Annotated in this window: 48 protein-coding genes and 1 pseudogene (2 of these 49 only partly in view); 20 read left to right on the forward strand and 29 right to left on the reverse strand. The window is 72.1% G+C overall.

All coding sequences use genetic code 11. The features are described from left to right. The 3 genes in view from O7623_RS08515 to O7623_RS08525 are tightly spaced (each overlapping or abutting the next) and all read right to left on the reverse strand, a layout consistent with a single transcriptional unit that may run on beyond the window. Window positions 1–60, reverse strand: the 5' end (the start) of a protein-coding gene (locus O7623_RS08515; protein ID WP_282228058.1) for an SDR family oxidoreductase. It extends 684 nt beyond the left edge of the window; only the first 60 of its 744 coding nucleotides appear in the window; it begins with the start codon at window positions 58–60; its stop codon lies beyond the left edge, outside the window. After that, window positions 57–707, reverse strand: coding sequence for a Rossmann fold domain-containing protein (locus O7623_RS08520; RefSeq protein WP_282228059.1), 651 nt, complete (start codon window positions 705–707; stop codon window positions 57–59). Before O7623_RS08520 ends, O7623_RS08515 begins: the two co-directional genes overlap by 4 nt. Next, window positions 704–1,177, reverse strand: a complete 474-nt coding sequence (locus tag O7623_RS08525; RefSeq protein WP_282228060.1) for a cupin domain-containing protein — start codon at window positions 1,175–1,177, stop codon at window positions 704–706. The genes O7623_RS08520 and O7623_RS08525 overlap by 4 nt, the downstream gene beginning before the upstream one ends. Before the next feature lie 186 nt (window positions 1,178–1,363). On the opposite strand from O7623_RS08525, the gene O7623_RS08530 reads away from it, so the two are divergent. Both O7623_RS08530 and O7623_RS08535 read left to right on the forward strand, forming a co-directional pair. Further along, window positions 1,364–2,713 carry a nucleotide disphospho-sugar-binding domain-containing protein gene (locus O7623_RS08530; protein ID WP_282228061.1) on the forward strand — a complete coding sequence of 450 codons (1,350 nt, stop codon included), beginning with the start codon at window positions 1,364–1,366 and terminating at the stop codon, window positions 2,711–2,713. 32 nt (window positions 2,714–2,745) lie between these two features. After that, window positions 2,746–4,404, forward strand: a complete 1,659-nt coding sequence (locus O7623_RS08535) for a PHP domain-containing protein (protein ID WP_282228062.1) — start codon at window positions 2,746–2,748, stop codon at window positions 4,402–4,404. A gap of 77 nt (window positions 4,405–4,481) precedes the next feature. Here the strand turns inward: O7623_RS08535 and O7623_RS08540 are convergent, their stop codons facing one another. The 13 genes and pseudogenes from O7623_RS08540 to O7623_RS08600 form a co-directional block, all read right to left on the reverse strand. Beyond that, window positions 4,482–5,843 carry a glycosyltransferase gene (locus tag O7623_RS08540; protein WP_282228063.1) on the reverse strand — a complete coding sequence of 454 codons (1,362 nt, stop codon included), beginning with the start codon at window positions 5,841–5,843 and terminating at the stop codon, window positions 4,482–4,484. Further along, on the reverse strand, window positions 5,834–6,907 hold the full coding sequence (locus tag O7623_RS08545; RefSeq protein WP_282228064.1) for an NAD-dependent epimerase/dehydratase family protein: 1,074 nt from the start codon (window positions 6,905–6,907) through the stop codon (window positions 5,834–5,836). Before O7623_RS08545 ends, O7623_RS08540 begins: the two co-directional genes overlap by 10 nt. Window positions 6,908–6,933: 26 nt before the next feature. Further along, window positions 6,934–7,734, reverse strand: coding sequence for a class I SAM-dependent methyltransferase (locus O7623_RS08550; protein WP_282228065.1), 801 nt, complete (start codon window positions 7,732–7,734; stop codon window positions 6,934–6,936). Then, window positions 7,724–8,719, reverse strand: a complete 996-nt coding sequence (locus O7623_RS08555; protein ID WP_282228066.1) for an NAD-dependent epimerase/dehydratase family protein — start codon at window positions 8,717–8,719, stop codon at window positions 7,724–7,726. The genes O7623_RS08550 and O7623_RS08555 overlap by 11 nt, the downstream gene beginning before the upstream one ends. Before the next feature lie 11 nt (window positions 8,720–8,730). Then, the gene (locus tag O7623_RS08560; protein WP_282228067.1) at window positions 8,731–9,045 is read right to left on the reverse strand and encodes an antibiotic biosynthesis monooxygenase family protein; all 315 of its coding nucleotides are present in this window, start codon (window positions 9,043–9,045) and stop codon (window positions 8,731–8,733) included. Then, window positions 9,042–9,410 (reverse strand): antibiotic biosynthesis monooxygenase family protein, encoded by a 369-nt coding sequence (locus tag O7623_RS08565; protein ID WP_282228068.1) that lies wholly within the window; start codon window positions 9,408–9,410, stop codon window positions 9,042–9,044. The genes O7623_RS08560 and O7623_RS08565 overlap by 4 nt, the downstream gene beginning before the upstream one ends. A 1-nt stretch (window position 9,411) precedes the next feature. Continuing rightward, complete coding sequence (locus O7623_RS08570; protein WP_282228069.1) at window positions 9,412–10,143, reverse strand: SDR family NAD(P)-dependent oxidoreductase; 732 nt, start codon at window positions 10,141–10,143, stop codon at window positions 9,412–9,414. A 47-nt stretch (window positions 10,144–10,190) separates the two neighbouring features. After that, complete coding sequence (locus tag O7623_RS08575) at window positions 10,191–10,661, reverse strand: DUF1772 domain-containing protein (protein ID WP_282228070.1); 471 nt, start codon at window positions 10,659–10,661, stop codon at window positions 10,191–10,193. Beyond that, a pseudogene (locus O7623_RS08580) lies at window positions 10,658–11,173 on the reverse strand (SRPBCC family protein); the annotation flags it as partial. The pseudogene O7623_RS08580 and the gene O7623_RS08575, both read right to left, overlap by 4 nt. Then, window positions 11,173–11,436 (reverse strand): acyl carrier protein, encoded by a 264-nt coding sequence (locus O7623_RS08585; RefSeq protein WP_282228072.1) that lies wholly within the window; start codon window positions 11,434–11,436, stop codon window positions 11,173–11,175. The pseudogene O7623_RS08580 and the gene O7623_RS08585, both read right to left, overlap by 1 nt. A gap of 45 nt (window positions 11,437–11,481) precedes the next feature. After that, window positions 11,482–12,714, reverse strand: a complete 1,233-nt coding sequence (locus O7623_RS08590) for a ketosynthase chain-length factor (protein ID WP_282228073.1) — start codon at window positions 12,712–12,714, stop codon at window positions 11,482–11,484. Then, complete coding sequence (locus tag O7623_RS08595; protein ID WP_282228074.1) at window positions 12,711–14,018, reverse strand: beta-ketoacyl-[acyl-carrier-protein] synthase family protein; 1,308 nt, start codon at window positions 14,016–14,018, stop codon at window positions 12,711–12,713. Before O7623_RS08595 ends, O7623_RS08590 begins: the two co-directional genes overlap by 4 nt. Further along, complete coding sequence (locus O7623_RS08600) at window positions 14,015–14,332, reverse strand: TcmI family type II polyketide cyclase (protein ID WP_282228075.1); 318 nt, start codon at window positions 14,330–14,332, stop codon at window positions 14,015–14,017. The genes O7623_RS08595 and O7623_RS08600 overlap by 4 nt, the downstream gene beginning before the upstream one ends. 221 nt (window positions 14,333–14,553) lie before the next feature. On the opposite strand from O7623_RS08600, the gene O7623_RS08605 reads away from it, so the two are divergent. The 5 genes from O7623_RS08605 to O7623_RS08625 are packed head-to-tail and all read left to right on the forward strand — an operon-like array spanning window position 14,554 to window position 21,810. Continuing rightward, window positions 14,554–15,702 carry a cytochrome P450 gene (locus tag O7623_RS08605; protein WP_282228076.1) on the forward strand — a complete coding sequence of 383 codons (1,149 nt, stop codon included), beginning with the start codon at window positions 14,554–14,556 and terminating at the stop codon, window positions 15,700–15,702. Further along, entirely contained in the window at window positions 15,699–16,970 is a 1,272-nt protein-coding gene (locus tag O7623_RS08610) for a cytochrome P450 (protein ID WP_282228077.1), read from the forward strand. The genes O7623_RS08605 and O7623_RS08610 overlap by 4 nt, the downstream gene beginning before the upstream one ends. Continuing rightward, window positions 16,967–18,202 carry a nucleotide disphospho-sugar-binding domain-containing protein gene (locus O7623_RS08615; protein WP_282228078.1) on the forward strand — a complete coding sequence of 412 codons (1,236 nt, stop codon included), beginning with the start codon at window positions 16,967–16,969 and terminating at the stop codon, window positions 18,200–18,202. Before O7623_RS08610 ends, O7623_RS08615 begins: the two co-directional genes overlap by 4 nt. Before the next feature lie 15 nt (window positions 18,203–18,217). Further along, the gene (locus O7623_RS08620; RefSeq protein WP_282228079.1) at window positions 18,218–20,884 is read left to right on the forward strand and encodes a PEP/pyruvate-binding domain-containing protein; all 2,667 of its coding nucleotides are present in this window, start codon (window positions 18,218–18,220) and stop codon (window positions 20,882–20,884) included. After that, window positions 20,881–21,810 carry an amidohydrolase family protein gene (locus tag O7623_RS08625; RefSeq protein ID WP_282228080.1) on the forward strand — a complete coding sequence of 310 codons (930 nt, stop codon included), beginning with the start codon at window positions 20,881–20,883 and terminating at the stop codon, window positions 21,808–21,810. The genes O7623_RS08620 and O7623_RS08625 overlap by 4 nt, the downstream gene beginning before the upstream one ends. On the opposite strand, the gene O7623_RS08630 is transcribed toward O7623_RS08625, so the two are convergent. Further along, on the reverse strand, window positions 21,800–22,954 hold the full coding sequence (locus O7623_RS08630; RefSeq protein WP_282228081.1) for a cytochrome P450: 1,155 nt from the start codon (window positions 22,952–22,954) through the stop codon (window positions 21,800–21,802). The genes O7623_RS08625 and O7623_RS08630 overlap by 11 nt on opposite strands. A 210-nt stretch (window positions 22,955–23,164) precedes the next feature. Here O7623_RS08630 and O7623_RS08635 point away from each other — a divergent pair, with 210 nt between their 5' ends. The 4 genes from O7623_RS08635 (at window position 23,165) to O7623_RS08650 (ending at window position 27,876) form a co-directional block, all read left to right on the forward strand. Beyond that, window positions 23,165–24,934 carry a fatty acyl-AMP ligase gene (locus tag O7623_RS08635; protein ID WP_282228082.1) on the forward strand — a complete coding sequence of 590 codons (1,770 nt, stop codon included), beginning with the start codon at window positions 23,165–23,167 and terminating at the stop codon, window positions 24,932–24,934. Between the two features lie 96 nt (window positions 24,935–25,030). Beyond that, window positions 25,031–25,186, forward strand: coding sequence for a hypothetical protein (locus tag O7623_RS08640; RefSeq protein ID WP_282228083.1), 156 nt, complete (start codon window positions 25,031–25,033; stop codon window positions 25,184–25,186). 73 nt (window positions 25,187–25,259) lie between these two features. After that, a complete protein-coding gene (locus O7623_RS08645) occupies window positions 25,260–25,910 on the forward strand; it encodes a LemA family protein (RefSeq protein ID WP_282228084.1) in 651 nt (216 codons plus the stop codon). A 4-nt stretch (window positions 25,911–25,914) separates the two neighbouring features. Next, complete coding sequence (locus tag O7623_RS08650) at window positions 25,915–27,876, forward strand: M48 family metallopeptidase (protein WP_282228085.1); 1,962 nt, start codon at window positions 25,915–25,917, stop codon at window positions 27,874–27,876. Between the two features lie 373 nt (window positions 27,877–28,249). Here the strand turns inward: O7623_RS08650 and O7623_RS08655 are convergent, their stop codons facing one another. Next, complete coding sequence (locus O7623_RS08655; RefSeq protein WP_282228086.1) at window positions 28,250–28,441, reverse strand: DUF397 domain-containing protein; 192 nt, start codon at window positions 28,439–28,441, stop codon at window positions 28,250–28,252. Between the two features lie 35 nt (window positions 28,442–28,476). Further along, window positions 28,477–29,187, reverse strand: coding sequence for an SDR family NAD(P)-dependent oxidoreductase (locus O7623_RS08660; RefSeq protein ID WP_282228087.1), 711 nt, complete (start codon window positions 29,185–29,187; stop codon window positions 28,477–28,479). Window positions 29,188–29,701: 514 nt separating this feature from the next. On the opposite strand from O7623_RS08660, the gene O7623_RS08665 reads away from it, so the two are divergent. Further along, window positions 29,702–29,878, forward strand: coding sequence for a hypothetical protein (locus O7623_RS08665; protein WP_282228088.1), 177 nt, complete (start codon window positions 29,702–29,704; stop codon window positions 29,876–29,878). A gap of 201 nt (window positions 29,879–30,079) precedes the next feature. Further along, window positions 30,080–30,622: a class IV adenylate cyclase gene (locus O7623_RS08670; RefSeq protein WP_282228089.1), complete on the forward strand. Its 543-nt coding sequence runs from the start codon at window positions 30,080–30,082 to the stop codon at window positions 30,620–30,622. A gap of 170 nt (window positions 30,623–30,792) precedes the next feature. Here O7623_RS08670 and cmdF read toward each other — a convergent pair whose 3' ends face one another. Beyond that, window positions 30,793–32,406, reverse strand: a complete 1,614-nt coding sequence (gene cmdF, locus O7623_RS08675; protein ID WP_282229352.1) for a tyrosine 2,3-aminomutase — start codon at window positions 32,404–32,406, stop codon at window positions 30,793–30,795. A gap of 219 nt (window positions 32,407–32,625) precedes the next feature. Between cmdF and O7623_RS08680 the strand changes: the two genes are divergently transcribed. Genes O7623_RS08680 through O7623_RS08690 form a run of 3 tightly spaced genes read left to right on the forward strand, consistent with a single transcriptional unit; the run spans window position 32,626 to window position 36,342 of the window. Next, a complete protein-coding gene (locus O7623_RS08680; RefSeq protein WP_282228090.1) occupies window positions 32,626–33,396 on the forward strand; it encodes a glucose 1-dehydrogenase in 771 nt (256 codons plus the stop codon). Between the two features lie 21 nt (window positions 33,397–33,417). Next, window positions 33,418–34,818 (forward strand): FAD-dependent monooxygenase, encoded by a 1,401-nt coding sequence (locus O7623_RS08685; protein ID WP_282228091.1) that lies wholly within the window; start codon window positions 33,418–33,420, stop codon window positions 34,816–34,818. A gap of 48 nt (window positions 34,819–34,866) precedes the next feature. Next, on the forward strand, window positions 34,867–36,342 hold the full coding sequence (locus O7623_RS08690) for an FAD-dependent oxidoreductase (protein ID WP_282228092.1): 1,476 nt from the start codon (window positions 34,867–34,869) through the stop codon (window positions 36,340–36,342). 64 nt (window positions 36,343–36,406) lie between these two features. On the opposite strand, the gene O7623_RS08695 is transcribed toward O7623_RS08690, so the two are convergent. Genes O7623_RS08695 through O7623_RS08705 form a run of 3 tightly spaced genes read right to left on the reverse strand, consistent with a single transcriptional unit; the run spans window position 36,407 to window position 41,337 of the window. Then, entirely contained in the window at window positions 36,407–39,643 is a 3,237-nt protein-coding gene (locus tag O7623_RS08695; RefSeq protein WP_282228093.1) for an amino acid adenylation domain-containing protein, read from the reverse strand. Then, complete coding sequence (locus O7623_RS08700; protein WP_282228094.1) at window positions 39,640–39,912, reverse strand: phosphopantetheine-binding protein; 273 nt, start codon at window positions 39,910–39,912, stop codon at window positions 39,640–39,642. The genes O7623_RS08695 and O7623_RS08700 overlap by 4 nt, the downstream gene beginning before the upstream one ends. A gap of 54 nt (window positions 39,913–39,966) precedes the next feature. Next, window positions 39,967–41,337 (reverse strand): condensation domain-containing protein, encoded by a 1,371-nt coding sequence (locus tag O7623_RS08705; RefSeq protein WP_282228095.1) that lies wholly within the window; start codon window positions 41,335–41,337, stop codon window positions 39,967–39,969. 159 nt (window positions 41,338–41,496) lie between these two features. On the opposite strand from O7623_RS08705, the gene O7623_RS08710 reads away from it, so the two are divergent. Further along, complete coding sequence (locus O7623_RS08710; protein ID WP_282228096.1) at window positions 41,497–42,846, forward strand: extracellular solute-binding protein; 1,350 nt, start codon at window positions 41,497–41,499, stop codon at window positions 42,844–42,846. Window positions 42,847–42,936: 90 nt separating this feature from the next. Here O7623_RS08710 and O7623_RS08715 read toward each other — a convergent pair whose 3' ends face one another. The 3 genes from O7623_RS08715 to manD all read right to left on the reverse strand — a co-directional run bounded on the left by O7623_RS08715 (window position 42,937) and on the right by manD (window position 46,448). Next, window positions 42,937–44,115 (reverse strand): acyl-CoA dehydrogenase family protein, encoded by a 1,179-nt coding sequence (locus O7623_RS08715; protein ID WP_282229353.1) that lies wholly within the window; start codon window positions 44,113–44,115, stop codon window positions 42,937–42,939. Window positions 44,116–44,238: 123 nt separating this feature from the next. After that, the gene (locus tag O7623_RS08720; protein WP_282228097.1) at window positions 44,239–45,051 is read right to left on the reverse strand and encodes a methyltransferase domain-containing protein; all 813 of its coding nucleotides are present in this window, start codon (window positions 45,049–45,051) and stop codon (window positions 44,239–44,241) included. 188 nt (window positions 45,052–45,239) lie between these two features. Further along, window positions 45,240–46,448, reverse strand: coding sequence for a D-mannonate dehydratase ManD (manD, locus tag O7623_RS08725; RefSeq protein WP_282228098.1), 1,209 nt, complete (start codon window positions 46,446–46,448; stop codon window positions 45,240–45,242). Window positions 46,449–46,643: 195 nt separating this feature from the next. Between manD and O7623_RS08730 the strand changes: the two genes are divergently transcribed. Beyond that, complete coding sequence (locus O7623_RS08730) at window positions 46,644–48,497, forward strand: carbohydrate-binding module family 20 domain-containing protein (RefSeq protein ID WP_282228099.1); 1,854 nt, start codon at window positions 46,644–46,646, stop codon at window positions 48,495–48,497. A 36-nt stretch (window positions 48,498–48,533) separates the two neighbouring features. Continuing rightward, the gene (locus tag O7623_RS08735; protein WP_282228100.1) at window positions 48,534–49,583 is read left to right on the forward strand and encodes an LLM class flavin-dependent oxidoreductase; all 1,050 of its coding nucleotides are present in this window, start codon (window positions 48,534–48,536) and stop codon (window positions 49,581–49,583) included. Between the two features lie 195 nt (window positions 49,584–49,778). Here O7623_RS08735 and O7623_RS08740 read toward each other — a convergent pair whose 3' ends face one another. Both O7623_RS08740 and O7623_RS08745 read right to left on the reverse strand, forming a co-directional pair. Next, complete coding sequence (locus O7623_RS08740) at window positions 49,779–52,127, reverse strand: cellulose binding domain-containing protein (protein WP_282228101.1); 2,349 nt, start codon at window positions 52,125–52,127, stop codon at window positions 49,779–49,781. Between the two features lie 202 nt (window positions 52,128–52,329). Beyond that, the gene (locus tag O7623_RS08745) at window positions 52,330–54,357 is read right to left on the reverse strand and encodes a beta-galactosidase (protein ID WP_282228102.1); all 2,028 of its coding nucleotides are present in this window, start codon (window positions 54,355–54,357) and stop codon (window positions 52,330–52,332) included. Window positions 54,358–54,488: 131 nt separating this feature from the next. Between O7623_RS08745 and O7623_RS08750 the strand changes: the two genes are divergently transcribed. Next, complete coding sequence (locus O7623_RS08750; RefSeq protein ID WP_282228103.1) at window positions 54,489–56,801, forward strand: TIM-barrel domain-containing protein; 2,313 nt, start codon at window positions 54,489–54,491, stop codon at window positions 56,799–56,801. A 115-nt stretch (window positions 56,802–56,916) separates the two neighbouring features. On the opposite strand, the gene O7623_RS08755 is transcribed toward O7623_RS08750, so the two are convergent. Then, on the reverse strand, window positions 56,917–57,671 hold the 3' portion of the coding sequence (locus O7623_RS08755) for a carbohydrate ABC transporter permease (protein WP_282228104.1). 229 nt of this gene lie beyond the right edge of the window; only the last 755 of its 984 coding nucleotides appear in the window; its start codon lies off the right edge, out of view — the gene reads right to left on this strand; the stop codon is at window positions 56,917–56,919.

Here is a 57,671-nt window from a genome sequence, read left to right on the forward strand (position 1 = left end):
GACCCCCCGGGTCCCGCCGGTGACGACCGCCCGGCGGGGGGCGGTCGGCGCCGGGGTCACGGCGTACCGCCGAGCCGCAGGGTCTGCCCGGTGACGCCGGCGGCCCGGTCGCTGGCCAGGAAGAGCACGGCGGCGCTGACCTGGTCGGGCCGGTCGGCGCAGCCCGGACCGGCGACCTGGTTGACCCGCACACCGGCCGGGCCGAACTCGGTGGCGAGGGCACGGGCCAGCCCGGTCAGCCCGGCCTCGGTGACGGCGTCGGGCCCCGGCCCGGCCGGCGGCACCGCGACGAACACCAGGCCGCCACCGCCGGACGCCGCGACCGCGACCTGCCGGCCGACCCGTCGGGCGGTGGCGAGTGCCCGGTCGGACGCCGCGCCGGGGTCGTCGTCGTCCGTCGGGTCGGGTTCGTCGGCGGACGCCGCGTCGGGGTCGTCGGACGGCGGGCCGGTGCGACCGGCGGGCATCTCGACGACGTGGACCAGAAGGTGCGGCCCACGATCGTGGAGTCGACAGTCGGCGACCGCGTCGGCGAGGCCACTGACCGGGTGCGGGTCGACGCCCCGCACCCGGGCACCGGCGGCGGCCAGGCCCGCCGCGACGGCCCTGCCGACGGTGGTCCGCGCTGCGGTGAGCAGCACGACGCGCCCCGACAGCGGACCACCGGTGCCGGCGGTGCCCACGCTCGCCGTTGCCGACCCGGTCACCGCGGTCCGACCGGCAGACCCGGCCCGACCTGCAGGGTCGGTCCAGCGCCCGGCTGCGGTTCGGTGTCGACGTGGCCGAGTTCGGGCCGGGGCGCGAGCGGACAGAGCTGGAAGGTGGCGACCGCCGGGGCGTCGCTGGAGTTCGTGACCCGGTGCGGTACGCCGATCGGGACGAACACCGCCTGCCCGGCGTCTACCGGCACCTCGGTGCCGTCGAGGCGGACGATCACCGACCCGGAGACGACGTACAGGAACTCCTCGGAGTACGGGTGGTAGTGCTCGGAGACGTACTCGCCGGGGGCCAGGGTGACCACACCGAGGAACCCGGCGGTGGCGCCGACGGTCGACGGACCGAGCAGTACCCGCAGGTCGCCGCCGCGGCGGCGGTTCGCCGCGACGTCGGCGGTACCGACCGGCCGGGGCACGACGGGGGGTGACGGTGGACTGGCTGGTCGTTCGACGGCGGACATCGGTGGCCTCCCTGCTGGGCTGGGCACGTCGACGACACGATCGCCTCCCCCGGTCGCGGCCGGCTCCAGCCCGGCTCCACCCGCAGGTCCGCCCACCGGCTTCCAGCCCGCTTCGACCGGTTCACCACCGGCACCGCCGACGATCACGCCGAGGCGCCACCGAGAGAACCCACCGAGGAGCCACCGATGCGTGTGTTGTTCACCACCTGGGCATGGCCGTCGCACTACTTCCCGATGGTGCCGCTGGCCTGGGCGTTGCGGGCCGCCGGTCACGACGTACGGATGACCAGTCAGCCCGAACTGTTGCCGTCGATGGACCGCTCCGGTCTACCCACCAGCGGGGTCGGCCGGGATCTGGACATCGCGGGGGTGTTCCACCGGGCGACCGAACGGATCCGCCTCGACGGCGTACCGGCCGGCCGGCCGGCGAGCCAGCGGGCCCGGACCGACCGGATCACCGATCGGCTCGCCCCCGAGGGCGACCCCGCGCGGCTCAGCCCGGAGTTCCGGCTGCTGCGCGCGCTGGAGGACGAGATGCACGCGGTGTTCCGGGCGATCTGGGTGGAACGGGCGCAGACCGCGCCAGCCCGGACCTCCCTGTACGGCGAGGTCGCCGACCGGATGGTCGACGACCTGCTGGCGCTCGCCCGGTCGTGGCGGCCCGACCTGATCGTGTTCGACCCGCTGACCCACGCCGGCCCGGTCGTCGCCGCGCTGACCGGCGTGCCGGCGGTACGGACCCTGTTCGGCCCGGACGCCACCTACTTCATCAACGTGACCGGCCTGGACCCGCTGCTGGCCCGCTTCGGTCTGGAGTCGGTCGACCTGCTCGGCGCGGCCACCATCGACCCCTGCCCGCCCGGCCTGCAACTGTCCGAGCGGATCGCGCCGGCCCGGCGCATCCGGACCCGCTACATCGCACACAACGGACTGTCCGAGGTGCCGGGCTGGGTGCACCGCCGCCCCGACCGGGCGCGCATCTGCCTGACCTGGGGTACGTCGATCCACCGGCTGCTCGGCGAACGTGGCTTCCTGCCCGGCGAGGTGCTGGCGGGTTGCGCGAAACTCGCCGCCGACCGGGGCGCCGACCTGATGCTGGCGATCACCGCCAACCAGCGGACGATGCTGCCGGCGCTGCCGTCGAACGTCACGGTGGTCGAGTCGGTCCCGTTGGATGCGTTGCTGCCGAGCTGCGACGCGCTGATCCACCAGGGCGGGGCCGGCACCATGCTGACCGCGCTGCGGCACGGCCTGCCGCAGATCGTGCTGCCGCAGATCCTCGACGAGGGCGTCAACGGTTACCTGCTGGCCCAGGCCGGCGCCGGGGTGCTGCGCCGGGCGACCGAGGTGACCGCCGCGCAGTTGCTCACCGACGGCCATCTGCTGCTGGACGACCCGGGGTACCGGCAGGCGGCCCAGCGGCTGCGGGCCGAGATGCTCGCCCAGCCGGCACCGAACGAGATCATCGACGACCTGGTCGCCCTGGCCGGTGCCACCTCGGCCGGTCAGCGTCCGGGCGTCGCCGCCACGCACTGACCACCACGGTGAACCCACGAGGAGCGCGACACATGGCAGCTGACGGCGTACCACCGGGCTCGCAGCCCCACCCCGACACACCCGCCACCGGTGACGTGTCCCGGCGCGGGTTCCTGCGCGGCGCCGGCGCGGTCGGCCTGGGCGCGGCCGCCACCGGCCCACTGGCCGCGGGTCAGGCGCTGACGGCGGGACCGGCCGCCGCCGCCACCGGCACGGCCGGACGGGACCGACCGCCCCGGGCCGGCTACCACTGGCTCGCCGGCGACCACCACGTCCATTCCCAGTTCAGCGTGGACGGGATGTACCGGGTGCGGGACCTGGTCCGGCAGGCCCGTGCGTACGGGTTGGACTGGCTCGTCCTGGCCGACCACGGCCGGGACGTCCACGCCAGCGCGGGTGCGCAACTGGCCGCCGCCGACATCGCCGCCGTGCGCCGCGCGGTCGGCGACATGCTGGTGTTCCAGGGGTTGGAGTGGAACATCCCGGCGGCCGAACACGGCACCGTGTTCGTCCACCCCGGGCCGGACGACCTGGCGGTGCTGCGGGAGTTCGAGTCCCGGTTCGACGCCGACGTGTTGGACGCCACCGGCACGGCGGCACCCGACGAGGAGCTCGCCCTGGCCGGGCTGCGGTTCCTCGGCGAGGCGGTGGACCGCCGGCGGGTACGCGACGCGCTGTTCATCGGCAACCATCCGGCCCGGCGCGGCCTGAACACGCCGCACGAGCTGCGACGCTGGCGCGACACCCGGCCGGACGTGGCCATCGGCTTCGAGGGGGCGCCGGGTCACCAGGCGGCGGGCATCGCCGCGCCGTTCGGCCTGGGCATGGCCCGAGGGCTGTACTACCTGTCGGCGACCGACGAGTCGTTCGCCGGCTACCCCCGGGAAAGCTACCGCACCTGGGGCGGGTTCGACTGGATGGCCGCCACTGTCGGCGGGGTGTGGGACAGCCTGCTCGCCGAGGGCCGGCCATGGTGGATCACGGCGAGCTCGGACGCGCATTCCATCTACGCCGATCCGGCGGTCACCGGGCCGGACAGCGACTTCCACGGCACCGGCCGACACGCCGACCCGGTGTACGGCGGCGCGATCAACCCGTGGACGTTCGACTTCTGGCCCGGCTACTACAGCCGTACCCACGTCGGTGCGGACCGCAGGTCGTACGCGGCGGTGATGGCCGGTCTGCGGGCCGGCCGGATCTGGGTCGACCACGGCGGCCTGATCGACTCCCTCGACGTACGGGCCGTCGCCGACCGGCGGTGGGCCACCCTCGGTGGCACCCTCACCGTCCGCTCCGGCAGCCGGGTCGAGTTGACCATCTCGGTCGATCTGGCGCAGGAGGCGAACTGGGCCCAGTTCGTCCCCCGGTTGGCCCGGGTGGACGTGATCCGGGGTGCGGTGACCGGCCCGGTCGCCGATTTGGACACCCGTACCGCGCCGCAGACCTCGGTGGTGGAGTCGTTCGAGGTCACCGCGACGACCGGCACGGTGACCTTCCGGTACGACCTGGGGCACGTGACCGAGCCATGCTACCTGCGGGTACGCGGCACCGACGGCAACCGCAGCGCACCCGGCTACCTGGGCGCGGCGGTCGACCCCGCCGGCCCGGCGATGGACCTGGAGGGCTCCGCCGATCCGTGGACCGACCTGTGGTTCTACAGCAACCCGATCTGGGTACGCCCGGGGCGGTGAATCCGCCCCGGCACCGTCGATCCGCCCGGCTCTCGGCGCAGGCCGGGCGGGTCGGCTATCGGGGGCCGGCGGCCCGGTCAGCTCGCGGAGGCGGTCGCCCGACCGGCCCGCCACATCGCGGCCCGCTCGATGACCGCGCACGCCTCCCGCAGCACCAGGCCCTCGGCGCGCAGCCGCACGTCCAAGGCGTCCAGGTCCGCAGGGCCGCCGTCGGCCCGTACCGCCCGCCAGACGGCGAGCACCCGGTGCAGGTCGGCCTGCCCGGCCGGGGCGGACACCGGCGCGGCCGGAGCGGACACCGGCGCGGCCGGAGCGGACACCGGCGCGGCCGGAGCGGACACCGGCGCGGCCGGAGCGGACACCGGCGCGGCCGGGGCGGTGCCCGGCCGGACGTGGTCGGCCAGGGCCTGTCGGGCGGCCTCGACCAGTGGCAGGTCGACGGCGGTGCCGACGTCGAGCCGGGTCAGGTCCAGCCCGACCGCCGCCGTGGCGGGCGACGCGACGGCGGCGGCCGCCCGGTCGGCGACCGACCGCCACGCCGCGGTCAGCCCGGCGAGGTCGACATGGGCCACCGGTGCACCGCCGGCGTCGAGCGCCTCGGCCAGGTATCCGGCGACGAACGCGGCGTCGAACAGGTAGCCGTACAGCGCGAACGCGGCACGTAGCTCGTCGGAGCACACCTCCGGGAAGCGGCGGTACCGACGGTAACCGGCCGAGGCGAGCAGCTGGAACTGCGCGAGCATCCCGGTCGGATCGGCCCCGGTGCCGTCACCGCGCCAGACCAGCGCGGCGCCCCGACCGTAGCGCCGGGCCCGTTCGGTGATCTCGTCGACGTGCTCCGGCAACAGGTGCAGACCCGGTGCCGTGTCGGCCAGCCACCGGATCGGCAGCCCGGCGGCCCGTACCGCATGACCGAACGCGACGTCCTCGCCGACCAGCGGCAACTTCTCGTCGAAGCGCAACCAACCGGGCAGCAGGTCACGCCGTACCCCGCAGTTGCCGGTGACGGTGCGGGCCGAGCGGGCGTCGACCGGCGGCGCGTCGAACAGCCGCTGATGGTTGCAGAAGGCGGTCACCGGCCCCCGCTGCGGCACCCGGACCGGGGCGGTCACCACCGGGCAGTCGGTGTCGGCCAGCGCCGCCGCCAGGTCGCGTCCCCAACTCGGCGGATAGCCGGCGCCGTCGTCGCCGAACAGTACGATGTCGTTGCAGGCCGCCGCCAGCCCGGCGTTACGGGCCCGCGCCACGTTGGCCCGTTCCAGGCGCAGCACCCGCACCAGCGACGAGCGGGGCAGGGGCGGCAGCCGCCGCGCGCCGTTGACGACGACCAGCACCTCGGCGTCAGGCCCGGTGGCGGACGCCGCCCGGACCGCACCCTCCACCGAGGACCACAGCGACGCGCGGGTGCCGAGGGTGGGGATGACCACGCTCACCGACATGCGTCCTCCACCGGGGTGCGGCCCCGCATCGGCGCCACCGCGAACGCCGCCATGCCGTCGGCGAACCCGACCGTCGGCGTCCAGCCGAGTTCGGCCATGATGCGCCGGGGGGAGGCGACGATCTCCCGGACGTCGCCCACCCGGTACTCGCCGGTCACCACCGGTGGCGGGCCGCCACCGGCGGCCGCCAGCACCGTCGCCACCTCCAGGATCGTCCGGGGGTCGCCGGAGGCGACGTTGTACGTCCGCAGACCCGCCTCGCTGCGGCGCAGCGCGGCGACGTTGGCCGACACGATGTCGTCGACGTGGACGAAGTCCCGGCGGGGGGCGCCGTCCTCGTAGACCCGGGGTGCGACGCCGGCGACGACCGCGCTGCGGAAGGTGGCCGCCACCCCGGAGTACGGGCTGGCGTAGGGCATGTCGGGGCCGTACACGTTGTGGTAGCGCAACGAGACCGCACTGCCGCCGGTCTGCACCGCCCAGGCGTCGACCAGCAGCTCCTGGGCGAGCTTGGTGACTGCGTACATGTTGCGCGGTGGGTCCGGCACGTCGTCCTCGGTGACCGGTTCGGCCTCGACGACGCCGCCGCACCGCCCGCAGACCGGCGCGAACCGGCCGGCCGCCAGGTCGTGCGGTTCCCGCCCGGCCGGGCGGGTCCGGCCGTGCTCCGGGCAGCGGTACCGGCTGGCGCCGTAGATCACCACGCTGCCGGCGAGGACCAGCCGGCCGATGTCGGCCTCGGCCATCGCCGCCAACAGCGTGGCGGTGCCGAGGTCGTTGCAGCCGACGTGCCGGCGGGCGTCGAGGATCTCCCGACCCCGACCGACCACCGCCGCCTGGTGGCTGACCAGGTCGACGCCGCGCAGCACCGCCTCCACCGTCGCGGGGTCGCGCAGATCGCCGGGGACGAACTCGACGCCGTCGGGCATCGGTGGCGGCGTACCGTCGGGGTGGGCCTCGGGCAGCAGCGCGTCGACGACGCGTACCTCGTGACCGGCGCCGACCAGGGCGGTGACCACTCGCCGGCCGATGAACCCGGCACCTCCGGTGACCAGAATCCGCATCGTCGTCTCCCTTCCGCCCCGGTTCCTCAGCGCGCTCCGGCGGAGGGGGCCGGCCCGGTAACGGCGTCCGGCCCGGCGGCGGCGTCCGGCGCGACCCGGCAGGCGAAGGCCATGAAGTAGTCCTCGACCCGGACCTCGACGACCTCGTGGAACACGTCCCGCAGGATGCGGGTGGCGGCGTCGCTGTGCAGCAGCTGGGTGCGGTACGCCCCGGTGCGCAGCCGACCGCCGCTGGTGCGGATCATCAGCGCCGTACCGAGGAAACCGGCGGTACGCCGCAGATGCGCGACCCGGCCGTATCGCAGCCGCTGGAACTGGTGGAAGTTGTCGACCGTCCACAGGTTGCCGATGAACATCCCGCCGGGGGCGACGAAGCCCCGCAGCCGGGTGAGCACCTGCCGGACGTCGCCGAGGTGGTGGATGGCGTCCAGGCACATCACCAGCTCGGACGTGCCCACGCCGTGGTCGGCCCAGAAGTCGCCCTGGATCAGCTCCAGGTTGTCGTGGTCGACCCGGGCGCGGGCCCGACGCAGTCCTTCGGCCGAGATGTCGACCGCGGTGATCTGGCGGGCCCGGGTCCGTTCGGCGGCCAACCGGGTGAACTCGCCGGTGCCGCAGGCGAACTCCAGCACCCGGCCGGTGTCGGCGGCGTGCCGGCTGATCAGCTCGGCCACGGTCGCCTTCTGCTGCAGGAACGCCTCGCCGAGCACCGGGTGCTGCTCGTGGGTGTCGCGGTCCCAGAACCGGGCGGCCCAGTAGGCACGGCCGTCCGGCGGGATGTTACGGATCACGCTGTTGCCGGTACGGGCCATGAACTCAGCGAGCATCGGTCTGCCTTTCGTCGTCGTGGGAGGCGCGGGGCGGGGGTACGGCGGAGGTGCCGGGGTCCGGCGGCGGTCGGCGGTTCGGGGTGGCCCGCCACATCGCGGTGATCCCGTCGGCCAACGTGGTCCGCGACCGCCAGCCGAGCAGCCGGTGGGCCCGGCCGACGTCGAGGAGCACGTCGCGGCGGTCCACCGGGCGTGGCGGCAGCCGGCGTACCGGCAGGTCCCCGCCGACGACCGCGCGGACCGCGGTCAGCAGGTCGGCCAGCGGGGTGCTGACCCCGGAGCCGACGTTGAGGATCACCGGCGGCACACCGGCGGTGGCGCCCAACCGGGCGGGCAGGCGCAGCATGCAGTCGACGACATCGTCGACGTACACGTAGTCCCGGGTGGTGTCCGGGTCACCGATCAACGTCAGCGGCTCCCCGGCGGCGGCGGCCCGCAGCCAGTACGCCAGCACACCCTGGCTGCGGTCCACCCGCTGCCCCGGGCCGTAGACGTTGGACAATCGCAGGATGACGGTGGGGATGGTGTCGCAGTGGTCGAGCAGCAGCTGTTCCAGCGCGAGCTTCGCCGCGCCGTAGCGGGAGGTGGCCCGGGTCGGCAGATCCTCCCGGTACGGTCCGGGCAGGTCGGGGTCGTAGACGGTGCCGGCGGAGCTGGTCAGCACGACCATCGGTGGGTCCGGGGTCCGGGCCAGCATCCGCACCAGCGCGGCGAACCGGGCGTGGTCGGCGGTGACCAGCTCCGGGTGCTGCTCCGCCAGCGCCGGGGTGACGCTGGTGGCCAGGTAGAAGATGACCGCCGGGCCGCCGGTGGCCGCCTGCTGGTGCAGCCCGCGCTGGCGGGTGTAGCCGTGCACCACGGTGCCCCGCGCGATCAGTGAGCCACTGAGTCGCCGGCCGATGAAGCCGTCCGAGCCGACCACCGCGACGGCGGGCGCGGACGTGTCCGGTCGGGCGGCGCGCACCGGCGCCACGGTGTCCATCGTCGCCGCCCCTACCCGTACGAGGCCGCGACGCGGTAGACCCCGAACGGCGGACTCATCCGGGTGTCCTGGTACGGCCGCAGCGGTGCGGTGATCCGCCGGTGCGCCGGGCCCTGCTCCCAGGCGTGGAAGGCCGCCATGCTGGCCCACTCGCTGAGCACCACCATCGACCCCGGCGGGTCGACCAGTTCCAGCAGGGCGTTGCGGACCAGTCCCGGAGTGCCGTCGAGTTCCCGGCTCACCTCGTGGTAGGCGTCGACGACGCTGGCCGGTCCGTCCGGCGGGGCCACGGCGAACAGCAGTACGCAGACCCGTGGGCCGCTCACCGGTCGGCTCCGTCGGCGGGGCGGACGGCGACCACGGTCATCGTCGACATCGACCCGGACTCGCGGTACGGGTGCAGCCGGGCCCGGTGTTCCTGGTGCCGCTCGCTGCGCTCGTAGTCGCGGAAGCTGGCCTCGTCGGTCCAGTCGCTGACGATGTAGTACACGCCGGGCTCGGTGTCGCTGCGGCTCAGCGACTGGCCGAGCTGGGCGGCCTCCGCGGCGATGGTGGCCGCCCCGGAGCGCCAGGCCCGGACGAACTGGTCGTCCTGCCCGGCCTTGACCTGCATCCGCAGCAGCACCCGGTACGCGGTGGCCGGCTCCGGCTGGTGGGTCTGCGGTGCCTCGGGTGCCTGGGGTGCGGCCATGTCAGATCCCCCCGTCGACGTCGACGGTGGCGCCGGTCAGGTAGCCGGCCGCCTCGCTGGCGAGGAAGCAGACCACGGCGGCGACCTCCTGCGGGGTGCCGAGGCGACGCAGCGCGGTCAGCTGCTCGTAGCGGGCCAGCACCTCGGCAGGCAGCTCCTTCTCGGTGGCGATCACGCCGGGCGCCACCAGGTTGACCCGGATGCCCCGGGGCCCGAGTTCCTTGGCCAACGACCGGGTGAGCCCGATCAGGCCGGCCTTCGCGGCGGTGTAGTGGGCGCGCAGCGGGATGCCGACGGTGGCGACCCGGGAGCCGACGTTGACGATCGACGCCCCGGCACCGAGCAGCGGCAGGACCTCCCGGACGACCAGGAACGCGCCGGTGAGGTTGGTGTCCAGCACCCGCCGCCACTCGTCGACGGCCAACTGGTCGATCGGCTGGTGGCTGATCACGCCGGCGTTGTTGACCACGACGTCGAGCCGGCCGTACCGCAGCCGGCACTCGTCGGCCAGCGCGCTGAGCTGTCCGGGGTCGCCGATGTCGGCGCGGACCAGGTGGTGGTCGCCGGGGATCTCCTTGAGCGTACGGGCGAGGTCGTCGACGTGCGGGCCGTCGGCGCGGTAGCAGGCCACGACGTCGGCACCGGCGTGGGCCAGGGCCGTGACGATGCCCCGGCCGATGCCCCGGGTGCCCCCGGTGACCAGGGCCGCCCGGCCGGACAGTGAGGTGGGCATGGATGCCTCCTACGGGACGAGTTCGGGATCGGTCGGTGTCACCTGGGTCAGGTCAGCAGCCCGGTGGCGGCGACGTTCGCGATGAACGCGAGCACGGCCATGGCGGTACGGATCCGGTTCCAGCGCTGCCAGCGCAGGCGGGGGTCGAGCCGGGCCCAGTCGTCGGGTTGCCGGCCGGGGTCGAGCCGACTGACGTACCGGTTGACCGGGACGTTCTTGGCGATCGAGATGGCCATCACGGTGGCCAGGAGCGCGGCGGCGACGACCAGGACCGTGCGCGCCGACGCGGTGGGCGCGGCGATCGCGGCGACCACCGCCAGCGCAAGGGCCGTACCGTTGAGGATCGGCATCAGCGGGTCGTAGCGCGGCCAGAGGAACTGGACGGTCTGGACGTAGCCCCGGTACGGCTGGGCGACCATCATCGGCACGATGCCGACCACGGTGGAGACCATGATCCCGGCGGCCACCCCGTTGCAGACAGCGGCGAGTCCGGCGGCGGTCTGCGCCAGGGCGCTCACGGCGCCCGCTCCGGTGCCGGCTCCGGCGACGGCGACGCTGCCCGCGACGGCGACGCTGCCCGCTCCGGCGACGGCCCGCCGCTTTCCAGGATCTGCTTGATCCGGGCCAGCTGAATCGGGGAGTTGCGGTTGATCCGGTCGGTCATCGCGGCGTCGTCGACCGGGGCGTCCGGGCGCATGTGGAACTCCTGCAGCCAGCGCAGTTCGACCTCGTCGCCGACCTGGCGGTACTCCCACCGCAGCCGCATGTACTCGAACGGGCCGGGTTCGACCCGCCGGGCGGTCACCACCCGGTTGACCGGGTCGAGTTCCCGCTCGGAGACCCAGCTCCAGCTGCGCCCGTCCTCGGGGTGGGTGGTGAGCCGGAACCGTACGTAGTTCGGCGCGGTGTGCAGGATCTCGGCGGCGGCGTACTCGCTGAACAGTTGTGGCCAGCCGGCGACGTCGTTGGTGACCGACCAGACCAGCTCCATCGGCGCGGCGATCCTGATCGCGTTGTCGGTGTGCCCGCTCATGCCGCGCTCACCGGCGGGTTGGCAAGGATCTCGTTGATCTGGGCGACCGTCTGCGCCGGGGTGGCGGTGACCGCGACGGCGGCCTCCGGCACCTCGACGCCGAGCGTCTGGCGGACCCGGACGCTGACCTCCAACAGCGCCAGCGAGTCGTAGCCGAGATCGGCGTAACTGGTGTCGGCGGCGGCCGGGCCGGGTCCGGTGGCCTCCCCCGCCACCTCGCCCAGCAGCGCGCCAAGATCATCCACTGTGAACGTGGGCATCTGGTCGTCCCTTCCGTCTGCCCTCCGCCGGCCGGCGGAGGGTCGTCACACCGCCCTGACCACCAGCGCGGCGTTGAACCCGCCGTAGCCACGGGCCAGTACCACCGCCACCCGCACCCGGGCCGGGCGGGGCACCTCCAGAACCAGGTCGACGGGGCAGTCCGGGGCGGCCGCGTCGATCCCCACCGCCGGCGGCAGGACCGAGTCCCGGATGGCCAGCACCGCCGCCACCACGTCGAGGGCGGCCCCGCCGGCGTACATCCGGCCGGTCATCGTCTTCGGCACCGCCACCGGCACCCGGCCGGGCCCGAACACGGCGGCGATCGCCGCAGCCTCCTGCCGGTCGGCGTCGCGGACCCCGGCGCCGTCGGCGAAGACCACGTCGACATCGGCCGGTCGCTGCCCGGCGTCGGCCAGCGCCGCTTCGATCGCCCGGCGCAGGCCCGGCTCGCCGGTGCCGGGCCGGGGGTCGAAGGTGGCGGCGCAGCCGGCGATCTCGGCGTACCCACGGGCACCGCGCGAGCGCGCCGAGTCCTCCCGTTCGACCAGCAGGATCGCCCCGCCTTCGCCGGGCACGTAGCCGGCCGCGTCGGCGGCGAACGGCAGGTAGCTGCGGTGCGGGTCGTCGCCGGTGGCCAGCCGGCCGCTGGCCAGCTGGCAGACGATGGCGTACGGCGACAGCGGTGCCTCGGCGCCGCCGGAGACCACCAGTCGGCTGCCGGCGCGCAGCAGCCGCCGGGCGTCGGCGAGGGCGTCCAGTCCGGCGGCCTGTTCGCTGACCAGCACCCCGCACGGGCCCCGGGCGCCGTAGCGGATGGAGAGCTGCCCGGTCGTCGCCGCGTAGAACCAGGCGATCGACTGGTACGCGCCGACGAACTGCGGCCCCTGCGACCAGAGCCGGGCGATCTCCCGCTGGCCGAACTCGTTGCCGCCGGACGAGCTGCCGGTGACCACGCCGAACTCGTACTCGGGCAGGGTCGTCGGGTCGATGCCGGCGTCGGCGAACGCCTCGGTCGCGGCGGCCAGCCCGAACGCGGTCCACCGGTCGGTCTGCGCGGTCAGCCGGGGCGGCAGGTGCGCGCCGGCGACGAAGTCCTCGGCGACGCCGCCGACCCGTAGCGGGTAGGTGGCACCTACCGACGGCAGCGGCCGGATGCCGCTCTTGCCGGCCAGGGTCGCCGACCAGTACGCCGGCACCCCGGTGCCGTTGGGGGCGACGACGCCGATCCCGGTCACCAGTGCCCGGCCGCCGGGGGTGCCGGGCGTCGGGGCGGTCACCGGTGCACCGCCGTCCGGTCGAGCACCACGGCGGTCTGGAATCCGCCGAATCCGCTGCCGACGCTGAGCACCGCGTCGAGGTGGACGTCGCGTGCGGTGACCGGCACGTAGTCCAGGTCGCAGTCCGGGTCAGGCTCGGTCAGGTTGGCCGTCGGCGGCACCACCTGGTGGCGCAGGGCCAGGGCACAGGCCGCGACCTCGATCGAGCCGATCGCGCCGAGCGAGTGACCCACCATCGACTTGATGGAGCTGACCGGCACCTGGTACGCCCACTGGCCGAGACTGCGTTTGAAGGCCGCCGTCTCGTGTACGTCGTTCTGCCGCGTACCGGAGCCGTGGGCGTTGACGTAGTCGATGTCGGTCGGGTCGAGCCGGGCCCCGGCCAGCGCGACGCGGATCGCGTCGGCCATCTCCCGGCCGTCGGGGCGCAGACCGGTCATGTGGTACGCGTTGGCCCGGCGGGCGAACCCGGCGACCCGGCAGTAGCCGGCGGCACCGCGTCGGCGGGCGTGGCCGGCCTCCTCGATGACGAACACGGCCGCCCCTTCACCGAGGACGAACCCGTCGCGTCGCCGGTCGAAGGGGCGGCTGGCGTGCCCGGGATCGGCGTTGTTGGCCGAGGTGGCCCGGATGGTGTCGAAGCAGGCCACGGTGATCGGTGAGATCGGTGCGTCGGACGCACCGGCCACCACCACGTCGGCGCTGCCCTCGACGATCAGCGCGGCGGCGTGCCCGACGGCGTCCAGACCGGAGGTGCAGCCGGTGGAAATCAGCGAGACCGGCCCCTGCGCGCCGCACTGCCAGGCGACCTCGGCGGCGATGGAGCTGGGAACGAGGTAGTCGTAGAGGTCCGCGCCGGCCGCCGTGTGGTCGACCAGCCAGTCCCGGCCGTGGTTGCTGACCGCCTTGTACTGCTCCTCCAGCCGGATCGTGCAGCCGACCGCCCCGCCGATGACGGTGCCGAGGCGGTACGGGTCGGTGGCGGCGAAGTCGAGTCCACTGTCGCGCATCGCCTCGGCCGCCGCGACCAGCGCGAACTGGGTGGTGCGGTCCAGCCGCCGGGCCTGTTCGGGGCTCAGCCCGGCGGCGACCGGGTCGAAGTCGCACTCGGCGGCGATGCGGGACCGGAATCCCTGCGGGTCGAACAGGGTGATCGGGCCGGTGGCGCTGCGGCCGGCGGTGAGCAGATCCCAGAAGGCCGGTACGCCGACGCCGCCCGGTGCCACCACCCCGATCCCGGTTACGACCGCGGTCCGCGGCGTGTCGCCGGCCACCGCTGCGGTCCGGGCCGCGTCGCCGGTCACCGCCGCCACCGGTAGAACTCGGTGGCCATCGCGTCCGCCGGGCCGCGCCAGCCCGGGTCGTACGCGCTGATGTGCGCCGCCAACCGGTCGCTGACCTCGGTGAACAGTGGATGGTCGCGGTGCCGGGCCAGCCCTGGACCCAGGTCCTGATCGGAGTCGATCAGGTGGAAGTACAGGTCGTGGAAGGTGAACAGGCTGCGCGAGCGGACCCCGAGCAGGTGCGGCAGTTCGGTGCGGTCCGACTCGCCGAACACCTCGGCGACCCGGTCGGCGTGCCCCGGCTGCAGCCGCGCGACGATCAAGGTCCGGTGCATGGTCCCTCCGTCTCCCACCGGTGATTGCTGCGGGCCATCGTCGGGCGGCCCGGTCCAGCGGCGCTGAAGAACCGATCGACCGACGCGGAGAGCGACCGGTACGCGAATCGACCGGCACCGGGGTCACCGAGGTCGTCGAGCCGGAATGGACTCAGGGTCGAGCCCGACCGGGCAGGCTCTGCTCCCGATCCGCCCAGGCCGCAGCAGGCAAGGAGATGCCGATGTCCGGCGGTTGCCCGCACTACCCGTTCCCGTGGCCGTCGCAGACCGACCAGCCGCAGGAGTTCGCCGACCTGCACCGTCAGCCGGTGCTGCCGGTCCGGCTGCCCAGCGGCGACCGGGCGTTGCTCGTCACCGGCTACCACGAGGTACGGGCGCTGCTGGTCGACCCGAGGATCAGCAAGAACCGGCAACGGCCCGACATGGCCCGGATGACCCCACCGGCCGACGGACCGCCGAAGCACTTCGGCCGTCAGGTGCAGATGGACCCGCCCGGCCACACCCGGATGCGCCGGCTGATCGCCAAGGCGTTCAGCGGCGCCCAGATGGCCCGGCTACGGCCCCGGATCGCGCAGCGGGTCGACGACCTGCTCGACGCCATGACCGGCGGGCAACGCCCGGTCGACCTGGGTACGGCGTTCGCCCACCCGTTGAGCCTGCACGTGATCTGTGACCTGCTCGGCGTACCGGAGGGTGACCGGGCGGCGCTGGCCGGCATGCACGCCCCGCCGTGGGACTACCTCGGCGAACTGATCGAACGTCGTCGCAGCGACCCCGACGACGGGCTGATCAGCGCCCTGATCGAGGTCAGCGACGCCGACGACGGCCGGCTCGACCCCACCGAGCTGCACTGGTGGTGCACGGTGCTGCTGCTGGCCGGCTACGAGACCACCGCCCACCAGCTGCTCTCGGCGGTGGTGCTGCTGCTGGAGCATCCCGACCAGCTGGCGACGCTGCGCGCCGATCCGACCGCGATGCCGACGGCCGTGGAGGAGCTGCTGCGCCACCAGGTGGTCGGCACCTCGCTGTCGATGCTGCGCTACGTCACCGACGACATCGACCTCGGCGGTACGACGCTGCCGAAGGGGTCCAGTGTGGTGCCTTCCCTGGAGTGCGCCAACCACGACCCGGCCGTCTTCACCGACCCGCTCACGTTGGACCTGCGCCGCGCCGGCCCGGCCCAGCTGACGTTCAGCTTCGGCCGGCACTTCTGCGTCGGCGCGTCGCTGGCCCGGGTGGAGCTGGAACTCGGCCTGGCCGGGCTGCTGACCCGGCTGCCCACGCTGCGCCTGGCGGTGCCGGTGGACCGGCTGCGCCGCCGCGATGACCCGTTCACCCAGGGGTTCACCGCCGTACCGGTGACCTGGTGAACCACCGGCGGCCCGGCACCGCCGGCGCCACCCGGACCGTCGACGACTTCGAGGAGAGGCCACCCATGCCGGACATCCCCGACGGCTGCCCGTACCCGTTCCCGCGCCCGTCGGCGCTGGGCGTGCCCGAGGCGTTGGCCGACGCCCGCCGCCGGCCGGCGGTGCCGGTCACCCTGCCCAGCGGGGATCCGGCGACGCTGGTGACCCGCTACCGCGACGTGCGGGCGCTGCTGGTCGACCCCCGGCTCAGCCGCAACCTGAACCGGCCGGACGCCGCCCGGATCAGCCGGCACAACCGGATGTTCCAGGACGACCGGATCGACCCCGACCCGCCGGAGCACACCCGGGTACGGCGGCTGGTGACGAAGGCCTTCACCCCGGCCCGGGTCGCCGACCTGGAACCGTTCATCCACCGCGTGGTCGACGAGCTGCTCGACGCGATGGCCGCCCGGAGCGGCCCGGTGGACCTCAACGAGGCATTCGCCTTTCCGCTGCCGATCCGGGTCATCTGCCACCTGCTGGGGGTGCCGGAGCAGGACATGGCCCGGTTCCGGGGCTGGACCGACGCGTTCCTGTCGGTCAGCGGGATGACCGGCCCGCAGATCGGCGCGGCGATGCGCGAACTGACCGACTACATGGACGAACTGATCGCCGCCAAGCGGCGCACACCGGGCACCGACCTGATCAGCGCGATGATCCGGGTCCGCGACGAGGTCGACGGCGCGTTGACCGAGTACGAGCTGCGCTGGTGGTGCCGGCTGCTGCTGCTGGTCGGCTACGAGACCACCGCCACCCAGCTCGGTGGCGGCGTCGCGATGCTGCTGAGCCACCCGGACCAGCTGGCGAAGCTGCGTGCCGACCCGACGCTGCTGCCGGGCGCGGTGGAGGAACTGCTGCGCTGGAAACTGGTCGGCTCGTCGGTGTCGATGCTGCGCTACGCCACCGCCGACATCGACCTCGACGGGTTCACCATCCCGGCCGGCACCAGCGTCGTCCCGGCGGCGGACTCGGCCAACCAGGACGAGTCGGTCTTCGCCGATCCGGGCACGTTCGACATCACCCGACGCAACGCCGGTGAGCACCTGACGTTCAGCCTCGGGGTGCACCACTGCATCGGCGCCGGGCTGGCCCGTACGCAGCTGCGGATCGCCACCGGGGCGCTGTTCGACCGCTTCGGCGGGCTGCGGCTCGCGGTGCCCGTCGACGAGCTCGCCCGCCAGCCGGGTGCCCTGCTGGAAGGTTTCGTCGCGATCCCGGTGACCTGGTGAGCGGCCGCCACCTCCCGGACCGGCCGCTGCGGGTCCTGATGACCTCGTGGGCCTGGTCCTCGCACTACCTGCCGTTGGTGCCGCTGGGCTGGGCGCTGCGGGCCGCCGGGCACGACGTACGGGTGGCCAGCCAGCCGGCGCTCGCGCCGGTGATCACCGACTCGGGCCAGGTCGCGGTCGCCGTCGGCCCGGACCTGGACCACACCGAGGTGCACCGGCGGGTGATGGCCGGGCTGACCCTGACCGGGGTGCCGGCGGCACCGGCGGCCGGTGAGTCGATGCGCCACTGGGCGCCGGCCCGGCAGGACCGGGTCCGCCGGGTGTTCGGCGTGTTCAACGCGTACGCCGAGGCGATGCTCGACGACCTGCTCGCGTACGCCCGGTGGTGGCGGCCGGACCTGGTCGTCTTCGACCCCACCACGTACGCAGGTCCGGTGGTCGCGGCGGCGCTGGGGGTGCCGGCGGTCCGGCACATCCACGGGGTCGACGTCACCTACCAGGCGCGGGAGGTGATCGGCGGGTACGTCGCCGCACTGGCCGACCGGCTCGGTCTGGTCGACGTCGACCCGCTCGGTGCGGTGACCGTCGACCCCTGCCCGCCCCGGATGCAGATCCCGGATCCGCTGCGCCGGCTGCCGGTGCGCTACCTGCCGTACAACGGCCCGGCGGTGCTGCCGGACTGGCTGCACGCACCGGCCAGGCGGCCCCGGATCTGCCTGACCTGGGGAACCTCCACCACCCGGTTGACCGGCCCGGACGCGGTCACCCTGCCGACCGTGCTGGCGGCGGCCGCCGGGCTGGACGTCGAGGTCGTGGTGGCGGTGACCCGCCGCGACGCCGAGGCGCTCGGCGACGTCGCCGACAACGTACGGGTGGCACCCGACCTGCCGCTGCATCTGGTGCTGCCGAGCTGTGCGGCGCTGGTGCACCAGGGCGGCAACGGCACCCTGCTCACCGGGGTCTGGCACGGGGTGCCGCAGCTGGTCCTGCCCCGCCTGCCGGACCAGCGGTTCCACACCGACCGGTTCGTCGCCACCGGGGCCGGGCTGGCCCTGCCGGCGGACGCGGTCACCGTCGCGGCGGTCCGGTCCGCGCTGGTCGAGCTGCTCGACGGTACGGCGTACCGGACGCGGGCCGGGCAGCTGCGCGACGACTCGTGGGCCATGCCGACGCCGGCCACGATCGTCGCCGACCTCGTCGCGCTCGCCACCGCGACGCCTGTCCACAGTTGACCGAGGAGAGCTACCGTGACCAGGTACGTCGTTGCGTTGGAGGAGATCGGGCCGGCCGACGCCGGGCGGGTCGGCCGCAAGGCCGCCACGCTGGGCGGGCTGCTGGCCGACGGGTTCGCCGTCCCGGCCGGGTTCGCGGTGACCGCCGACGCCGCGCCGACGGCGACCGGCACCGGCGACAGCCTGCCGGACGGGTTCGTCGACGAGCTGGCCGGGGCGTTGCGGCACCTCGGTGACCAGCCGGTGGCGGTGCGCTCGTCCGGGCTGGCCGAGGACGGCCCGGACCTGTCCTACGCCGGCCAGTACACCTCGGTGCTGGGCGTGCGGGGCCTCGACGCGGTGCTGTCGGCGATCCGCGACTGCTGGGCGTCGGCCCGGTCGGGCAGGGTCCGCGCCTATCAGGACGGCCGGGCCGACACCCCCCGCGACGCCGGGCAGCCGGCCGACCGGATCGGGGTCCTGGTGCAGACGATGGTCGACGCGACGGCGGCCGGAGTGGCGTTCAGCCGCGACCCGGTCGCCGACGACGACGGCACCGCGCTGGTCAGCGCGGTACGCGGACTGGGCGACCGGCTGGCCGCCGGTCAGGTCGACGCCGAGGAGTGGCGGGTCGTCGGCCCGGCGGCCAGCCTCGCGGCCCGACCCGGTCCCGGCATCGGCGCGACCGACGGTGGAGCCGGCAGCACCGGAACCGACGCGACCGACGGTGGAATCGGCGAGACCGACGGTGGTGCCGTCGTGCTGCGGCCGGAGCAGGCCCACGCCGTGGCCGAGCTGGCCCGGCGGGCCGCGCGGCGGCTCGGCACCGCGCAGGACATCGAGTGGGCGTTCGCCGACGACACCCTGTGGCTGCTGCAGTCCCGGCCGGTCAGCACCGGGTCGGCGGCGTCAGTGCCCCTGGTGCCGGTCCCCGTCGAGGTGCCGTCCGGATTCTCGACCCGCAACCGCAGCATGGACCGGCCGTGGACCCCGGTCGAACGCGACGCGTTCCTGCCGGTCTTCCGCTCCGGGGTCGGTGACCTGTTCCGTTACACCACCGGCAGCACCCCGCAGGTGCATCTGATCGGTGGCTGGACCTATCTGACCGGCCCGGCCGAGGACGCCGTCGCCACTGCGCGGCGATGGGAGCGGGTCGCCGCCGACGTCGCCGCCGGCCGGCCAGTGGCGCTGATCCGGGCCTGGGCGCAGCACTGGCGCGACGAGTTCGCCGCGCGCACCGCCACGCTGCGCGACGTCGATCCGGCGACGCTCGACGACGACGCGCTGACCGCCCACCTCGACGCCGTCCACACGCTCTTCACCCAGCTGCACGAACGCTACTTCCAGCTCACCGGTGCGGCGATCGCCGTCGCCGCCGAACTCGGCGCGGTCTGCGCCGACCTGCTCGGCTGGTCGCCGTTGCAGACCGCGCGGCTGCGGGCCGGGCTCACCGGGGACCACATGGCGGCGACGACGGCGTTGGCCGCACTGGCCCGGCTGGCCGACGACAGCCGGGAGGTCCGGCGGTGGCTGGCCGGCGACAGCCGGGAGGTCCGGCGGTGGCTGGCCGACGCCGGGGCCACCCTGGCGGGTGCGGCCGCAGACCCGGGTCCGCCGGACGCGCGGTTCGCCGCCGCGCTGGCCGACTACCGGCACCGGTACACCCACCGGACCCTCGGCTTCGACCTGACCGAACCGACCATCGCCGAACAGCCGGCGGTGCTGCTGGCGATGCTGCGGGCCCAGCTGGAGCGCCCGTACGACCTGGCGGCCCGGCGGGCGGCCGGCGACCGTACGGTGGTCGACGCCCTCGCACAGGCCCGGGCCGGGCTCGCCGGGCGGCCGGCGGCGGACCGGCAACGGTTCGAGGCGGCGTACGCGGCCAGTGTGCTCAGCGGCCCGGTCCGCGACGAGAAGGCGTACCACGCCACCTCGGTCTGGGCGCTGCTGCGCTACACGGTGCGGGAGTTCGGCCGTCGGCTGGTCCGGCGGGGGGTGCTGGACCGGGTCGACGACGTGTTCTTCCTGAGCCTGCGCGAGATCCGGTCGGCGCACGGCGGCGGCACCGCCGACGGTGCGGTGGACTGGTCGGCGGTGGTGCGGCGACGACGCGGCGAGCACGCCTGGTCACTGGCCAATCCGGGGCCGCCGGCCTACGGCACACCTCCGGCCGGAACCGACGACGACGAGCCGCCACCGCTGTCGCCGGCGGCGCAGCGGGCCGCCCGGGTCGCCGGCTACGCGATGGGTCTGCTGGTCGGGCACCGCCCGTCGGCGGCGCAGGCGGACCGGTTGTCCGGCCTGGCGGCCTCGACCGGCCGCTACCGGGGACCGGTCCGGGTGGTCCGCACCCTGGCCGACTTCGACAAGGTACGTCCGGGTGACGTGCTGGTCTGCCCGGAGACCACCGCGCAGTGGTCGATGCTGTTCTGCGTGATCGGCGCCCTGGTCACCGACCGGGGCAGCGTCCTGTCGCATCCGGCGATCCTGGCCCGCGAGTACCGGATCCCGGCGGTGGTCGCCACCGGGGTGGCCACCGGTCGGCTGCGCGACGACGACGTGGTGCTGGTCGACGGATCCGCCGGCACCGTACTGCTCGACGGCGGCACCGCGGCACCGGAGCCCGGCCGGCGGACGGCCGACAGCGACGACACGGCACCGGACCCGGTCGGTGCCGCCGTGCGGCCGGGGGCACCGTCGTGAACGCCGGCCGCGTCGACGTGCACCATCACGCGATCCTGCCGGCCATCGCCCAGCTGATGCGCGAGCACGGTGCCACCTTCACCCTGCCCTGGTCGCTCCCCCAGACCTGGCAGGTGCTGGCGGACAACCGGATCGACGTGGCGCTGGTGTCCAACCCGATCCCGGCCGGGTTGTTCGACAGCGTCGAGGTGGCGGCGCGGTTCAACCGGGCCGCCAACGAGGCGGTCGCCGAGTTGGTCGCCGCCCACCCGGGACGGTTCGGGCTGCTGGCCGCGCTGCCGATGCCGTACGTCGACGCGGCGCTGGACGAGGTGGCGTACGCCTTCGACACGTTGCGGGCCGACGGGGTGGTGCTGATCGCGCACGCCGGCGACAGCTACCTGGGTGCGCCGATCTACGACCCACTGCTGGCCGAGCTGAACCGCCGCCGGGCGGTGGTCCTGGTGCACCCGATGACGCTGCCCGGCGGACCGGTCGACGGCGTACCGCCAGTGCTCGCCGATTTCCTGCTCGACACCACCCGGGCGGCGATCAGTCTGATCTGGACCGGGGCGCTGGACCGCTACCCCGACATCAGCTTCGTCCTGGCTCACGGCGGCGGCTTCCTGCCGTACGCGGCGAGCCGGGTCGCCGCGCTCGGCGAGGCGTTCTACGACGTACCCGCCGCGCAGGTGCGCTCGGCGCTCGGCCGGTTCCACTACGACCTGGCGCTGACCGCCCCGTCCGGCCTGCCCAGCCTGCTCGCCGCGGTCGGGCCGGACCGGATCCTGTACGGCACGGACTGGTCGGCGGCACCGGAGCCGGTGGTCGCGGCCGGTGGTCGGGCCATCGACCGGCAACTCGCGGCGCTGGATCCGGCGGCCCGCGCGGCGATCGAGCGGGACAACGCGCTGCGGTTGTTCCCCCGGCTGCGCCTCACCAGGTGACCAGCAGCTGGGCCGGGCCCCGGGTGGCCAGCCCGGTCCACCACCGGACCGGGTCGGGACCGTCGGCCAGCCGCAGCCCGGGCAACCGGTGCAGCAGCCGGTGCAGCGCGATCCGCAGCTGGGTACGGGCCAGGGCGGCGCCCAGGCAGTAGTGGGCGCCGTGGCCGAAGGTCAGGTGCGCGCGGGCGCCCGTACCGGCGGGCGGGCCGTCGCCTGCGGTGTCCCGGTTGGCGTGCAGAATGGACACGACGACGGCCTCACCGGCGCGGACCGTGACCGGACCGAGCGCGACGTCGGACAGCGCCACGCGCGGGAAGGTCATCGGGGTGGCCGGCAGCCGGCGCAGGTGCTGCTCCACGACGGCGGCCACCCGGGCCTCGTCGGGGGCGGCGCCGAGCACCGCCGGATCCAGCAGGTGGGCCAGCACACCGAGGCCGAACTGCCCGACGGTGGTCTCGTAGCCGGCTGTCAGCACCGCCAACGCGAGGTCGACCAGTTCGGTGCGGGTCAGCGTGCCGGCGTCGTGGGCGGTGATCAGCCCGGTGAGCAGGTCGTCACCGGGTCGCGCCCGACGCTGGTCGATCAGCCGCGACATGTACGCGTACAGCGTGAAGGCCCGTCGGGCCTTGTCCCGGACGCCGGTGGCGGTCACGTCGAACAGCACGCCGGCCCACTGCTGCACCTGCGGCCGGTCGGCGGCCGGTACGCCGAGCAGGTCGCCGATGACGGCGACCGGCAGCGGCACCGCCACCGCCGCCATCAGGTCGGCCGGCGGGCCGGCTGCGACCATGGCGTCCAGCAGCTCGTCGGTGAGTCGCCGCACCCGCACGGCGTCCGCGTCGACGCGTCGCGGCCCGAAGGCCGCGCTGACCTGTCGGCGAAGTCGGGCGTGGGCGGCACCGTCCATGCTCATCATCGAGCTCGGTGCCGGGTTGGCGGTGTTGACCCGGGGCGCGCCGGGGGCGGCCGCGGCGGCCCGGCTGAACCGGGCGTCGCCCAGCACCGCCCGACCGAGCCGCAGGTCGGTGACCACCCAGACCTGGTCGCCGGTGGGGGTGGACACCCGTACCACCGGTGCCGGGTCGGTGAGATCGACCAGGGCCGGGAGCGGGCCGAACGGGTCGGCCGCGGCTGTCGTGGTCACGGCGGGGCCTCCTGGGTGCCGGTGGCCCCTATCGCACCCGGCCACACCCCAGGCCCGGTCCAGTCCGGCTCAGGGTGCGGCCGGGATGCGGCGAGCAGCCACCGGTGGGCCGGCTGGCGACGGTGCTCACCAGTCGCCGTCGCGCCGTCCTCGAGATCCGACCGGGATGGTGCGTGCAGGCCCGTCGGTCGAGTGCGAGGGAGATCCGCCGTGCGTACACCTGTCGTCGCCGAGGCGCGGCCGACCCACACCCTGGCCGGTGACCTGCTGGACCGGGCGCGCCGGCACGGTACCCGGCACGCCGTCGAGTTCACCACCGGTGACGGCCGGTGGTCGACGTTGACCTACGCCGAGCTCGCCGGTCGGGCGGCCGCGCTGGCCCGGGTGCTGCCGGCGGCGGGTACGGGCGACCGGCCCCGGTTCGTGCTGATCATGCTGCCCAACGGGCTGGACTACGTGGTCGCCGTGTACGCGTGTCTGCTGGCCGGGGTGGTCGCCGTACCGTTCTATCCGCCGAGCGTGCTGACCGCCCGCACCGCCCGGGTGTTCAGTGAACGGTTGCAGGAGATCCACCACGACTGCGCCCCGGACGCCGTGGTGCTCGCCGAGGACCAGGTCGGGTTCGTGGCGGACGCGCTGGCCCCGGCGTACCGCGACGGGTCCAGCCCGATGCTGATCGCGGCCGGTGAGCTGCCGACGGCGGTGGACCCGGCCGGGGTGGCGGTACGCGCGGGCGGCGCGGACCTGGCGGTGCTGCAGTACACCTCCGGTTCGACCCGGACCCCCAGTGGGGTGATGCTCAGCCACGACAACCTGGTCGCCAACGTCCGGGCGCTGGCGACGAAGACGGCGGTGGCCGAGGGCGAGGCGGCGGTGTCCTGGCTGCCGCTGTTTCACGATCTGGGCCTGATCGGGATGCTGTTCGGCGCGGTGCACGCCGGGATGACGCTGCACCTGACCACCCCGGCGGCGTTCGTCCGCCGGCCGATGCTCTGGCTGGAGATGATCGACCGGGCGCGGGCGTGCCTGACGATGGCACCGAACTTCGCCTTCGACCTGGCGGCGCGGGCCAGTGGCCGCAGCGACCGCCGGCTCGACCTGTCCAGTCTGCGGCTGGCGATCAACGGTGCCGAGCCGGTGCGGCACAGCACCGTCGCCGCGTTCACGTCGGCGTTGCGCGACTGGGGCCTGCGTCCGTCGGCGGTGGTCCCCGGATACGGCCTGGCCGAGGCGACCTTGTCGGTGACGGTGGGTGACCATCGGCGGCCGCCGCGCCAGTTGCGGGTCTGCGCCGACCGGCTGCGGCGCGACGGCGTGGCAGTGCCGCCGGGCGACGACGGGCCGGTCACCGTGCTGGTCGGCTGCGGGACCGACGTCGACGACACCGAGTCGGTGATCGTCGATCCCGACCGGCTGACGCCGTGCCCGCCGGGGACGGTCGGCGAGGTCTGGGTCACCGGACCGGGGGTGGCGGGCGGCTACTGGAACCAGCCGGGGCGCTCGGCCGCGACGTTTCTGCCTGGGCCGGCGGACGACCGGCGACGGTTCGTCCGCACCGGCGATCTCGGCGTCAAGATCGACGGTACGTTGTACCTGGTCGGCCGGGTCAAGGACATGATCATCCAGCGTGGGGTGAACCACTGCCCGCAGGATGTGGAGTACGCGGCGGAGTGCGCCCATCCGGCGCTGCGCCCCGGCGGTACGGTCGTCTTCGGCACGGAACCGGACGGCAGCGGTCCGGTGGTGGTCCTCTGCGAGCTGGAACGCTACCTCGGCGGTCCGGCGTACCCGGCGATCCTGGCGTCGGTCCGCGCGGCCCTGGCCGAGGAGTTCGGCCTGGACATCGCCACGGTCGGCCTGGTCCGCAAGGGTCAGGTCCCGAAGACGACCAGCGGCAAGGTGCGGCGGCGGGCCAGCGCGCAACGCTGGCGGGAGGACGGCTTCACGGTGCTGGCCCGCTCGCCAGCGGCCCTCGGCTGAGGCCGCCCCGGACCCCGACCCGGATGCCGGGAGGATTCGACCCGCCGTGGACGGGGAAGGTTGACCGACGGACGGTCCCGCTACCCGGAGGTCACCATGCGTTCCCTGCTCATCGCCGTCGCGGTCGTCGCGGTGGTCCTACTGGTCCTCGGCGCGGTGCTGGAGGCACTGCGGTTCCTGCTGGTCCTCGGCCTGGTCGCGTTGGTGGTGGCACTGGTGCTCGGATTCGTCGGCAACCGCACCCGCACCTGAGTCGACCAGCGGAAATCACCGTTCGTGCAGGTGGCGTAGGCTCGCGGCAACAGCAGGGGCGGCAGCAGCGGCAGTGCGGTCGGTGCTGCCGGTACGGGCGCAGGCGCGGCGGGAGCAGGAGGACATGGAACTTGTCATCGGACTTTTCTGCCTGATTTCCATCATCGTGGTGGCTTTCGGCGGGTACGCCGTGGCGGTGTACAACGGCCTGGTCACCGCGCGGAACGCGTACCGCAACGGGTTCGCCCAGATCGACGTCCAGCTGACCCGGCGCCACGACCTCATCCCCAACCTGGTCGAGGTCGCCAAGGGGTACATGAAACACGAACGTGAAGCGCTCGAAGCGGTGATCGCCGCCCGCAGCGGCGCGGTCCAGGCGCAGGGCGCCGCCACCGGCAAACCGGGCGATCCCGCCGCCATGCAGCAGCTCGCCGGCGCGGAGAACATGCTGACCCAGAGCCTGGGCCGGCTGTTCGCCCTCTCCGAGGCGTACCCGGACCTCAAGGCCAACCAGAACATGATGCAGCTGACCGAGGAGCTGACCTCCACGGAGAACCGGGTCGCCTTCGCCCGGCAGGCGTACAACGACGCCGTCATGGCGTACAACAACAAGCGGGAACGCTTCCCCGGCAGCATCGTGGCGAACATGTTCTCCTTCGGCCCGGCCGCCCTGTTCGAGGTCGACGACCCGCAGCAGCGGCAGGCTCCCCAGGTGAACTTCTGAGGCGATGAACTTCTTCGAGCGCCAACGCCGGGTCCGCCGGGTCTCCGCCCGGCTGGTCGCCCTGTTCGTGGTCGCCGTGATCGGCATCGTCGCCGTGGTCGACCTGGCCGCGGTGCTCGTCTTCGACGCCGCGTCGATGCCACCGGCCCAGCTCGCCGGCCTGCTGGCGGTGACCAGCCTGGCAACCGTCGCGGTGATCGGCCTCGCCGCGCTGGTGCGTACCGTCACGCTGCGCGGCGGCGGCGGGCGGGTCGCCCGGGAACTCGGCGGCGTGCCGGTGCCACCGGACACCACCGATCCGCAGCTGCGCCGCCTGCGCAACGTGGTGGAGGAGATCGCCATCGCGTCGAGCGTGCCGGTGCCGGAGATCTACCTGCTGCCGCGCGAGGAGGGGATCAACGCGTTCGCCGCCGGCTGGTCGACCTCCGACGCGGCCATCGCGGTCACCCGGGGCACCCTGGAACGGCTCAACCGCGACGAACTGCAGGGCGTCATCGCGCACGAGTTCAGCCACGTGGTCAACGGCGACATGCGGCTGAACATCCGGTTGATGGGGCTGCTGTTCGGCATCCTGTTCCTGGCGGTGATCGGGCGCGGGCTGCTGCGCACCGGATTCGTCAGCGGCGGGCGTTCCCGCAACGACAACAAGGGCGGCAACCCGCTGCCGCTGCTCGGGCTGGCCATGGTCGCCGCCGGGTACGTCGGTGTGCTGGTCGGCCGGCTGATCAAGGCGTCGGTGTCGCGGCAACGCGAGTACCTGGCGGACGCCTCGGCGGTGCAGTTCACCCGGCAGACCGCCGGGCTGGCCGGCGCGCTGAAGAAGATCGGTGGGCTGCCGTCCGGTTCCGCGCTGGCCAACCCGAAGTCCGAAGAGGTCGGGCACATGCTCTTCGGCTCCGGATCCCGGATGTCGGCGCTGTTCGCCACCCACCCGCCGATCGCCGACCGGATCCGGGCGTTGGAGCCGAGCTTCGACCCGGCCGAGCTGTCGGCGTTGGCGCGACGCTGGGCCGCCGCGCCACCCTCCGGGCTGGCCGAGGACCGCGCGCTCGGGTTGACCGGCGGCACTCCTGGCGGTGCACCCGGCGGCACTCCTGGCGGTGCACCCGGCGGTGCCACCTTGCCCGCCGACGACGCCCGGGTGCCGATGGACCCGGCCCAGGTCGTCGACCGGATCGGCGCGCCGCCGGCGAGCGCCTACCAGCACGCCGCCGACCTGCTCGCCCGGATACCTCAGGAGCTGGCCGGGCAGGCCCGCCGCCCGGACACGGTGGGGCCGTTGATCCTCGGCCTGCTGATGTCGGCCGACCCGCAGGTCCGCACCGGCCAGCACGCCGCCATCGCGGCGCGGTACGGCGCCACGCTCGCCGACGCCGCCTGGCAGACCGGTGCGCGCACCGCCGGTCTGCACCCGATGCTGCGGCTGCCGCTGGCGGAGATCGCCTTCCCCGCGCTGGCGCAGAAGTCACCGGCCGACCGCGACGCCCTCGCCGACGCGATGGCCACCCTGATCCGGGCCGACGGACGGATCAGCGTCTTCGAATACTGCCTGTCCCGGCTCGTCGGCGACGAGCTGCGCGAATCGCTGCGGCCATCGTCACGGCCGGGCCGCGGCCGCCGTACGCTGCGCGCCAGCCAACCGGCCGTGCAGACACTGCTCAGCGTGCTCGCCCAGGCCGGGCACCCGGATCCGGCCGCCGCGCAGCAGGCCTTCGCCGCCGGTGCGGCGCACGCCCTGCCCCAGGCGTCCGCCCGGTTCACCCCGCCGGCGGGCGGCGTACTGGAGCTGGAATCGGTCTGGCCGGTCCTCGACGAACTGCGCCCGGCGGAGAAGTCCCGGCTGGTGGCGGCGGCGGTCGCGGTGATCGGCCACGACGGGGTGATGACCGTGCCGGAGGTCGAGTTGCTACGGACCATCTGCCTGATCCTGCACAGCCCGCTGCCACCACTGCCGGTGCCAGCCTGATCGCTCACAGCCTGTCCCTGGCGGGTGCTGTCCGGCCCCGGCGTGTTCCGGCTTGAGCCCTGCCGTCCGTGTGGGGAGCCGGACAGCGGTTGAGTCGTGGCACGAGCGCGACTCCTGATGCTCCTGCGCGTGACCAGCCTCGAAATTCATCGCTGGAGCCGCGCTCGTGACGACGGTCTCCCCGACCGGCCCCGTGCAGCCGTGATCCACACCGTCTCTTCGATCCGACACGCCGGGGTGTGGTCGGCTGGAGCGCTGTGGATCACGGTGCACGCCGTTGCTGTCGGGACGCGCACGGATGGACTCCCAGTAGTCCGGATCAAGTTCCGCGACGTCGTCTGGTGACTCGCTTACCGACGCTGGAGTTGGGCGGCTACCTCGCAACTCCGGCGAAGTCGAGGAAGACATCCCATCTGCAAGAAGCGAAGAACAACGTCGCCCCTTCCCGATCCTTGCTGTCTCGGACGGCGACGATTCCCGGGAGGTTGGTGGCAACCTCCACACAGTCGACTCGGGAGCTACTTCGGCTACTCTTTCGCCACGCCGCACCGGTCAGATAAGACACTGTTACTCCGAGATAGATTTCCGCCTATCCCACACCTACCAGGGTAGTACCGTGCGGTCGTAGAAGAGTTGGCCGGTGGGTCCGTCGTCGGGAAGTGCGGCCAGCCAGGTGAAGGTGTCGGCTGCTTCGTCGGGGGTGTGGTTGGCCTTGCCGTAGGCGAGGCGGGTGTCGACCTTCCCCGGCGATGCGGCGTTGACGAGGATGTTGTGCTCGTGTAGCTCAGCCGCGAGGATCTGGGTGAGCGCGTTGACGCCCGCCTTGGAGACTCGGTAGGAGACGCTGCCGGCGCCCATCTCGGCGGACGTGCCCATGTGGCTGGTGACGTTGACGATCCGGCCGTACCTGTTCCGCTTCATCTCGGGGATGGCGGCGGTGCAGCAGCGCCAGGTGCCCACCAGGTTGGCGTCGAGGGTCGCGGTGACCTTTTCCATGTCGGCTGCGCTGGCTGCCTGGCCTCGGTCGATGGCGATGGCGGCGTTGTTGACCAGGACGTCGAGTCCGCCGTACTGGTAGCCGACGTCGGCCATGGCGCGGGCGACGCTGGCCGGGTCGGTGATGTCGAGCTGGTGGCCCGAGACCGGCAGGCCGAGCCCGGTCAGCTCGGCGGCGGTCCGCTCTGCGGCTTCCTCGCTTCTTGCGGTGACCACGACGTGGAGGCCGGCCTGGGCGAGTTGTTGGGCGATTGCTTTGCCGAGCCCTCGGTTGGCCCCGGTGACCACTGCTACCCGCTGGACGTCCGATGTCATGGTGCTATGCGACCAGAGTCCGTACGCGTTCGTCCAACTCACGGGTGGCGGGGGTGTCGTACCTGGCGAGGCGGTTGTGGATGCTCATCAGCCGGTGGTGGTTTAGTAGCGAGCGGGTCTTCACGACCTCGGGTGCTGCGCGGTGTACGTAGGTGGCGTGGCTGATCGGCGATCACGCGATCCGCTATCTGACGATGCACCGGTTCTTCACCGCCGAGTTGGAGTTCGGTGTGCGGCACGGGGTCGTCGATGTGGTCGGGCACTGTGACGGGGTGGCGGTCTGGTATCCGCACCCGGCGGACCGGCTGCTGGGTGCGGAGCATCAACGGCGGCGGTTGCGGTCCTGTGGTGACCGGCATGGCCCGTACGCGCACTACACCTTCACCGCCGGCCGACTGGAGCCGACCGGCCGACACCACCACCTGGCGTTCCTGGCGGCGGCGCCCTGGCTGAGACGCCAAGGCATCGGGTCGACGCTGCTCGCGGCGCATCATGCCGGCTGGACCGGATCGGGATGCCGGCGGTGGTGGAGGCGAGCAGCCAGTGGCAACGGGCGTTCTACGAACGCCACAGCTACCGCGTCGTCCGCGTCGCGCACCTGCCGGCGGGTGGCCCGCCGTTGTGGGCGATGCGCCGCTCCGGCGACCCGGTCGACCAACCACCGATGGCCGCCGCCTCGCGCGTCAGCTGAACCGGGCGACCGGAAGAGCCGCAGCGATGTGAGGCTGAGATACCTCACGTGAGCGTCGTAGGGTATCTCAGCATCACATCGATGATGGACGACACGGAACCATCGACACCGCAGCGGTCGCCGCTGGCGTGCCGCGTTGTCGATCCGATGACGCTTGTGCGACGCTGCGCAGTCAATGTGACGACGGCGGGTGGAGGCGTGGTGCGGGAGGTCGAGGTCAAGTACCGCGTCCAGGACCGGGAGGCGCTGCTTGTCGCGCTCACGGCGCGCGGCATCGAGCCGGGTCCGCCGGTCGTGCAGGACGACCAGGCGTACGCGCCCCAGGGCTGGTCGTACGGCGACAGCAGAATCGGTGTCCCCTTCGTACGGTTGCGGACCGTCGACGGCCGGCACACGTTCACCCTGAAACGCCCCGCCGACAATGCGCTCTCCTGCGACGAGTACGAGACGGCGGTGGCCGACCGCGAGCAGATGCACACCGCCATCCTGGCGATGGGCTTCCGCGCCACCGTACGGGTCGCCAAGGTCCGCCGTACCGCCAGGTTGCCCGGTGGTGAGCTGTGCGTCGACGACGTCGCGGGCCTCGGCACCTTCCTTGAGCTGGAACGCATCGTCGGTGACGGCGTGCCGGGTGAGGCGGTGCAGGCCGAGCTGGCGGCGTTCGTCGCGTCGCTCGGGATCGGAGTGTCGCGCACCGAAGAGTCCTACGACTCCCTCGTCCGCGCCGCCCTCGCCTCAGCCTGACCGCTAGCCGGTCGACCCGGCCGCCCGAGAAGGCTGGCCAGGGCGCCACCCGGCCGGGCGACCGCGACAATCACCGCAAGCGCGAGGACGGGCCCCGCCACGGCGTACAGGGGCACCGCGGCCGTCCTTTCCGGTCGGTGTTGCGTGGTGCGCGGACGACGCGAGGTCGCTCAGCGCAGTTCGACACCGGTGTCGGTGGCGGCCTGGAGGAACACTCCGCCGTCGAGCGCCGCGGCGATCCGTTCGATGTCATCGGCCATGTACCGGTCGCCCTCAAGCGTCGGTACCAACGACCGCACAAGGTCGTAGGTCACCTTGGCGGTCGGGCTGAGTTCTTCGCGGCGTCCGGCCACGTCGACGGCCTGCGCCGCGGCGAGGACTTCCAACCCCAGAATCGTGCGGTTGTTCTGCAGAACCCGGCGCGCGTTGCGGGCGGCGATCAGACCCATGCTGACCACGTCCTGGTTGTCTCCGTTGGAGGGCACGCTCTGGATGCTGGCCGGCCCGATCGTGCGGTTCTCGGCCACCAGGGCCGTCGCTGGGTACTGCGCCCCGGCGAACCCGCTGTTGAGGCCAGGACCCCCGGCGACCAGGAACTCCGGCAGACCGTCGCTGAGATGGCGGTTCAGCAACCGGTTGAGACGCCGCTCGGACAGCACCCCGAGCTGGGTCAGGGCGATCGTCACGTAGTCCATCACGAACGCGACCGGCTGACCGTGGAAGTTCGCGCCGTGGAAGATCTCCTTGCCCTCGAAGAACAACGGGTTGTCGTTGGCCGAGTTCAGTTCGATCTCCAAGGTCGACGCCGCGTGGTACAGCGTGTCGCGCACAGCGCCGACAATCTGCGGTATCGCGCGCATCGAGTATGCCTTCTGCATGTACACCTCGGTCCGCGTCACCCCGTCGGACGATTCGAGGTCACCGTGCTCGCGTGCCTGCCGACGCAGGTCGGCGTGGTCGAGCAGCAGCCCGCTGCCCCGCATCAGCGCGCGCAGGTTGGCCGCCGTGTCGATCTGCCCCCGGTGCGGCCGGGCGATCTCGTGGCCCTCAGGCAGGAACGGGCTAGCCGAAGCCCGCAGGGTCTCCAGCACCAGCGCGGTGACGATCTCGGCCTGCCGCACCTGGTCGAACGCGCGGCTGACGACGAGGGAGCCGAGGCCCGTCATCGCCGACGTGCCGTTGATGAGCGCGAGCCCTTCCTTGAACCGCAACTGCAGCGGCTCGATGCCCTGTCGTCGGAGCACCGGCCCGGTCGGCACGGGCCTGCCGTCGCTCAGCACGTACCCTTCACCGATGAGCGTGGCGGCGATGTGCGAAAGCGGCGCGAGATCACCGCTGGCGCCCAGGGAGCCGATCTCCGGAACGGCCGGTGTGATGTTCCGGTTGAGGTATTCCGCCAGCCGTTGCAGCACCACCGGACGCACCGCCGAGTGACCCTTGGCGAAGGCGTTCAACCGCGCCGCGACCATTGCCCGTGCCTCGTCCTCAGCGAAGATCGGGCCGACCCCGGCGCAGTGACTACGCACGAGGTTGGTCTGCAGTTCCACCTCCTTGGCGGTGCCGATCAGCATGTAGACCATCTCGCCGTATCCGGTCGTGACACCGTAGATGGGCGTCCCCTCGCGGGCGATCTGCTCGAACAACGACCGGCTGTGCTCGGCTCGCGCGAGGGCCTCCGCCGGTATACGGCAGGCTGCTCTGTTCTCGGCGATCCGCCGTAGGTCGGCGATGCTCAGGCACTCACCGTCGACCGGCACGGACGTGCCGACCTCCACCAGCGACATGTGTCCTCTTCTCGCTAACGTGCCGTTGTGGCGTTCGGGAAAGCCGGGCGTCCCGGCATTGGCACCCATACGCCCAACCCGTCATGGACGGGAGCCAGCATCACACCGGCCGTCCGAGCGACGCATCTCCGCCGTTGCGTTCGACGGACCGCGTGGCGGCGCGCGATCCGCCGCACCCTCGGAGATGCGTGCACACAGTGCCGGACCAAGACTGTCGACATGGGAGAGTTTGAAGGTAGAACCGTTCTGGTAACCGGCGGCGGCAGCGGCATCGGCCTTGCCACCGCACAACGGCTGATCGACGAGGGCGCCAACGTGGTCCTCGCCGGGCGCAGTGAGGATCGCCTGCAAACGGCCGTAAAGCGTCTCGACGCCGCCGATCAGACGCTGGCGGTACCCACCGATGTGGCGCGCGTCGCCGACCTCGACCAGCTGGCGGCCCGGATCAGAGAGCGTTTCGGACGGTTGGACGGAGTGTTCGCCAATGCCGGGACACTCGGCTTCGCGCCGAGCGCCTACATCACCGAACCCGGGTTCGACGACGTGATCGGCACCAACTTCAAAGGTGTCTTCTTCACTATCCAGAAGATGGTGCCGTTGTTCGGTGACAGCGGTGGCTCGATAGTCATCAACGGTTCCTGGCTGGTTCAGCGCGGCATGGGGTTCGCGTCGGTCTACGCGGCGACCAAGGCTGCGGTGATCAACCTGACCCGCTCGCTCGCGTCGGATCTGGCCGCCAACGGCATCCGGGTCAACGCGGTCAGCCCGGGATACATCCGTACTCAGATGTTCGACGGGATCGCCACCACGGAGGAAGCGCGCGAGATGTACCGGAGCCAGGTGGTGCTCGGTCGGCTCGGCCGGCCGGAGGACGTCGCCGACGCGGTCGCCTTCCTGCTCTCCTCGCGGGCGTCATACATCACCGGCCAGGACATCGGTGTCGACGGTGGCCTGGTCACCGCCGTGCCGATGACTGCCGTCTCGGCATGACACGACCGATGGGAAAGTCAGATGGGCAATGAGACCGGTACCCGGGCGGTCGTTCTCGGGGGCAGCGTCGCGGGCATGTTCGCGGCGCGCGTGCTGGCAGATGTCTACGACGAGGTACGGATCGTGGACCGCGACGTGCTGGTGGGCACCGACGCTCCACGCCGGCACGCGCCACAGGGCCGACACATCAGTGGCCTGTTGACCCGGGGCCATGAGGCCATGGAAGAGCTGTTCCCGGGGGTCACCGCCGAACTGGTCCGGCACGGGGTACCGCTCGGTGACCTGTCCGGCAGCACCCGCTGGTACTTCTCGGGCCGGCGGTTGAAGCAGCGGCACGGTGGCCTGACCACCTGCGCGGCGAGCCGGCCGCTGCTGGAGCGCGCCATCAGGGACCGGCTACTGGCCTATCCCAACGTGGTGATCGATGAGCGGCACGACATCCTGAGCCTGGAAACGACACCCGACCGGAGCCGGGTCAGCGGCGTGCGGATCCAGCGGCGCGGAAACGACACCGCCGAGGTGATCCGGGCCGACCTGGTGGTCGACGCCACCGGGCGGGGCTCCCGAACCCCGGTCTGGCTGGAGCAGCTGGGTTATCCACGCGTCCGGGAGGATCGGCAGAAGGTCGACCTGGTCTACGTGACCCAGAACTTCCGGTTGCGTGACGGCGCGGACCCGTTCCAGAACGACATCGCGATCAACCCGGTCGCCTATCCCGACCTGGCGCGCGGGGCGGTGTTCGTGGTGACCGACGGCGGTCGGCTGGTGCTGACCGCCTACGGTCTGCGGGGCAACCATCCGCCCACCGAACAGGCCGCTTTCCACCAGTGGCTGAAGACGCTTCCGGTCCCCGACGTGTACGAGGCCGTCCAGTACGCCGATCCGCTCGACGAACCGGTGGCGTTCCACTTTCCGACCACCATCCGCCGCCGGTACGAGGAACTGGACCGCTTCCCGGACGGGCTGCTGGTCACCGGTGACGCGGTCACGTGCTTCAACCCGGTCTACGCCCAGGGAATGACCGTAGCGGCGCTCGGGGCGCTCACCATGCGTCGGCATCTGCACAGCGGCGCCGATCCGGTGCCGCTCGACTACTTCAGCGACCTGGCTCGGGAGGCGATCGACCAGCCGTGGGAGATGACCAGCACCGTCGATCTCGGTTTCCCGCAGGTCGAGGGTGAGCGGCCGCTGCAGCAGAAGCTGGCCCAGCGGTTCCTGCGCCTGGTACAACGGGCCGCGACTCGCGACGCCGCCGTCACCCTCGCCTACATGCGCGTCGCGGGGCTGGTGGACCGCCCCGAGTCCCTCATGCGCCCCGACATGCTGCTTCGGATCCTGTGGAACGCGATCCTCGGTCCGCCACGGGCGAGCACGCAGCCCATTCGCTGGCCCCGGCCGGCAGCCAACGCCACCACCACGTAGCAAAGCCGCCTTGACCCGATCAGTCCGAGACGACGTGAGGAATAGTCCGTGAGTGTTCCACAGCAGCGGTACGACCTGATCGTGGTGGGTGGCGGCCCTGCCGGCGCTACCGTGTCCGCTCTGGTCAGCAAGCGCGGTCACCGGGTTCTGCTCCTGGAGAAGGCGACGTTCCCCCGCTACCAGATCGGCGAGTCCCTGCTCCCGGCGACCGTGCACGGGGTGGCACATCTGCTCGGCGTGCGTGAAGAGATCGAGAAGGCCGGGTTCACGGTCAAGCGGGGCGGCACGTTCCGCTGGGGAAGCAGCCCGCAGCCATGGACGTTCGAGTTCGCGGTCTCGCAGCGCATGCCCGGCCCCACCTCGTTCGCCTACCAGGTCGAACGGATGCGCTTCGACCAGATCCTGCTCGACAACGCGCGCCGGCTCGGAGTCGACGTACGGGAGAACAGCCCGGTGACCGGCGTCATCACCGACGGCGGCCGGGTCAGCGGGGTCCGCTACACCGATCGGGACGGGCGGGAGCAGCAGGTGTCGGCACGGTACGTGGTGGACGCCTCCGGCAACACCAGCCGGCTCTACGGCAGCTCCGGTGCCCGCCGCGAGTATTCCCCCTTCTTCCGCAACCTGGCCCTGTTCGGGTACTTCGAGGGCGGCGCCCGCCTGCCCGCCCCGAACAGTGGAAACATCTTCAGCGTCGCATTCGAGCATGGCTGGTTCTGGTACATCCCGCTGCGCCCGGAGCTCACCAGCGTGGGCGCCGTGGTCAGCCCGGAGTCCGCCGCGCTGGTGCAGGGCGATCCGGAGCAGGCGATGCGCCGGTTCATCGATGCCTGCCCGCCGATCCAACGGATGCTCGCCAACGCCACCCGGGTGACCGAGGGCCCGTACGCACCACTGCGCGTCCGCAAGGACTGGTCGTATTGCGGCACGCGATTCTGGAGCCCGGGAATGGTGCTGGTGGGTGACGCGGCATGCTTCGTCGACCCGGTGTTCTCCTCGGGGGTACACCTGGCCACCTTCGGCGGCTTGCTGGCGGCCCGGTCCATCAACGCCTGCCTGGCCGACGACGTCGACGAAGCGACGGCATTCGACGAGTTCGAAACCCGCTACCGCCGCGAGTACGGCCGATTCTACGAGTTCCTGATTGGCTTCTACGACATGCACCAGTCGGAGACGTCGTACTTCTGGCAGGCGCGGAAGATCTCGAACACGGCCGAAAACGACATCGAGGCCTTCGTCAACCTGGTCGGTGGTGTGGCCTCCGATGAGTTCGCCGACCCGGCGTTGACCCGCAAACGGTTCACTGAAACCTCCCGCGAAATGACCGCACTCGTCGACACGGCCAGCGCCCAGCACGATGCGACGATGGGCGCGGTGGCTGGACGGCTGCTCGAGCAGGGGGCGGCGCTGCAGGCCCGAGCGCTGACCGGATCGGGTGCCGGCGAGGGGCGCCCCGTGACACCCGCCGGGCTGATGCCCTCCGCAGACGGCCTGAGCTGGATCCGACCCGAACGGTCGGCGTAGTACCCGCATCGCGGCTGGTCCCCGGGCCGCCCAGCCCAGGGACCGGTCGCGGTGCGGCCTCGGGTCAGGGGGTCCGCGCCGCCGACTGGACCAACGCCGACAGGTCCGCCAGCGAGGCGTTGGCGAAGAAGTCCGACAGCGTCATCTCGATGCCGAACCGCTCGCGGATGCGTGCGACGGCCCGGGGCACCTGCAACGAGTGCCCACCGATGGAGAAGAAGGTGTCGTGGCGGCCGGGCAGCTCGACGCCGACCAGCTGCGACCAGATCGCCGCGATCGCCTTTTCCGCCGCCGTGCGTGGCGCTGCGTCGCTGTCGGCGGCCGGCGCGATGGCAGCCATGAGGGCCCGTCGGTCCACCTTGCCGCCGACGTTGCGGGCGAACGCGTCGACGGTGCGGAACGACACCGGCAACTTGGCTCTGCCGACCCGACGGTACAGGTGCTGACGCCACACTTCCGGCCCACCGGCGGTCCGGCCGTCCGGGGACGCCACCGGCACCACGCAGGCCACCAGCCGGGAGACCAGGCCGTGCCGATCGGTGAGCGCGACCACCGCGCAGTCGGCAACCGATTCGTGCGCGGCCAGCGCCGCCTCGATATCGGTCAGCTCCAGGCGGGTGCCGTAGAACTTGACCTGAAGGTCCCGGCGGCCCCGGAATTCCAGCGACCCGTCGGGTCGCCGGCGCCCCAGGTCGCCGGTGCGGTAGACCCGCTCGCACCCGGAGGTGACCCCGGCGGGGCCGCACAGCGGGCGGAACGGCGAGCGCTCGTCGGGTTCGACGCCCAGATAGCCGGCGGTGAGGTAAGGGCTGACGATGACCAGCTCTCCGGTCACCCCGGTCGGGCAGGGGCGGTCCGCCTCGTCCAGCACCACCACTCGCCGCCCCGGAATCGGCCACCCGATCGGCGCCGTCCGGTCCAGGTCGGCGTCCACCTCGCACCACGTGGCCAGGATCGACTCGGTCGGTCCGTACAGGTTGGCGAGCCTGACGCCGGGCAGGCCGCGCCGCAGATCGTTGGCCAGCTCGCCGGGCAGTGCCTCGCCGGCCAGCAGCAGCCAGCGCAGTGCGTAGGGGAGTCGGGCCGGCCCATTCCGGCGGATCGCCTTGAGTAGTTCCCTGGCGAACGACGGAACGGTCTGGAAGTGCGTGATGCGCTCCTCGGCCAACCAGCCGACCAACTTTTCCGGGTGCATCCGCAACCCGCCCGGCACCGGGCACAGCGTCGCACCCGCGCCCAGGGCGGCGAACACCTCACACAGGCTGGCGTCATAGCCGGCCGCCGCCCACTGCGCCATCCGGGCGCCGGGGCCGATGCCGAACTGCCCGGCCAGCCAGTCGACGAACTGCGCGAGCGTCGCGTGAGTCTGCGGGATCCCCTTGGGCCGTCCGGTCGAGCCGGAGGTGTACGCCACGTACGCCAGGTCCTGCGGGCTGCTTCTGGCCGGTTCGAAGGGTCCGACAGGACGGCCCGGCTCGGCGTCGAGACGCGCGAGGTCGAGTACCCGGCCGCCCAGCTCGCTACGGTACCACCCGACCAGGGTGTCGTCGGCGCCGGTGCCGTCGACCACCAGGCCGACCGGGCGCACGTCGGCCAGTACGGCCTGGGCCCGCTGCCCGGTGTCGGCGTCGAGGCAGACGAGCTGCGCTCCGGCGTAGCCGACTCCCAGCAGCGCGGCGACCTGGCTCGGACCGGATGCGATGCTCACCGCCACCGCGGTGTCCACGCCGGCACCCAGTCCGCGTAGTGCGCCGGCGATGCGACCCGCGTGCTCGTCCAGCCGCCGGTACGACAGCTCCGACCCCGGCCAGGAGACCGCTGGGGCGTGCGGCGCTCGCTTCGCCCAACGACGGACCCGGTGGTGCACCGGCTCGATGGGCGGCCCGGTCGGCAGCTGGTCTGCCGTGAGCAGCGCGATGTCGGTCCGGTGCGGCGCTTCGAGCGGCAACTCGCCCACCGGCCGGTCGAGGCCGGCCGGGGCGGCCGCCAGCAGAGCGTGCAACTGGTCGAGCAGCAGCCGGGCGGTGTCACGGTCGTAGCGGGCGGCGCTGTACGCCAGGGTGCCGGCAACCGTCGGGGTGATCCGGTCGACCGACAGGACAAGGTCGGCTTCGACAAAGCCGGTGTGCACCTGTGCCGGCCGGACCGTCGCGTACGGCAGCCGAAGCTCCGACCGGGTCCGGTCCGGGAACCGGTACCACACCTCGCAGATCGGGTGGCGGCGCGGATCTCGGTCGAGTCGCAGCGCCTGCGGCAGCAGATCGAAGGGGAGCTCGGCGTGGGCGAACGCGTCCCGCGCACGCGCGGACAGGGCGAGCAGAAGCCGACGGAACGTCAGGTCGGCCGACATGTCCACACCGATGACGATCTGATTGCCGAACGGCCCCACCACGTCGTCCGCCGCGGGGCCCGGCCGGGCCGCCACCGGTACGCACACGCCCACCCGTTGGTGGTCGTCGGGACGTCCCGCCTCGTCATGGCGGTACAGAAGGCACAGCAGCCCGGCGAGCGGGACGAGCTCCGTGGCGACGCCCGTACGGTCGGACAACTCGGCCAGCGCGCTGCCCGGACCCGAAGCCCAGTCGAACGGCAGCAGGCCGCCATCGAAGACCGGCCGGGTCGGTACGGTGCGGTCGGCGGCCGGGGCGTCCGACCGCGGCAACGGCGTGAGCGCGGCCCGCCACCACCCCAGCAACGGATCGAACGCCCCGCCGGCCAGCCGGCCGCGCTGCCATCGGGTGAACCCGGTGTACTGGGTGGGCGGCCCGACGACATCGGGGGGCCTGCCGTCCAGCGCCGCCCGGTAGGCCCGCGCCAGCTCGTCGATCAGGATCGACGCTGACGACTCGTCGACTGCCGCCCGGTGCGCCACGAGCACCAGCCGGTGCTGCGCGCCGGAAAGCCGCACGACGAACAGTCGGCAGACCGGCCCGGCGGCGAGGTCAAGGGGTGCCGCGACACATTCGCCGCTGATGCGGTCCACCGCCAGCGCGCGTTCGGTCGAGGTGTGCGGGCCGAGCTCGACCAGCACCGGCGCGACGTCTGCGGACGCGCTCACCGTGGGTACCGGCACCCCGGCGTCTGCCACCAGGCGGGTACGGAGGATCTCGTGGCGCGCGTGCACGTGACGCCACGCCGCCGTCAACGCATCGATGTCGAGCACACCCATCACGTCGTAGGCCCGGTGCAGTCGGTGCGCGCGAGGGTCGTCGACCAACCTGTCGAGGAACCACTGCCCGGCCTGGGTGATCGAGGTGACACACCGTCCGTCGCCCGGCCCGGTCGCGTCAGATTCGGTCACGGGGTACCCGCGCCGCGTGCCTTGGCCACGACATCGCGAACGAAGGTCTCCAGCGTGGGGTCGTCGAACAGGTCGGCGACCTCCACCGGGATGTTCAGCTCCTCCCCGATCCGGGTGGCGATCAGTACGGCCGCCACGGACTGTCCACCGAGGTCCATGAACGTGACGTCGCGCTGGCCCTCCGGAACGTCCAGCACCTCCCGCCAGATCGCCTCGACCTTCTCCTCCAACGACGAATCGCCAACTGTGTCAACAGCGTCGTGTGTCATGACCTGGTCTCCCGTCCGTCGCTACCACTCCTGCCGTTCGAGCCCGGGCCCGCCTCACCCGGTCAGCGGCCGGTCCGGGTCGTTCACCAGGCCGCGGAAGCCGCGCGCGAAGTCGATGACCATCTCGGCGGCGGTCATCACGTCGTACCGGTTGGTGTTGAACGCCAGGCAGCCGACGGTGTCGGCGCCGGGAGCGATCGACATCGTCCACAGCGAGCCGTCAGGGACATCGCCACCGACCGGCGCCGACACCCGGCGCCGTACCTCGGTGCAGGTCAACTCGCCGATCCGCTCGCCCTCGGCGGCGAACAGGGTGCGTTCGGCCTGGAAGTTGAACATCGTCGTGTCGTCCCGGGCCAGCGGCGCCGCCACCTCGGGAACCAGTTCGACGATCCGGCCGAACGGGATCTCCCGCGTGTACGCCTCGATGCAGGTCTGCCGGGTGCGGTCGACCACGTCGACGAAGGTCCGGCAGCCGGTCAGGTCGGTGCGCAACGGCAGGAGGTTGAAGAACGAGCCGATCGTGTGCTGAAACCGCTTCGGACGGCCGGTCGTGAACGTCGGAACTACCGCATTGGACTCATTCATGGTGCGCCGCAGGCACACAAGGTAGGCGGCGAGGTAGACCATGAACGCGGTGCTGTGCGTCTTCCGGGCGATCTCCAACGCCATGTCGGCGTCGGCGCGGTCGATGGTGAACCGGTGCCAGGCCGATGCCTGCGGACCTTTCAGAGATCGCGGCCAGTCGGTCGGGAGCGCGAGCACTCCCCCGCCGCGCAGCTTCTCGCGCCAGTAGTCGTCGTGGGCGTGCTCACCGCCGGACGAGCCGGTCGAGCGCTGCCAACGTGCGAAGTCCTGGTACTGACCGGCGTCCGCAAGCGTGGGCACCGGGTGACCCGCGCGGGCGGCGCACCCGATCACGACCTCACGCATGATGAGCTGGATCGACCAGGCGTCCGCAGCCGTGTGGTGGGCCTGGATGACGAACAAGGCGTCATCATGGTCGAACCGCCACAGGAAGGCGCGCAGCAGCGGAGGCGCACCGATCGGGTACGGCTGGGCCTCCAGATCGTTGAGGATGTCCTGGCACCGCAGGTCGCGATGTACCCGGTCGACGCCGGGCACCTCCTGCACGACCAGAGTCACCGGCGACGGCGGAAGAATCCGCTGGTGACGATCGGAGCCCTCGCGCACCACCACCGTACGCAGGGCCTCGTGCCGCACGATCACGTCGTCAAGTGACCGGTGCAGATCGTCGACGTCGACCCGTCCGCTGATCCGCCAGCCACCAGCGATGTGGTAGTACGGGCCGAACGGGCCCGCGCTGTCGCCGCGGTCGAACATGCACAGGAACTCCTGGTTGTGCGACAGCGGTGCGCGCTCGGTTGTTCCGACCGTGGTCAGGCTTGCCTCTGGTGCGGGCATGCTCCCTGCCTCATCTGATCGTCGTTCCACTCCACCGGCGACATCACCGTTCCACGCGGGCCACGCACCCGCGTCTCCTGAATTGCGGCAGTTTCGGAGAGGCGACGGGCGTTGGCGGCACATACCCTGAGCCTTCCTGAGAGCTATGTGGAGGAGCCGATGAGCGGCGATCACACCGGGGACTCTCGGACGGTCCTTGACATCTGGGCCATCGTCCATCCGTTCCCGAACTATCTCGACCCGATCAGAGAGGTGGCCACGGCGTTCGAGCGGGACCATCCCGCGTACCGCATCAACCTCGAGGAGCACGACTTCCAGCAGCTGCCGCGGGAAGTAGTGCAGGCCGTCGCGGACGGGCGGCCTCCCCATGTGGTCGAGTACTACTACACCGCCACGCAGCTCGCTCGCGACACCCGGGCGGCAACCGGCGCGCCCCTGTTCACCTCGATCGAATCGGCGATCGCCGGCCGCAAGGAGATTCTCGGCGAGCCTGTCGTCGAGGACGTCATGCCGGCTGCCCGTGCCTACTACACGCAGGACGGCGAGCTGTGGTCGCTGCCGGCGTCCAACTCGACGACGCTGTTGTACAGCAATACGGCCCTGCTGCATGCCGCGACCGGCTCCCGGCGCCCACCGCGCACGTGGAAGGAGCTCGAATCGGCCTGTCGCGCCGTCGCAAAGCTCCCGGACGGTCCGGGCCACGGCGTCACCTGGCCGCTGCACGGCTGGTTCTTCCAGCAGGAGCTGGCGCTACGGGGCGCGTTGCTGGCCGATCACGACAATGGACGCTCCGGTCGCGCGAGAAAGGTCAACCTGGCCTCCCCGGAGATGCTGTCATTCGTCAAGTGGTGGCGCCGGCTCCACGCCGACGGCCACTACCTCTACAGCGGGCAGCCGCACGACTGGATGGGGTGTCTGGAGGCGTTCCTGACCGGCCAGGTCGCGTTCATGTACAGCTCGTCAAAGATGACGCAGGTCATCGTCCACGCGTGTGCGGAGGCGGGTATCGAGCTCGACGTCAGCCCTCATCCGTACAACGACGACGTTCCATACGCCGGAACGGTGGTGTCGGGCCAGTCCTTCTGGCTGACCGACGGTCTCGACGAGACGACCCGGGACGGCGCGCTCGCCTTCCTCCAACGGTTGATCAGCCCTGACAACGCCGTCATGTGGCACCAGGCGCAGGGCTTCGTGCCGGCCACCACGACCGCCTACGACAGGCTCGCGGAGGCAGGCTGGTTCGAGCAACACCCGTACCATCGGGTCGCGGCCGACCAGCAGAACGCGTCGGACCGTTCACCCGCCGCGCTCGGTGCGCTCCTCGGCGACTTCGCCGGTATCCAGGATGCCGCGACGGAAGCCATGCACGACGTCCTGGCCGGCGGTGCCGATCCGTTGGCGCGGTTCGCCGAGGCGTCCACCCGGGCGCAGCTGCTGCTGGACGACTACCACGCCCACTGCGTCGACGGGCCGGCTCCCCGCAGCCCGCAACGGCTCGACGTTCACTAGACAGCCCGTCCGCAGTGCATTGGGCCGGCCGCTGGATCATTCGGCGGCCGGCCTTCGCGGTGGCTGCCGCGACCCAGGTGCGGGCCCCGGTCAGATGTAGACCGTGTTCGGCTCCAACCCGCACTGGATCCGGCCGTACAGCTCGAAGGTCGTGTCGGGGTGCATGAGGGCATGCAGGTTCAACGCCTGCAGATCACGGTCGATTCGCTGGATGGGAACGTGCTCGTAGATCGAGGTCCCGCCGCTGGCCGTGCGCAGGATCTCGACCGCCTTCTTCGTCAGATGGAGGACCCGCCCGAGGCTTACCCGGCCCAGCGCGCGGTCGGGAACCGACCAGGGCTCACCGGAGGCGCTTCGCGCATCCAGCAGACCGGCGAGGCGCTGCGCGTGGAACTCGGCCTCATCGATGGTGAGCGACGCCTCGGCCACCTGGTGGTGGGTCAGCGGCGCCTCCCGCTGGCTGGCATGGTCCGTGTACGTGATCTTGCGGCTGGGGAGGCGTTCGAGGAAGCTCTCCAGTCCTGCCTTCGCGATTCCCAGCGCCGATCCGGTGAAGCATCCACTGCCCGTTGCCATCAGCGGCTGACGGTAGACGCCCGAGCCGGCGTTGCGCCGTGAGGCGAGCTGCCCGTTGAGCACGGCGGCCATCGGCAGCACCCGTTCGGCGGGCACGAACACCTCGCGGGCGACCGTCGTGACGCTGCCCGTCGCGCGCAGGCCGGAGGTGCGCCAGTCGTCGACGATCTCCAGATCGGACATCGGCACCAGCGCCAACAGCGGCCCCTGGCTGCCGTCGGACGCCGGCCCCATCGCCAGGATGGCCTGCCACTGGCTGTGCAACGCGCCGCTGATGAATCCCCACTGCCCGTTGACCGTGTAGCCGCCTCTGGTGGGCTCGGCGACGGCGGAGGGCGAGAGCACCCCGCACACCCGCACCTCCGGACTGGTGAACACCTCGTCCTGGACATCGTCGGGGAACAGGGACGCCATCCAGCTACTGATCGACCACACCGAGGCCACCCATGCGGCTGAGCCGTCGCCGCGGCCCACCTGGGTGAGGACGTCGAGCACCGTCCGGGCGTCGCTCTCGTACCCGCCGTAGCGGCGAGGCAGGCGCATACGCAGGACACCGGCGGCGGTCATCGCATCGAGAACCTCGTCGTGCAGTCGGCGGTTCTCCTCACCCCACACCGCGTGTTGCTGAAGGATCGGAACCAGCTCGGCCGCGCGGGTCACGAGTTCGGTACGGGATGGTTCCTGCGTTCCCAACACCCAGTCCTCCTAGCTGTGAGAATAGGTCAGATGTCACCCGAAACTGCCATCCGGCGGTCGGCGTCGCACCTTCCGACATGCGCACTGCGCCGACATGCGCTGCGGCGCGGCCGCGGTGGGTCAGCGGTACGGCTTTCGGGCGGACACGATGGCGTAGCCGACCTGGTTCTGTCGGGGGGCGAAGAACCCGCGCTGCCCTTTGCTGAACTCCGCCAGCACCCCGTCGCCGAACCGTGCCCCGATCTCTTCCCTGCGACGACTCGCGGCCACGATATAGCTCGATTGACGACCGACCACCCGGGGCCCACACTGGGTGTACTCCTCGATGTCGAAGCCGGCGGCCCGGGTATGTGCGAGCCATTCGGCCAGCGTCGGTACGCGTGGCAGGTTGAGCGCGGCCATGAACGCCGACAGCCGGTCCGGTTCGGCGGAGGACTCCAACGTGAAGTCGGAGAACGAGATCCGTCCGCCGGGGCGGAGCACCCGGAACAGCTCGCGCAGTGCGAGGTCGAGATCGGGGGCGTTCTGGAGCGACTCCAGCGCCAACACGGCGTCGAACGAACCGGTGCGATAGGGCAACGCCATGAAGTCCGCGAGCTGGAAACGAACCCGGTCGTCTACCCCGGCGCGCCGGGCTCGTGTCGTGGCGCGATGCAACTCGAACTCGCTCAACGTGATTCCGGTGATCCGGACGTCGTGTGTCGTCGCCAGATACACCGCTGTTCCACCGGGGCCGCAGCCGGCGTCCATGAGGTGTTCACCGCGTCGTAGGCCGAGCGTGTCGGTGACCTTCTGGGTGATGCGAAGGACCGCCTCGGTCAACGTGGCCGGATCGTCGCGGTCGTACCAGTACCACATGTGCAGGTGACCGTCGCGGAACTCGTCTTCGATCGGAGACCGCTCGTCGAAGTGTCTGCCAACATCGGCGTTCAATTCTTCCCCAGGTGTGCGCGGGCTGATCGGGCATCTGTGGCTCTTCTCGCGGCCGCGGGGGCGGTCTTCCAGGATTGTGGGCCGCGTGGCGCCCGGCCGGCACCTTCACGCGTGCCATGCGACGGTGTGCTCTCCTGCGACGAGCTGTGCGTCGACGATGTCGCCGACCTCAGTTCCCGCGCACGGCGTCACCAGTTGTGCATCGACCCGTCGGTGAGCCGGTTGACCGGCAGCGACGCCGGCGCGTACGGGTAGCGCGCCGCCGCGGACTCGTCGATGTCGACGCCGAGCCCGGGTTCCTCGCCGGGGTGCAGGTAGCCGTCGGCGTAGTGGTACGAGTGTGGGAAGACCTCGTCGGTGGCCTCGGTGTGCCGCATGTACTCCTGCAGACCGAAGTTGGGGATGCTCAGGTCGACGTGCAGCGCGGCGGCCATGCAGACCGGCGACAGGTCGGTGGCGCCGTGCGAACCGCTGCGGACGTGGTGCAGCGCGGCCAGGTCGAAGATCCGCCGCAGATGACTGATTCCGCCGGCGCGCACCACGGTGGTCCGTACGTAGTCGATGAGCTGTTCCTTGATCAGCTGCTGGCAGTCGAAGATGGAGTTGAAGACCTCGCCGACGGCGATCGGCGTGGTGGTGTGCTGGCGGATCAGCCGGAAGCCCTCCTGCAGCTCGGCCGGGACCGGGTCCTCCAGCCAGGTCAGCCGGTACGGCTCCAGGTCCTTGCCGAGGCGGGCGGCCTCGATCGGGGTCAGTCGGTGGTGGACGTCGTGCAGCAGTTTGAGGTGCGGGCCGAACTCGTCGCGGACGGCGGCGAAGACCTGCGGGGTGTGCACCAGGTAGCGTTCGGTGGACCAGGTGGTCTCGGTGGGGATGGCGGCGTCGGCGGGCTCGTAGAACATCCGGTCCTTGCCGACCCCGTACGTCGCCGGCAGGCCGGGTACGGCGGTCTGTACCCGTACGGCCCGGTAGCCGAGGTCGACGTAGCGGGCCACCTCGGCGAGCAGCTCGGGGACGGTCTCGGCGTTGGCGTGGCCGTAGACGGTGACGCCGTCGCGGCAGCGGCCGCCGAGCAGCTGGTAGACCGGTAGTCCGGCGACCTTGCCCTTGATGTCCCACAGTGCGGTGTCGACGGCGGCGATCGCGCTCATCGTGACCGGGCCACGCCGCCAGTACGACCCCCGGTACAGGTACTGCCAGGTGTCCTCGATGCGGGCGGCGTCGCGCCCGATCAGGGTCGGCACCACGTGGTCGCGCAGGTAGCTGGCGACGGCCAGTTCGCGGCCGTTGAGGGTGGCGTCGCCGACGCCGGTCACCCCGTCGTCGGTGACGACCTTCAACGTCACGAAGTTGCGTCCCGGGCAGGTCACGATCACCCGGGCATCGACGATCCGCATCAGCCTGACTCCTCCGCTCGGCGACGGCTTCGGCGTCGGCGTCGGCTGCCGCGCGCCCGCCCGCAGAGGTTATCCGAACTCTTGACGTGGCGTTCATCTATCTCTACGTTGGCCTGCAAGAGTTTCCAGCAAGTTACAGACTTCTTGCAGCAATGGAAGTAAGGGCTTGCGGACCATCACCGCCTGGAGGAATCCATGCCCACCGACACCGTCCCTGCCGGCCGACCCCCCGACCCCGCCAGCGGCGCCGGCCGGACCATCCGCCGCCGGCGGCTGCTCGTCGGACTCGCCGTGCTCACCCTGCTGGCGAGTACCGCCGTGGTCGCCGCCGGCGCCGTCACCCGGACCACCACCGCCGACGCCGCCCCACAGGGCGACCGGGACGTCACGGCGGTGCTGTTCTCCTGGCGCTTCGACTCGATCGCCCGCGAGTGCCGCGACACCCTCGGCCCGCTCGGCTACGGCTATGTGCAGGTCTCCCCACCGCAGGAGCACATCCAGGGCGGCCAGTGGTGGACCGCGTACCAGCCGGTCAGCTACACGATCGCCGGTCGACTCGGCGACCGGGCCGCGTTCAGGTCGATGGTGGACACCTGCCACGCCGCCGGGGTCAAGGTGATCGTCGACGCCGTCGTCAACCACATGAGCGCCGGATCGGGCACCGGCACCGGCGGTACGGCGTACGGCAAGTACACCTACCCCGGCATCTACCAGGAGCAGGACTTCCACTCCTGCCGCAGCCGGATCGCCGACTACCGCAACCGCTACGACGTGCAGGAGTGCGAACTCGTCGGCCTGTCCGACCTGGACACCGGCAGTGACTACGTCCGTGGCCGGATCGCCGCGTACCTGTCGGACCTGCTCTCCCTCGGCGTGGACGGCTTCCGCATCGACGCCGCCAAGCACATCGCCGCGGCCGACCTGGCCGCCATCCGGTCGCGGATGAGCAACCCGAACGCCTACTGGGTCCAGGAGGTCATCCACGGCGCGGGTGAGGCGGTGCAGCCCGAGGAGTACCTCGGCACCGGTGACGTGCAGGAATTCCGGTACGCCCGGGACCTGCGCCGGATCTTCCGCACCGAGCGCCTGGCCTACCTGCGTGACATCGGCCCCACCTGGGGATACCTGCCCAGCGGTCAGGCCGGCGTCTTCGTCGACAACCACGACACCGAACGCGGCGGCGACACCCTCAACTACCGCGACGGCTCCACGTACACCCTGGCCAGCGTCTTCACCCTGGCCTGGACGTACGGGTCGCCGCACGTGCACTCCGGCTACGAGTTCAGCGACTTCGACGCCGGCCCACCGGGCGGTGGCACCGTGACCGCCTGCTACGCCGACGGCTGGCGTTGTCAGCACAAGTGGCGGCAGATCGCCAACATGGTCAAGTTCCGGACGGCGGCGCACGGCACCGGTGTCGTCAACTGGTGGGACAACGGCAACAACCAGATCGCCTTCGGCCGGGGCAACCGGGCGTACGTCGCGATCAACAAGGAGGGGTCGACGCTGACCCGGACGTTCCAGACCTCGCTGCCCGCCGGCACCTACTGCGACGTCCAGCATGGTGACCCCACCCCGGGTGGCGGCTGCACCGGGCCGACCGTGACGGTCGACAACGCGGGTCGGTTCACCGCCAGCGTGCCGGCCAACGACGCGCTCGCGATCCATGTCGGCGCCCCGGCCGGGCCGGGCACCGGGCCGACCACCAGCCCGACGCCGACCGCCGGGCCGACCAGCACGCCGCCGCCGAACGGCACCAGCACGGCCACGTTCGCGGTGACCGCCACCACCAGCTGGGGGCAGAACATCTTCGTCGTCGGCGACCACAGCGGGCTCGGCGGCTGGGACCCGGCGCGGGCGGTGCCGCTGTCGGCGGCCAGCTACCCGGTCTGGCGGGGCACGGTCAGCCTGCCGGCCGGCACCACGTTCGCGTACAAGTACCTGCGCAAGAACCCCGACGGCACCGTCACCTGGGAGAGCGGGGCCAACCGCACCGCCACCGCGCCCGCCGGTGGGGCGGTCACCCTCACCGACACCTGGCGCAACTGACCAGGGCGTACGGGAAGATCACGGCCGGGTGCCGGGTTGGGCTGGAGTGTGATCGACGTACCGCTCTCCGTCCTCGACCTGGCCCCGGTCGCCACCGGCGGCACCGCCGGTGAAGCCCTGCGGCACACCACCGAGCTGGCCCGCCGGACCGAACAGCTCGGCTACCGCCGGTTCTGGGTCGCCGAACACCACAACATGCCGGCCATCGCCAGCGCCGCCCCGGCGGTGCTGATGGCGCACCTGGCCGCCGCCACCTCGACGATCCGCATCGGCTCCGGTGGGGTGATGCTGCCGAACCATCCCCCGTTGGTGGTCGCCGAACAGTTCGGCACCCTGCAGGCGCTGCACCCGGACCGCATCGACCTGGGCATCGGCCGGGCTCCGGGGACCGACCAGGCCACCGCTCTGGCGTTGCGGCGTACGATGGCCGGGCTCAACGCCGAGGCGTTCCCGCAGGAGCTGGCGACCCTGATCGGCTACTTCCGCGGCGATTCCGGGCCGATCACCGCCACCCCCGGGGCGGGGCAGATGCCGGCGATCTGGCTGCTCGGCTCCAGCGGCTTCAGCGCCCAACTGGCCGGCACCCTCGGGTTGCCGTTCTCCTTCGCCCACCATTTCAGCCCGGCCAACACCTTGGCGGCGCTGGCGCTGTACCGGCAGCATTTCCGCCCGTCGCAGTGGCTGGACCGGCCGTACGCGATGGTCGCGGTCAACGTGGTCTGCGCCGACACCGACGAGCAGGCCGAATGGTTGTCCGGCCCGGCCGGGCTGTCGTTCCTGCGGCTGCGCGCCGGTCGGCCGGAGCCGCTGGCCAGCCCGGCGGAGGCCGCCGCCTACCCGTACACCGAACATGAACGTGAGTTCGTCCGGCAGCGCCGCGACGGCCAGGCGATCGGTTCGCCGGACACCGTCGCCCGGGCGTTGACCGAGCTGCGCGGGCGCACCGGAGCCGACGAGCTGATGCTGACCACCCTGGTCTACGACATCGCCGACCGGGTGCGCTCCTTCGAACTGGTCATGGAGGCGGTCGGGCGGACGGGCGTCGGTGCCGCGCCGCACCGCGACGCCGACAATGATGATCAATAGCTGGAAACAGGAGTTTCATCAGCTGGTCACCGCCGCGCGATGGGCGCCTGGCAGTCTTTGAGTCAGGTGATGGTTCGACGCACGAGATCACGCGTGGGGTGGATGTCGTCGCGTCCGCCGCAGGGGGGTCCGGGTTCCGGTCCCCCCTGCGGCGTATCGCACTCCCCCGCCAGAGCCGGCCGGTCCGGCCGCCGGTCAGGGCAGGTAGACGTTCGGCACCGGCGGGGTCGCCATGTTGCTGCCGATGAAGAACGACGGATGCGGTGGCTGGTTGTAGGCGGTGTTCTGCCAGGCGATCGCGACCCGGTACTGCGGGTCGTGCATCAAGGTGTGGATCCGGCGGTCCGTGGTGTGCGGCGTGGCGTAGATCCGCAGCGCCCGGGAGTCGGAGGTACGCCAGATCACCTCTTCCCGCCAGTCACCGAACAGGTCCGCCGACAGCGCCGGGGTGGCCTTGGTGCCGTTGTTGGACGCCACGTCGGCCCCGGTGAGCAGCCGAGTGTCGCCGGAGGTGCCGTACTTGTCGATCCGGGTCTGGTCCAGCAACTCGCGCACCGGGTCGCCGTCCCACCAGACCACGAAGTTGGCCGATGACGGTTTGCGCCCGACGTTGGCCCCGGACGGTGACCGCAGCTCGCTGACCGCCGACGACCAGGACTCGGCGCCGGCGCTGCCGGCCCAGATGTCCGCCGACACGCCCCGACCGTTGTCGCCGCCGGTCGCGGTCTGCCAGATGATCTGCCCGGTACGGGCGTCGATCAGCGCCGACGACGGCTTGGCCCCGTCCTCCTGGACCTTGAAGTACTCCAGCCCGGCCCGGCCCGGGTCGAGGTCACCGACGTGACCGGCGTCGCCGTGGTTGAGGCTGGTGTTCCACAGGCCGCGACCGTTGTCGTCGATGGTGGCACCACCGAAGACGATCTCGTCGCGGCCGTCGCGGTCGACGTCGGCGATGGACAACGAGTGGTTGCCCTGCCCCGCGTACCCGCCGTTTCCGGAGGTGTTGGAGTCGAACACCCACCGCTGGGTGAGGCTGCCGTTACGGAAGTCCCAGGCGACGATGACGGTCCGGGTGTAGTAGCCCCGCGACATGATCAACGACGGGCGCTGGCCGTCCAGGTACGCCGTACCGGCGAGGAACCGGTCCACCCGGTTGCCGTACGAGTCGCCCCACGACGACACGCTGCCCCGGGCCGGTACGTAGTCGACGGTGGACATCGCCGCGCCGGTCTGACCATTGAACATGGTCAGGAACTCCGGCCCGGACAGTACGTAGCCCGACGAGTTGCGGTAGTCGGCGCTGGCCGAGCCGATCACCGTGCCCCGGCCGTCGCGGGTGCCGTCGGCGGTCTTCATCGCCACCTCGGCCCGGCCGTCACCGTCGTAGTCGTAGACCTGGAACTGGGTGTAGTGGGCACCGGCCCGGATGTTGCGGCCCAGGTCGATCCGCCACAGCCGGGTGCCGGTCAGCTCGTACGCGTCGACGTAGACGTTGCCGGTGTAGCCGGACTGGGAGTTGTCCTTGGCGTTGGACGGATCCCACTTGAGCACGATCTCGTACTGCCCGTCGCCGTCGAGGTCGCCGACGCTGGCGTCGTTGGCGGAGTAGCTGTACGACTCCCCCGCCGGGGTGGTGCCACCCGGCGGTACCTGCAGCGGCACGTCGAGGTAGCCGTTGGCGAAGGTCAGCGAGGCCGGCGACGGCGGCGCCTCGATGCCGTCGACCACGGCACGCACCGTGTAGCTGGCGTTCGACGCGGCACCGGAGTCGTAGTGGTTGGTCGAGCCGGTCACCGGCGACGCGGTGATCCGGGTGCCGCCCCGGTAGACGTGGAAGCCGAGGTTGGCCGGCTCGGTGCCCAGCAGCCGCCAGGAGACCAGGTTGCCGGACCCGGACCGGACACTGATCACGCCCCGGTCGAGCCGTTCCATCTGCTTGGCTCCCGGGCCCGGCACCGGCGGCGGGGTCGTCGGCGGCGGCGCGGTGGTCGGCGGGGGTGCCGTGGTCGGTGGTGCCGTGGTGGGCGGGGGCGCGGTGGTCGGCGGGGCGCTCGTCGGCGGGGGTGCGGTGGTCGGGGCGACGCCGCCGGTGCAGGCGGTGCCGTTGAGTACGAACGCCGTCGGCACCGGGTTGCTGGTGGTCCAGGAGCCGTTGAAACCGAATTCGGTACGGGCGTTGGTGGCCAGGTTGCCGTTGTAGCTGACGTTGTCCGCGGTGATCTGGGCACCGTTGGCGACGACCGTGGCGTTCCAGGCCTGGGTGATGGTCTGCCCGGCGCCGAAGCTCCAGGTCAGCCGCCAGGAGGTAAGGGGATCACCGAGGTTGGTGATGGCGACGCTGGCGCCGAAGCCACCGGGCCACTGGCTGGTGATCCGGTAGTCGACGGCGCAGCCGGCGGCAGCGGCGGCCGAGCTGGCGGCGACGGTGGTCGCGACGCCGGCACCGGCGGTGAGCGCGGCCACGGTCAGCACCGCCGACAGCGACCTGGTGGACGAGGATCGACGGGCAGGGTCGGACAGGGATGGTGGACGGGCACGACGCATGGGGGTCTCCGGGAGCGGACGGGCACCACCGTCGGACGGACGGCCCGGCTGCCCGGCCGGGGTACGCCGGTGGCGCGTGCTGGATCAGGGTCGACCGGAGAGACGGTCGAGGGGGTCGGCTCCCGTGCGGCCCATCGTAGGGCAATCGCTTTCCTTCGATCAATCACCAGACCTGGGTGACAGGTTCCTAATCTGAAACGGTTCAGTGGGCACGGCGTCGACGACGGGGTGGCGGCTGCTCCCGCAGCACCATCACTCCTCCTTCGGCGAGCCGGACCGCCCCGCTGACCGCCGTCGCACTGACCAGGTCCTCGCCCCAGACGTCGACTTCGACCGGAGCGGGGCCGTGGTTGAACACGAACAGCCACCGGCGGTCACCGGCCACCTTGCGGACGGCTTCGACGCCGGCCGGCGCACCCGGCAGCACCGGCAGCACGCCCGCCTCGGCGGCGATCACCGCGAGCAGGTCGCGGTAGCCGTCGTCGTCCAGCCGGGTGGAGAGGTACCAGGCCGTCCCGGCACCGACCCGGCGGCGGGTGACCGCCGGCTGGCCGGCCAGCACCCCGGCGGCGTAGCGCAGCACCGGGTCGGCGTCGGGCGCGGTGAGCCGTTCCTGCCAGAGCCGGCCGGTCCGGCCGCCGGTCAGCCGTACCGTCGCCGCAGGCTCCAGTGGCAGGAACTGTTCGGCCCGGACGCCGAGCAGCTCGCGCAGCGCCCCGGGGTAGCCGCCGAGACGCACCTGGGCCGCCAGGTCGGCCACCCCGGACAGGTAGCTCACCACCAGATGCCCGCCGGCGTGCACCCACGCGCCGACGGTGTCGGCGACGGTGTCGCTCATCAGGTACAGGGCGGGCAGCACCAGCATCCGGTAGCCGGTCAGGTCGAAGGTGGCCGCCGCCGGGCAGACCACGTCGGTGGTGACGCCACACCGCCACAGGGCCCGGTACGCTGCGGCCACCTCGTCGGCGTACGAGACGTGCCGCGACGGCATGCCGGGATGCTGCAGTGCCCACCCGCTGGCGGCGTCCCAGCTGATCGCGGCGTGGGCGAGGACGGTACCGGCGTCGGTCTCGGCCAGCCCGGCCAGCAGTTCACCGAGGCGGGTCGTCGCCTGGAAGGTCCGGCTGTCGGCACCGGCGTGCGGGACCATCGCCGAGTGGAACGCCTCCGCGCCGCCGCGCGGGGCCCGCCACTGGAAGAACATCGCGCCCCGGGAGCCCCGGGCGACGTGGGCGAGGCTGTGCCGCAGCATCCGGTCCGGTTCCTTGCCGGCGTAGACACCCTCGGCGTACCGGTAGATCAGGTTCGGGGCGCTCTCCATCAGCAGCCACGGCCGGCGGCCGGCCCAGGACCGGGCCAGGTCGGCGGCGAACGCGGTCTGCTCCTCGGCCCGCCCGTCGGCCTCGCCCGGGTAGTGGTCGATGGCGACCAGGTCGACCTCGCTCGACCACCGGGCGTGGTCCACCGGCACCCAGTCGCCCAGGACGTAGTTGGTGGTCACCGGCACGTCCGGGGTGGCCCGGCGCAGCACGTCACGCTGGTCGACGTAGGCGGCGAGCAGTTCGTCGGACCAGAAGCGCCGGAAGTCCAGCACCTGGGTGGGGTTGGTCAGGTACTGGGTGGCGCGGGGCACGTCGACCTGCGCCCAGTCGGAGTAGCACTGGCTCCAGAACGACCCGGTCCAGGCCTGGTTGAGGCCGTCGAGGTCGCCGTAGCGCGCCCGCAGCCAGCGCCGGAACGCGGCGGCGGCGTGCGGGCAGTGGCAGATGGTGCCGTACTCGTTGTGCACGTGCCACATCGCCAGCGCGGGGTGGTCGCGGTAGCGCTCGGCGAGCATCGTCGCGATGGCGCGGGCCGCGGCACGGTACGCCGGGGCCGCCGCGCAGTAGGTGTCGCGGCTGCCGTGGTGCAGCCGTACGCCGTCGGCGGTGACCGGCAGCGCGTCGGGGTGGGCGAGGGAGAACCAGGGTGGCGGTGCGGCGGTGGGGGTGGCCAGGACGACCTTGACGCCGCCGTCGTGCAGCAGGTCCAGCACCCGGTCCAACCAGTCCACGACGTACCGGCCGGGCTGCGGCTCCAGCCGGGACCAGGCGAACACGCCGACGGTCACCAGGTTGACCTGGGCCTTGCGCATCAGCGACACGTCCTCGACCCAGGTGGACTCCGGCCACTGCTCCGGGTTGTAGTCCCCGCCGTGGCAGAGTCCGTCGAGTCCTTTCGGCCAGCGCATCGGCGCTCCCTCCGGCGTTGACAGTTTGTTGGGTTACCAAAGAAACTAATTTAGCCGCCGCCGCTGCCGGCCGCTCCATCAGGGAGCATCGAGCGCTCGCAGCGCCCCCGGGTGCCGGAAAAGGAGACCGCATGCCGTACCGTCCGCCTCTGGTCCCCCACGAGACCTTCGTCGCCGACCCGCCCGACCTGCCGGTACGCGCACCCGGCGAGCAGGGCCTGTCCGCGCTGGTGCGCGCCGAGGTGGTCGGCACCGACGGCGGCGGGGTGACCTTCAAGGGCGCCACCGCCGACGGCGACTCGATGACGGTCTCCGTCAGCGCCGCCGGCGACGGAGTGGTCCGGGTCCGACTCAGCGCCACCCCCGACGCCCGCAGCCGCTCCGCCCGGGCGATCCCGCTGGTCGACGCCCGACCGTACCCGGCGACCATCACCGCCAGCGACGACATGGTCCGCGTCGACGCCGGCGCGGTCGTCGCCGAGATCCGGCTCGACCCCTGGCACCTGCGGTTCCTCGACCCGCAGGGCCGGGTACTGCTGAACCAGAACCGGGGCGAGCGCGACATCAGCGGCCGGCTGCGTACCCTGCCGTTCGGGCGGTCGCTGGTGGACGGTGCCGTCGCCGCGTACCACGAATGCTTCGACGCCCCCGGCGACGAACGCTTCGTCGGGCTCGGCGAGAAGTTCACCCGGCTGGACAAGCGCGGCCAGCGGGCGCTGATGTGGAACTTCGACGCCTTCGGCGCGGAGTCGGACCGCTCGCACAAGAACGTTCCGCTGTACCTGTCCGACCGGGGCTACGGGGTGCTGGTCGACAGCGGGATGCCGGTCGAGTTCGACATCTGCGCGTCGACGCACAGCTGCGTACAGATCCTGGTGCCGGACGACCTGATCGACTACTACGTGATCGCCGGGCCCACCCCCGCGCAGATCCTGGACCGCTACGACGGGCTGACCGGCCGACCGGTGCTGCCGCCCAAGTGGGCCTTCGGCACCTGGATCTCCTCCGGGTTCTACGTGGACACCCAGGAGCTGGTCCTGGAGCGGGCCCGTCGAATCCGCGCCGACGGCATCCCCTGCGACGTGCTGCACCTGGACTGCTACTGGCAGGCCGACGGCGCCTGGTCCGACCTGGCCTGGGACGCGAAGAACTTCCCGGACCCGGCCGGCATGCTGGCCACCCTCGCCGAGCAGGGGTTCAAGGTCAGCCTCTGGATGAACCCGTACATCATGACCGGCAGCCCGGTCTTCGCGCAGGCCGACGCGGCCGGCTACTTCCTGCGCCGCGCCGACGGGTCGACCTACATCGCCGACGTCTGGCACGGCTCCTTCCCGGTCTGCGGGATCGTCGACTTCACCAACCCGGCGGCCACCGAGTGGTTCACCGGACTGCTGCGTGACCTGCTGCGCCAAGGGGCGATGGTGTTCAAGACCGACTTCGCCGAAGGCGTGCCGGCCGACGCGGTGGCGCACAACGGGATGACCGGCGTCGAACTGCACAACGTCTACACCCTGCTGTTCAACGACGCGGTCGCGGCGGTCACCCGGGAGGTCGCCGGGCACGGCATGGTCTGGGCGCGTTCGTCGTTCCTCGGCGGGCAACGGCACCCGGCGCAGTGGAGCGGCGACGTCAACGCCACCTGGCCGGGAATGGCCAGCACGCTGCGCGGCGGGCTGTCGCACGGGCTCTCCGGCGTACCGTTCTGGAGCCACGACGCCGGCGGCTTCCACGGCACCCCGACCCCGGACCTGTACGTCCGGTGGGCCCAGTTCGGTGCGCTGTCGCCGCTGGTGCGCTTCCACGGCACCACCAGCCGGCTGCCGTGGGACTTCCCCGACGACGCCGCGCACGACGCGGTCGAGGCGATCCGGTTGCGGTACCGGTTGATGCCCTACCTCTACTCGGCGGCGGTCGCGGCGTCGCGCACCGGCGCGCCGATGCTGCGGGCCCTGCTGTTCGACACGCCGGCCGACCCGGCCGCGTGGGGTGCCGAGTTGGAGTACCGGCTCGGCCCCGATCTGCTGGTCGCCCCGATGATCAACCCGGACGGCCGGCGGCAGGTGTACCTGCCGGCCGGCGAGTGGGTCGACTACTGGACCGGCGAGACCCACTCCGGCGGGCGGTACCTGCTGGTGCAGGTGCCCCGGGAGCGGGTTCCACTGTACGTACGCCGGGGTGCGCTGATCGCCACCACCGAGGTGGGTGACGTGGTCGGCGACGGCCCGTTCACGGAGGTGACGCTGGTCAGCTGGGGTGGCGTCGACGCCGAGACGGTGGTCAGCGACGTCGACGGCGACACGAGGGTCACGGCGGTCCGCGACGGCGACACACTGCGGGTCACGGTGGACGGGCCGCTGGCGGTACGCCGGGTGGAGGTCGTCGCGGTGGCCGGCACCGAGGCACCGACCACCGTGGTGCTCGACGGCGTCACCGGCTGCAGCTGACCCCGACCCCCCTGCTCCCGACGATCTTGCACTCATCGAGAAGATTTGTCCAAGTTGTCCATTGATGAGTGCAAGATCGTCGGGAGCAGGGCCGAGGTGGGGGGTGGGGTGACGGTCAGCCCTTGACGGCACCGGTGATGACACCCTTGGTGAAGTGCCGCTGCACGAACGGGAAGATGATCACGGCCGGCAGTACGGTGATCACCACCACCGCCATCTTGACGGCCAGGGTCGGCGGGTAGGCGCTGACCCCGGGGATGTTCACCGGCGCGCCGGTCACCGAGGGCGACTGCCCAGCCAGGATGTAGCTCTGCAGCACCCGCTGGATCGGCCACTTGTCGTTGTCGTCGATGTAGAGCACCGCGTTGAAGTAGGCGTTCCAGTAGCCGACGGCGTAGAACAGGCCGACCACCGCGATCACCGCCCGCGACAGCGGCAGCATGATCTGCCAGAGGATGCGGAACTCGCCGGCACCGTCGATGCGGGCCGCGTCGATCAGCTCCGCCGGGACGTTCATGAAGAAGGCCCGGATCACGACCAGGTTGAACACGCTGATGGCGGTCGGCAGGATCAGCGCCCACAGGCTGTTCTTGAGCCCCAGACCGGTGACCACCAGATAACTCGGCACCATGCCGGGATAAATGAGGAAGGTCAGCAGGAACAGGAACAGCAGCGGGCGGTGCGCGACCGAATCCCGGCGGGACATCCCGTACGCCGCCAGCACGGTCAGCACCAGGCTGAAGGTCGTGCCGACGACGGTGACCAGGGTGCTGACCCAGACCGCCCGGCTGATCTGGCCGCCGGAGAAGATGTTCACGTACGCCGACAGATCGATCTCGCGCGGCACCACCACCATGCCACCGGTGGCGT

The sequence above is a fragment of the Solwaraspora sp. WMMD791 genome (assembly GCF_029581195.1).
In the GTDB taxonomy this organism is placed as follows: Bacteria; Actinomycetota; Actinomycetes; order Mycobacteriales; family Micromonosporaceae; genus Micromonospora_E.

Coding starts and splice junctions, on each gene's coding strand:
- O7623_RS08525 (WP_282228060.1), bottom strand. CDS start 1,177: ATGTCCGCCGTCGAACGACCAGCCAGTCCACCGTCACCCCCCGTCGTG.
- O7623_RS08530 (WP_282228061.1), top strand. CDS start 1,364: ATGCGTGTGTTGTTCACCACCTGGGCATGGCCGTCGCACTACTTCCCG.
- O7623_RS08535 (WP_282228062.1), top strand. CDS start 2,746: ATGGCAGCTGACGGCGTACCACCGGGCTCGCAGCCCCACCCCGACACA.
- O7623_RS08540 (WP_282228063.1), bottom strand. CDS start 5,843: ATGTCGGTGAGCGTGGTCATCCCCACCCTCGGCACCCGCGCGTCGCTG.
- O7623_RS08545 (WP_282228064.1), bottom strand. CDS start 6,907: ATGCGGATTCTGGTCACCGGAGGTGCCGGGTTCATCGGCCGGCGAGTG.
- O7623_RS08550 (WP_282228065.1), bottom strand. CDS start 7,734: ATGCTCGCTGAGTTCATGGCCCGTACCGGCAACAGCGTGATCCGTAAC.
- O7623_RS08555 (WP_282228066.1), bottom strand. CDS start 8,719: ATGGACACCGTGGCGCCGGTGCGCGCCGCCCGACCGGACACGTCCGCG.
- O7623_RS08565 (WP_282228068.1), bottom strand. CDS start 9,410: ATGGCCGCACCCCAGGCACCCGAGGCACCGCAGACCCACCAGCCGGAG.
- O7623_RS08570 (WP_282228069.1), bottom strand. CDS start 10,143: ATGCCCACCTCACTGTCCGGCCGGGCGGCCCTGGTCACCGGGGGCACC.
- O7623_RS08585 (WP_282228072.1), bottom strand. CDS start 11,436: ATGCCCACGTTCACAGTGGATGATCTTGGCGCGCTGCTGGGCGAGGTG.
- O7623_RS08600 (WP_282228075.1), bottom strand. CDS start 14,332: ATGCACCGGACCTTGATCGTCGCGCGGCTGCAGCCGGGGCACGCCGAC.
- O7623_RS08605 (WP_282228076.1), top strand. CDS start 14,554: ATGTCCGGCGGTTGCCCGCACTACCCGTTCCCGTGGCCGTCGCAGACC.
- O7623_RS08640 (WP_282228083.1), top strand. CDS start 25,031: ATGCGTTCCCTGCTCATCGCCGTCGCGGTCGTCGCGGTGGTCCTACTG.
- O7623_RS08650 (WP_282228085.1), top strand. CDS start 25,915: ATGAACTTCTTCGAGCGCCAACGCCGGGTCCGCCGGGTCTCCGCCCGG.
- O7623_RS08660 (WP_282228087.1), bottom strand. CDS start 29,187: ATGACATCGGACGTCCAGCGGGTAGCAGTGGTCACCGGGGCCAACCGA.
- O7623_RS08665 (WP_282228088.1), top strand. CDS start 29,702: ATGCCGGCGGTGGTGGAGGCGAGCAGCCAGTGGCAACGGGCGTTCTAC.
- cmdF (WP_282229352.1), bottom strand. CDS start 32,406: ATGTCGCTGGTGGAGGTCGGCACGTCCGTGCCGGTCGACGGTGAGTGC.
- O7623_RS08680 (WP_282228090.1), top strand. CDS start 32,626: ATGGGAGAGTTTGAAGGTAGAACCGTTCTGGTAACCGGCGGCGGCAGC.
- O7623_RS08685 (WP_282228091.1), top strand. CDS start 33,418: ATGGGCAATGAGACCGGTACCCGGGCGGTCGTTCTCGGGGGCAGCGTC.
- O7623_RS08700 (WP_282228094.1), bottom strand. CDS start 39,912: ATGACACACGACGCTGTTGACACAGTTGGCGATTCGTCGTTGGAGGAG.
- O7623_RS08705 (WP_282228095.1), bottom strand. CDS start 41,337: ATGCCCGCACCAGAGGCAAGCCTGACCACGGTCGGAACAACCGAGCGC.
- O7623_RS08710 (WP_282228096.1), top strand. CDS start 41,497: ATGAGCGGCGATCACACCGGGGACTCTCGGACGGTCCTTGACATCTGG.
- manD (WP_282228098.1), bottom strand. CDS start 46,448: ATGCGGATCGTCGATGCCCGGGTGATCGTGACCTGCCCGGGACGCAAC.
- O7623_RS08730 (WP_282228099.1), top strand. CDS start 46,644: ATGCCCACCGACACCGTCCCTGCCGGCCGACCCCCCGACCCCGCCAGC.
- O7623_RS08740 (WP_282228101.1), bottom strand. CDS start 52,127: ATGCGTCGTGCCCGTCCACCATCCCTGTCCGACCCTGCCCGTCGATCC.
- O7623_RS08745 (WP_282228102.1), bottom strand. CDS start 54,357: ATGCGCTGGCCGAAAGGACTCGACGGACTCTGCCACGGCGGGGACTAC.
- O7623_RS08750 (WP_282228103.1), top strand. CDS start 54,489: ATGCCGTACCGTCCGCCTCTGGTCCCCCACGAGACCTTCGTCGCCGAC.